This is a genomic window from Leifsonia shinshuensis, from assembly GCF_031456835.1.
Taxonomy (GTDB): Bacteria; Actinomycetota; Actinomycetes; order Actinomycetales; family Microbacteriaceae; genus Leifsonia; species Leifsonia shinshuensis_C.
Genome location: NZ_JAVDVK010000001.1, coordinates 1461190 through 1517418, shown reverse-complemented (window position 1 = coordinate 1517418; position 56229 = coordinate 1461190). Strand labels below are relative to the sequence as shown.

Sequence of the window (56229 nt, the reverse complement as noted above, 5' to 3'; positions counted from 1 at the left end):
CGACAGCTCGGCGAGCCGGTAGAGCATGTTGCGCCGGTAGGCGACGGCCTCCGCCGCGGTCACGGTGCCGTCGAGGGCGGCCCGGTGGATGCGCGACGCCTCGGCCTCGTCGAGCGGATCGCAGCCCGCGTCGAGCACGCCGGTGTCGGTGGCCGTGCCGCCCGCTTCCTTGAAAGCAACGCGGCGGCGCCGCAGCGCCTCCAGCAGTCCCGGGTACGTGGTCGTGTCGGTGTCGGCGGCCGCGGCCAGCCGCTCCAGCCGGGCGGCCCAGCCGTCCTCGTCGGGGTGCATGTACCGGTCGGCGCGGAAGGTGGGGATCACCCGGCCGCGGAAGTCCGGATCCGCCGCCAGCCGGGCGTGCGCCGCCAGGTCGTCCGCCGGGTCGTCCGTGGTCGCCAGCACCTCGATCCGGAACCGCTCGAACAGCGCCCGCGGGCGGAACGCCGGGTCGGCGAGGGTCTCGGCGAGCTGGTCGTACAGGCGGTCGGCATTCTGCGCCGAAGGCTGCTCGGTCAGGCCGAACACCTCGCTGAACTCCGCCTCGAACCACAGCCGCACCGGCGTGCCGAGGAAGACGTCCCAGTGCTCGCACAGGGTCCGCCAGATCGAGCGACCCGTGGCCGGGGAGGGGTGGCCGTTCCGCGCCAGGCCGAGGTCGTCGAGCGGCACCCCCGCCGCGTGCAGCATCCGCGTGACGTAGTGGTCGGGCGTGATGAGCAGCGCGGCCGGGTCGGGGAAGGGCTCGTCGTCGGCGAGCATCCGCGCATCCACGTGACCGTGCGGCGAGAGGATCGGCGCGTCCGCCACCTGGGCGTGCAGCCGCCGCGCGAGGTCGCGGACGCCAGGGTCGGCGGGGAGCAGTCGGTCGGGATGCGGTGCCAGGGCGGTCATGCGGGCGATGCTCCGTTCGTGGTCGGTGCGGCGTGGGGCGCCGGTCCGGTGGAGTCCCGGACCGTGAGGTGGGTCGGCAGGGTGACGGCCTGGCGCACCACGGGGGCGAGTCCGCCGTCGAGGCGCGACAGCAGCATGGCGACGGCCGTCCGTCCTGCCTGCTCGATCGGCGCCGTCAGGGTCGTCAGCGGCGGGTTGCAGAAGTCGGCGCCGAAGATGTCGTCGCAGCCGACGATGCTGAGGTCGTCCGGGATGCGCACGCCGCGTTCGCGGAAGCGCGGCAGCATCCCGATCGCGAGCAGGTCGTTGAACGCGATGCACGCGGTGACGCCGGAGTGCAGCACCGCGTCCGCGGCGGCGGCGCCCGCGTACTGCCGCGGAGCGAACGGACCGAGACGCACCGCATCGACGCCGTAGCGCTCGCCGGCGCGGACGAGGGCGCGCCAGCGTCCTTCGTTCGGCCACGAGGTTGCCGGCCCCGAGACGTAGGCGACGCGGCGGTGACCCAGCGAGACGAGGTGGCCGACGGCCTGCTCGATCGCGCTCGGCGTGTCGATGAAGACGCTCGGCACGCCGCGGGTCTGCCGGTTGACGGCGACCAGCGGGATCTCCTGGGCGAGCGCGCTCAGCCGGCGGTCGGTGAGCCGGGATGCGGCGAGGATGGCGCCGTCGAACGACCGCCGCAGCTTGTGCAGCGTCCCGTCCTCCAGCTCGTCCGACTCCTCGGTGTCGACCAGCAGCTGGGTGTAGCCGGCCGCCTTCAGCTGCTGCTGCGTGCCCCGGATGATGCCGAAGTAGAACGGGTTCGTGACGTCCGAGACGAGCACCGCGATCGCCCGGGTCCGGCCGCTGGTCAGCGCGCGGGCCTGCGAGTTCGGGACGTAGTCGAGTTCGCGTGCCGCGCGCTCGATGCGCTCGCGGGTGCGGGCGTTCACCCGGCCCGGGTTGGAGAGCGCACGGGACACCGTGGAGGTCGCGACGCCGCTGAGCGCGGCGACGTCCGCGAGGGTCGCGGGGCGATCGTTCCCCGCACCGGTGAGAGGGCTCATGCGGCTATCAGAGCACACGATGGCAAATTCTGGCAAACGATTGCAGTCCGATTTGCACCCCTCCTAGAGTCGCCACCAACCTCCCCGGCACGGCCGGGTCGAGGCCCACCAGATCCCTGCTCGAAGGAGAGTACGAATGAGATCACGTCTTGCGCTCGGCGCGGTGGCGGCCCTCGCGGCCGCCGGGCTCGCGCTCACCGGATGCTCCGGCTCCGGCTCCACCTCCACGGCATCCGCGGGAGGGAAGGTCGACGGCGCCGGGAAGACCCTCGACGTCATGATCGCCGCCAACACCCTCTACCCGACCCAGCAGCAGAAGTGGTTCCAGGATGTGTCGGCCCAGTTCCAGAAGGAGACCGGCGCCACGGTGAAGTTCGAGACGTTCGCCTCGGCGAACGACGAGCTCACCAAGATCCAGACCTCGGTGCTGAGCGGCCAGGGCCCGGACATCTACGACCTCGGCACCACGTTCACCCCCACGGCGTACTCCACCGGCGCCTTCGTGAAGCTCACCGCCGCCGACTGGGCCAAGATCGGCGGCCGCGACCGCTTCGTCCCGGCCACCCTCGGCATCTCCGGGCCGAGCCAGTCCGACCAGGTCGGCATCCCGTTCCTCAGCCGCCCGTTCGTGATGGCCTACAACAAGGACCTGCTGAAGGCCGCGGGCATCGACAAGCCCGCCGACACCTGGGATGGACTCGCCGCGCAGGCGAAGAAGCTCACCAGCGGCGACGTGCACGGGATGGCCATCGCCTACGCCGACAGCTTCGACCCCTGGAAGTTCGTCTGGGCGATGTCGATGCAGCAGGGCAACACGCTGCTCGACCTGAAGACCAAGAAGGCGACCATCGACGACGACGCCGTGAAGAAGGCCTACCAGACCTACTTCGGCTGGCTCACCAAGGACAAGGTGGTCGACCCGGCCGCGATCGGCTGGAAGAACGCGCAGGCGGTCGCGGCCTTCGCCTCCGGCAAGGCGGCGTTCCTGCCGATGGTGTCCTCGTCGTCCCAGGTGTCGCTGGACGCGTCGGCCATGGCCGGCAAGTACGCCTACGCGGTGATGCCGACCATCCCGCCGGGGGCGTCGAAGCTGCCGTCCGACGGCAAGGCCGCGGCCACGATCATCTCCGGCGACAACATGGTGGTCGCCAAGTACTCCAAGAACCAGGACCTCGCCTTCGCGCTGATCAAGATGCTCACGAGCGAGGACAACCAGATCGCGTACACGAAGACCTTCGGCGACCTGCCCACCAACGCCGCGGCCGCGAAGAAGATCGAGGACGGCAACGAGCTCCTCGGCCCGATCCTCGACGCCGGCACGAAGGCGTACGGGACGCCGTTCTCCGGAGCCTGGGGCGACACCCAGCTGGCGCTCGTGAACGTGGTGGTGCAGTCCATCCCGGCGCTCTCGTCGGGAGGCGTGTCGTCCTCCGACCTGGAGGCCCGGCTGAAGACCGCGCAGGCCACCGCGCAGGCCTCCCTGAGCAAGGCGAAGTAGCCGGGACCGTCATGTCGAATCCCACACTCGCCGCGCCGCAGGGCACGGCCCCGGCCGACGGCTCGCCCGCGGGACGCGCTCCCGCGGGCGGCCGCCACGGCCGCCCCGGCCGGACGGACCGTCCGGCCGGGGCGCGCAGCCCGCGCCGCCGCGGCCTGGAGCGGCGCAACCGTCCGCTGTGGATGCTGCTGCCCGGCGGCATCCTGATGCTGATCATCATCGTGGTGCCGCTGATCGTCGCCGTGGTGATGTCCACGCTCGACCTCGATCAGTACACGCTGCAGAGCTGGTTGCAGGCGCCGTTCATCGGGCTCGGCAACTACGTCGAGGCCGTCGTGGCGTCGCCGCTGCTGCGCTCGATCGGCATCAGCGTCTCGTTCGCGGTCATCGCGGCGGTCATCACGCTCCCGATCGGCGTCGCCGCGGCGCTCGCCACGCAGAACCGCTTCCGCGGCCGTGCGCTGGTGCGCTCGCTGTTCCTCATCCCGTACGTGCTCCCGGCGTTCGTCGTCGGGACGCTGTGGCGCACGATGCTGCAGCCCGGCGGTGTGGTGGACAGCCTGCTCGGCTCGATCGGCGTCCACCCGGGACTGTGGCTCAACGGGCCGCTCAGCTACTGGTCGCTCATCCTGGTGCAGCTGTGGACCTCGTGGCCGTTCTTCTACCTGCTCGTCGTCGCAGGACTCCAGAGCGTCGACCCGGAGGTGCACGAGGCGGCCGCGATCGACGGGGCGACCTGGTGGATCAAGCTGCGGTACGTCATCCTGCCGTACCTGCGCGGCTCCATCTTCCTGGCGCTGATCATCGCGTTCCTGCACAACATCAACGCGTTCACCCTGCCGTTCGTGCTGTTCGGCATCCCGGCGCCCCAGGACGTGGACGTGCTGCCGGTGCTCACCTACACCACGAGCTTCCAGAGCTTCCGGTTCGGGCTGAGCGCCGCGATGGCGATCTGCTCGCTCGTGCTCATCGCCATCCCGCTGTTCGTCTACCTGCGGGCCGTGAAGCTCGACTCCGGAGAGGAGGCGCAGCGATGACCGTCGTCCGCTCCAGTGCAGACGTCCACCGCCTGCTGCCGCGCTGGCTGATCGTCACGATCATCGCCGTGCTGCTCGTGATCGTGCTCGGGCCCGTGCTCTACATGCTGTTCTCGTCGGTCAACTCGGACGTCTCCGTGGCGGCCGGCGCGTTCCTGCCGACGGAGCTGCACCTCGACAACTACCTCAAGGTGTGGACCACCGTCGACCTCGGCACCGGGCTCGCCAACAGCGTCCTGATCTGCGGCGCCGTCGCGATCGTCTGCGCCTTCCTCGCGGTGGCGACCGCCTACGTGCTGGTGCGCTACGAGTTCCGCGGGCGGCTGTCGTTCCTGCGCGGGCTGCTCGGGCTGCAGTCCATCCCGGGCACGCTCATGCTGCTGCCGGTGTTCGTGCTGTTCTCGTCCACCGCGTCATTGCTCGGCGTGCAGATCATCGGCACCCGGTGGGCCGTGTTCATCACCTACCTGACCTTCGCGCTGCCGTTCTCGACCTGGGTGATGGTGACCTACCTGCGCGGGCTGCCGAAGGCGCTGGAGGAGGCGGCCCGCATCGACGGCGCGTCGTCGTGGCGCATCCTCACCGGCATCGTCGTGCCGCTCAGCTGGCCCGGCATCGTCGTATCGGGCATCTTCGCCTTCCTGCTCGGCTGGAACGACGTGCTGTTCGCGTCGGTGCTGACCAACCCGGAGACCCGGACGGCGGCCGTGGCGCTGCAGGTGTTCGGCGCGACGCAGGAGGGCGGCGCGGTGCCGCTCTACGGCCAGATGATGGCCGCATCCCTGATCTGCGCACTGCCGGTGGTGGTGCTGTACCTCGTCTTCCAGCGGTACCTGGTGGGCGGATTGACATCCGGAGGAGTGAAGTGACCAGTGGAGGAATGAACGCAGCGACGTGGACCCTGTCGGGGTTCGGCGACGAGATCGACCAGGATCCCGTCGTCCAGGTGGCGGTGCTGCAGGCGCTCGGTGCGAGCTGCATCGAGGTGCGCAGCGCCTGGGGCGTCAACATCGTCGACCTCGACGGCGAGCAGCTGAACCGCCTGGCGGCCGTGCTCGAGGAGCGGGGGATGGGCGTCTCCGCCATCGCGTCGCCCGTCGGCAAGGTGGATGTGGCGCTGCCCGTCGAGCACGAGGTCGAGCGGCTCGACCGCGCGATCGCGGCCGCCGACCGGCTCGGCACGCGCTACATCCGGCTGTTTTCGTTCTTCCGCGCCGAGGGCGTGACCGTGGAGAGCATCCGCGACGACGTGATGGTGCGGATGCGCGCGCTCGCCGACCGCGCCGAGGCCGCCGGCGTGGTCCTGCTGCACGAGAACGAGAAGGACATCTACGGCGACACCCCCGAGCGCTGCCTCGACATCGTCGAGACGGTCGGCTCGCCGGCGCTGCGCCTGGCCTGGGACAGCGCCAACTTCGTGCAGGTCGGCGTCGCGCATCCCTTCGACGACGGCTACGCCCTGCTGCGCCCGCACCTGGAGTACCTGCAGGTGAAGGACGCGCTCGCCGACACCGGCGAGGTCGTCCCGGCGGGGGAGGGCGACGGCCAGGTGCTGGAGACGCTCACCGCGCTCCGCGACGACGGCTACGCGGGCTTCGCCTCCCTCGAACCCCACCTCACCGACGTGAGCGCGCTCGGCGGCTTCTCGGGCCCCGCGGCCTTCGGCCGTGCCGGACGCGCGTTCCGCCTCCTCACCGACCGGATCGGAGTGACCCTCGCATGACAGACCCCATCACCTCCGGCGCTTCGCCGCTGAACGTCGCCATCGTCGGCTGCGGCATCATCGGCCTCAACCACGCGCGCGCCATCCTGCGGCATCCCCGGCTGACGATCACCGCGCTGGTGGATGCGGTCCCCGCGGCCGCGCACACGCTCGCGGACACCGTCGAGGCCGAGTCGGGCGCCCGGCCCGCCGAGTCCGCCGCGCTGACCGAGGCCCTCGGCGCCGCGCCGATCGACGTCGTCGTCATCTGCACGCCGAGCGGCCTGCACGTGGACGTGGCGCGCGAGGCGATCGCCGCCGGAAAGCACGTGGTGATCGAGAAGCCGCTCGACACCGACATGGGGCGCGCCCGCGAGATCCTGGAGCTGTCCCGTGCCGCCGAGCGCGACGGCCTGGTCGTCTCGGTGATCAGCCAGCACCGCTTCGACCCCGCCTCGCGCGCGGTCGCGGAGGCCGCCCACAGCGGCCGCTTCGGCCGGGTGACCAGCGGGGTCGCGTCGGTCGCGTGGTGGCGCAGCCAGGAGTACTACGACTCCGGGCAGTGGCGGGGCACCTGGGACCTCGACGGCGGGGGCGCGGTGATGAACCAGGGCGTCCACACCGTCGACCTGCTCGTCTGGTTCCTCGGCCGTCCGGTCGAGATCACGGCGCACACCGCCCTGCTGGCGCACGAGCGCGTCGAGGTGGAGGACATAGCCGTCGCCACCATCCGCTTCGAGTCCGGCGCGCTCGCCGTGCTGCATGCCACGACGGCGGCCTTCCCGGGCCTCGCGGTGCGATTGCAGGTGCACGGCGACCGCGGCTCGGCGGTCGTGCACGACGACCAGCTCGAATCGTTCTTCGCCGACGGCGACACTGCAGACCGCGCTTCCGATGTGGTGCCGGCCGCGGAGGTGCGCGGGGGAGACCGGGGCCCGGACGTCTTCGTGACCGGCCACCTGCGGCAGTACGAGGACATCGTCGACGCCATCGACGACCGCCGCGCGCCCGGCGTCGGAGTGGAGGACGCCTTCGTCTCACTCTGCGTCGTCCGCTCCGTCTACCTGTCCGCGACGCTGGGCCGCCCGGTCCGCTTCGAGGAGGTGGTCGCCGGCGACCTGGACGGCGTCACCGTCACGACGGGGGTGCCGGCATGAGGTTCTCCGTCTTCACCGCATCCACCCCCGAATGGACGCCCGAGGAGGCCGCGCGCATCCTCGCCGCACAGGGCTGGGACGGCATCGAGTGGCGCATCACCGACCAGCAGCAGACGGCCGAGCCGGGCTTCTGGGCGGGCAACCGCGCGACCTGGCCGCTGACCGGGCTGGAGGACCACCTCGACGAGATCGCCCGCATCACGCGCGAATCCGGTCTCGCCTTCTCCGGCATCGGCGGCTACGCCCGCTGCGAGCAGCACGACGACGTCGAGCGGATGCTCGCGGCGACGGCGCGGCTCGGCGCCGGGCAGGTGCGCGTCACCATGCCGCGCACCGACTCCGGCGACTACCGCACGCTGTTCGCCGCGGCGCGGCGCGACGTCGAGTGGGCCGCCTCGCGCGCGGCGCATCACGGCGTGAAGGCGTTGGTGGAGCTGCACCACGAGACGATCACGCCGTCCGCCTCGGCGGCCTTCCGCCTCCTCGACGGGCTCGACCCGGAGCACGTCGGCGTCATCCACGATCTCGGCAATCTCGTCATCGAGGGCCGCGAGGAGACGCTGGCGAGCCTCCAGCTGCTCGGACCGTACCTCGCGCACGTTCACGTGAAGAACGCGGCGTGGGTCGCGGGGGAGCCGGAGGAGGACGGCACCGTCCGCTGGCACCACGAGTGGGCGCCGCTCCGGACCGGCGCGGGGGATGTGGATGCGTACTTCCGCGCCCTGCACGACTTCGGCTACGACGGGTGGGTGACCTGCGAGGACTTCTCGACGGAGGTGCCCCTCGAGGAGCGCACCCGGGACGATCTCGCCTACCTGCGTGCCGTCGAGGCCCGCACGCGCACCGCGGACGCGGCGTGACGCCGCCCCGGCGCTCCGCGCGTCACCCGGTCCGGGTCGCGCACCTGGGCCTCGGCGCGTTCCACCGTGCGCACCAGGCCTGGTACACGCAACTCGCGAACGACGCTGGTGGAGACTGGGGCATCGCCGCCTTCACCGGCCGGAGCCCCGAGGCCGCCCGGGTGCTCTCGGCCCAGGATGCGCTCTACACGCTGGTCGAGCGCAGCGCCGACGGCGACGCCCCGCGCACGATCGAGGCGCTGAGCCGGGTGCACGACGGCGCCGGCCGCGCCGCCTGGCGGGCGACCATCGCCGACCCGCAGGTCGGCGTGCTCACGTTGACCGTGACGGAGGCCGGGTATCGCCCGGGCGCCTCGGCGGCCGCCCGAGTGCTCGACGGTCTCGCCGCAAGGCACGCGGCCGGCGCGGGCGGCATCGCGGTGGTCAGCTGCGACAACCTGCCGCGCAACGGCGACGTGATCCGGGATGCCGTGCTCGCGCTCGCCGCGCCCGACGCTGCGCTGGCTACGTGGATCCGGACGGAGGTCGCCTTCGTCTCGACGATGGTCGACCGCATCACCCCGGCCACGACGGACGTGGACCGCGCCGAAGTGCGCCGCCTCACCGGGTGGGACGACGCCGCGCCGGTCATCACCGAGCCGTTCACCGAGTGGGTGCTGGCTGGGACCTTCCCCGCCGGGCGTCCCGATTGGGAGGCCGGGGGAGCGCGCTTCGTCGCCGACATCGAGCCGTTCGAGCGGCGCAAGCTGTGGCTGCTCAACGCCGGGCACTCCCTGCTCGCCTACCACGGCCTCCTCCGCGGGCGGACGACGGTCGCCGAGGCCGTCGCCGACCCGGCCCTGCGCGACGAGCTGGAGCGGCTGTGGGCGGAGCAGCGGGTCGGCCTCCCGTTCGACGATGCCGCGGTGGAGGAGGCGCTCGCCGCCCTGCGGGACCGCTTCGCCAACGCGCGCATCGAGCACCGGCTCGCCCAGATCGCGACCGACGGCTCGCAGAAGCTCGGTCCGCGCATCCTGGATCCGCTGCGCGCCCGCTTCGCCGAAGGCCGCCCGCCCGGCAGCGCTCAGGCCGGAGTGCTGGGCGCCTGGGCGCTGCATCTCGCGACGACGGAGCCGGGGTCTGTGCGCGATGCCGGGGCCGGCGACCTGCCCGCCCGGCTGCGGGACGCCCGCACCCCCTCCGACCGCGCGGCGCTCGTCGTGGCCGCCCTCGCCCCCGACCTCACCGAACGCACCGACCTGGTCGCGCTGATCGCCGACCGCATCGCATCCCTGCAAGGAGCACACGCATGAGAATCACCGCCGCCGACGTCCTGATCACCAGCCCCGGCCGCAACTTCGTCACCCTCCGCATCACGACCGAGGACGGCGTGACCGGCCTCGGCGACGCCACGCTGAACGGGCGCGAGCTCGCCGTGGCGGCCTACCTCAGCGAGCACGTCGTCCCGCTGCTGATCGGACGGGACGCGCACCAGATCGAGGACACCTGGCAGTACCTGTACCGCGGCGCGTACTGGCGGCGCGGCCCGGTGACGATGGCGTCGATCGCCGCGGTGGACACGGCGCTGTGGGACATCAAGGCCAAGGTCGCCGGCCTGCCGCTCTACCAGCTGCTCGGCGGACGCAGCCGGCGGGGATGCCTCACCTACGGTCACGCGTCGGGGGCGGAGCTGCCCGAGCTGTTCGACTCGGTGCGCGCGCACCTGGAGCAGGGCTACCGCGCCATCCGCATCCAGACCGGCGTGCCCGGGCTCGGCTCGGTGTACGGCGTCGCGTCCTCGGCGAACGCGACGGCCGGTGCCGGCGGCACCACGACGCGCTACGACCACGAGCCGGCCCGCCGCAGTGCGGTGCCGGTCGAGGAGCAGTGGGACACGCGCGCCTACCTGCGCCACATCCCGGGCGTGTTCGAGGCGGTGCGGAACGAGTTCGGGCCCGAGCTGCCGCTGCTGCACGACGCGCACCACCGGCTCACGCCCATCCAGGCCGCCAAGCTCGGCAAGTCGCTGGAGCCGTACGACCTGTTCTGGCTGGAGGATGTCACCCCCGCCGAGAACCAAGCCGTGCTGCGCCGCGTGCGCGAGCACACCACGACGCCGCTGGCGATCGGCGAGGTGTTCAACACGATCTGGGACTACCGGGAGCTGTTCGAGGAGCAGCTGATCGACTACGTGCGCTCGCCAGTCACGCACGCCGGCGGCATCACCGGCCTCCGGCGGATCTTCGACTACGCCGCCGTCTACCAGATCAAGTCGGGCGTGCACGGCCCGACCGACGTGTCGCCCGTGGGACTGGCGGCGGCCATCCACCTCGGGGTCGCCATCCCGAACTTCGGCATCCAGGAGTACATGAAGCACAGCCCCGAGACGGACGAGCTGTTCCGGCCCGGCTACTCGTTCGCCGACGGGCTGCTGATCCCGGGCGAGGAGCCCGGCCTGGGCGTCGACTACGACGAGGTGCTGGCCGAGTCCTTCCCGTATCAGGCGGCATACTTGCCGGTGAACCGTCTGCTGGACGGTTCGATGCACGACTGGTGAGCGGCGGGGTCGCGGGAGTCGTCGGTGTCGTCGCGGTTGCGTGAGTCGGAGAGTCAGGGAGGAACGCGGGTGGAGCCGGTCCAGGTTGTGGTGATGGGCGTGTCCGGGTCGGGCAAGACCACGGTCGGAGAGCTGCTCGCGGAGCGTCTCGGCGTGCCGTTCGTCGACGGCGACGCCCTGCACCCGCCGGCGAACGTCGCCAAGATGGCCTCCGGCACGCCGCTCACGGACGAGGACCGCATCCCCTGGCTGCAGGAGGTCGGCCGCACCCTCGCGTCGACCGGTCCGGACGGCGTCGTGGTCGCCTGCTCCGCCCTGAAGCGCGCCTACCGCGACCTCATCCGGGCGGAGGCGCCCGCGGCGGTGTTCGCCGAGCTCGACGGAACGCGCGAGCTGCTCGCCGCCCGCATGAGCGAGCGGCCCGGGCACTTCATGCCGGTCTCCCTGCTCGACTCGCAGCTGGCCACCCTCGAGCCGCTGCAGTCCGACGAGGCGGGCCTCCGCCTCGACGTCGGCCGCCCGCCGCGGGCGCTGGCCGACGCGGTCGCCGCGGCGCTGCCGCCGCGCGCCTGACGGCGTGCACTCCGGGGCGCCCGCCGTGGCCGGCGGGGCGTGCCCCGGCCGCGCGGCCGCGCCAGCTCACGATCGTAGGTGTGAAACGTTCAAATCTCCGACGCAAGGCTTTCCCGAAGGAGATCGGGCTCGAATCCGCCTGAATGTCCGACATACGCTCGCGAATCTCCGACGGTAGGCATCCCGCACCCCAACCGTCGAGGGGTCGCAACACGCCGTTATGCGCGCCGGATACCGGCGTGTTGCGCCCCCCGTTGCGCGCGGCTAGCCGGCGGGCGGGGGAGCCGCGAGCGCGGCGAGCTGCGTCGCGAAGGCCGGCGCATCCACCGCGGCGAAGAAGGCGGCGTCGGCGGCCTCCACGTCGGCCGTCGCGCGGCGGGCCGCCGCAGCGCCCTCGCGGGTGGGGCGCAGTACGCGGGCGCGGCCGTCGGTGGGATGCGGCAGCCGCTCCACGAGGCCGCCGCGCTCCAGTGCCCGTACCACCTGGGACGTCATCATCGGGTCGGTGTCCGCGAACGCCGCCAGGTCGACCTGCGTCACGAGCCGCTCGGGCTCGCGGTCGGCCAGCCAGGTGAGGGATGCGAGCAGCACGTACTGCACGTGCGTCAGCTCGTGCGGGGCGAGCGCCGCGCGCATCCTCGCCTGCCAGCGGTTCGTAACCCGCCACAGCAGCAGCCCCGGGCTCTGCGCCGCGACCGGGAACCGGCTCCCCAGGCCCGCCTGTGCGCGGCCGCTGCTACCGCCGGCGCCGACTTCGCCCGCCTCAGCCACGGTCCGCCTGCGATTCGGCCGCCTCCGCCTCCGCCCGCGCCTCCGCGACCCGCACCTCCGCCGCCCGCAGCAGCTCCGCCATCGCGACCGGGAAGTCCCCGGCGATCTGCGGCCCCAGCTCCGGGCCGACCGCGTCCGCGTCCTCGCCGTCGATCTCCAGGGTGTGCGTCACGTCCGTGCCGCCGTCGGAGTGGGGGGCCAGCGTGTGCCGGAACGTGAGCGTCAGCCCGCCGAAGGCGGTGCGGTCGGCGTAGACGCGCTCCGGCTCCAGCTCGACGATCTCGGACGTCATCGAGTCCTGGCCCTGCGGCGTCACCGTGACCGTGGTGCCGACGGCGAAGGGTCCGTGCAGCTCGAAGCGGTCGCTGGCCGGGCCGAGCGGGGTGCCGCTGTGCAGGTCGCGCAACGCCGACCAGACGACGGAGGCGGGGGCGCCGGTTCCGGCGCTGTGCTGGGTGGTCCACATGGTGATCTCCGATCCGAAACTAATAAGCGCGCTTATCGTATCGTCATCGGGTAGACTCGGCAACTGAACTTCGGCGAGGGATGCTGCCCACAGCATCCGTGATCGACGCGGTGGAGCAGGCTACGCAGTCTTTCCTCGCGCACTTCGATGCGTTCGAGTCGAACAACAACCACACTGCGGGCCTCTCGGCTCGCCCGACAGCCGGACCCCCGTCCGGCGAGGAGACACCATGGCAGACGAGTCCAACAAGGTCGCAGCCGAGCTGCGCGAGAGCTTCGGCAAGGGCGCGGCGCGCAAGATCCGCGCGGCCGGCAAGATCCCCGCCGTCATCTACGGTCACGGCACCGACCCCGTCCACATCACCGTCCCGGCCCACCAGGTCGGCCTGCTGCTGCGCAAGGCGAACGCGGTCCTCGACCTCGACATCGCCGGCAAGGCCGAGCTCGCCCTGGTCAAGGACGTGCAGAAGGACCCGGTGTCGCAGATCATCGAGCACCTCGACCTCATCCTCATCCGCCGCGGTGAGAAGGTCACCGTCGAGGTGCCCGTGCACATCGAGGGCGAGCCGTACTCCGGCACTATCGCCATGCTCGAGGTGAGCACCATCCGCCTCGAGACCGAGGCCACCCACATCCCGGAGCGCATCGTCATCGACGTCACCGACGCTCCCGAGGGCACCCAGTACCTGGCCAAGGACTTCGCCCTCCCGCAGGGCTCGACCCTGGCGGAGGACGAGGAGCTCCTCATCGTCAACATCGCGGTGCCGGCGTCCGCCCGTGCCGAGGACGAGGAGACCGCCGCGGCCGAGGCCGCCGCGGAGGCCGAGGCCGGCGAGAGCGCCGAGTAAGCACCTCTCATGGAATCACCCCGTCAGGCGCCCGCCCCGGGACCGTCGGACGGGCCGTGGCTCGTGGTCGGGCTCGGTAACCCCGGGCCCGGCTACGCCGCCACCCGTCACAACGTGGGTCAGATGGTGCTCGACGAGCTCGCCTCGCGCGGCCGTCTCACCTTCAAGACGCACAAGACGAACGCGACGGTCGCCGAGGGTCGGCTGACCCCCGGCGGCCCGCGGTTCGTCCTCGCCAAGCCGAACACGTACATGAACGTGTCCGGCGGGCCGGTGTCGCAGCTGCTGCGCTTCTACTCGCTCGACCCGTCGCACCTGATCGTGGTGCACGACGAGCTGGACATCCCGTTCGACACCGTCCGCCTCAAGCACGGAGGCGGCCACGGAGGCCACAACGGCGTCCGCGACGTGATCGCGGCGATCGGAACGGGCGACTTCACGCGCGTGCGCGTCGGCGTCGGCCGTCCCCCGGGTTCGGCGGGCGCCGCCGACCACGTGCTCAAGGCCTTCTCCGCGACCGAGCGCAAGAACCTGCCCATCCTCGTCGCAGACGCGGCGGATGCGGTCGAGCAGGTCGCCGCCGAGGGACTCACCCCGGCGCAGAACCGCTTCCACGCCCGCTGACGCGCATCCCCCGCCATCGAGTACACGAAAAGTGCACGCGATCTCGGCGTGTCCCGTGCACTTTTCGTGTACTCGCCGGAGGGGACGTGCGCGGCGGGGATTCACGACGAACGCTCAGCGGGAGCGGAGGCGGCGCCCTGCCTCGCGCCAGGCGGCGCGCGTACCGTGACCGGCATGAAGTTGTTCTCGCGCGAGTGGGGCACCGGTGACCGCTACGCCGTCCTCGTCCACGGAGTGATGTCGGACTCGCGCAACTGGCGCCGCGTCGGCCCGGTGCTCGCAGATCGCGGCTACCACGTGATCGCCGTCGACCTCCGCGGGCACGGCCACAGCCCCCGCACCGACGAGTACTCGGCCGAGCTGATGGCGCAGGACATCGTCGACACCGTCCCGGACCGTCCCGAGCTCGTCATGGGCCACTCCCTCGGTGGCCTCACCGTGAGCCTCGCGATCGAGCGCCTCGACCCGGAGCGCGTGATCTACGTCGACCCGGCCTTCTCGTGCCCGGCCACGAACCGGTTCCAGCAGCTGCTCGCGCCCGCGTTCCTCCGCACCCTCGCACGCCAGTCCGCCGCCCGCATCGCCAAGCGCAACCCCCGCTGGGATCCGGCCGACGTCGCCATCGAGGTGGAGACCTTCCGGGCCTTCGATCGCGCGGTCCTGCCCGTCGTGGTGACCCCGTCCGCGATGCGCGCTCCCGAGGTGATGACCGTTCCCTCGCTCGTGATGCTCGCCGACAACTCGCAGCTGGTGAAGCCCGAGCTCGCGCAGCGCCTCCGCGGGGAGGGCTACGAGGTCCGGATCGTGCCCGGTTCCGGCCACGTGATCAACCGCGACGACCACGACGGCTTCATGAGGGCGCTGGACGGCTGGATCTGATCCTCCCGAACGTCCGCTGCCCCTGGAACTGTCGGCGGCCCCACGTAGAATCGACCGAGTGATACTCCAGGGTCTGGTCGGCGCGCTTGCGCGCGAGTCCTCGTTCAGCGACGCGCTCGCCCATGCGGCGCGCGACGCCGACTTCTCGCTGACCGACGGCCTGCGCGCTCCGCTCCTCGCCGGGCTGCTGCGCCACCGCGCCGAGCAGGGCGCCTCCCAGGCGGTGCTGCTCATCACGGCGACGGGACGCGAGTCCGAGTCCATCCGCGGCGCGCTGCCCTGCCTGCTGCCGGAGGCCGAGATCGTCGAGTTCCCGGCGTGGGAGACCCTGCCGCATGAGCGCCTGAGCCCGAGCGCGGAGATCGTCGGCAAGCGGCTGCTCGCCCTGCGGAAGCTGACCGACTGGGCGGACGGCGACCAGCGCACGCCGTTCATCCTCGTGGCCTCCGTGCGTGCGGCGCTGCAGCCGCTCGCCGACAACCTCACCGACTACTCGACCGTCGAGCTGGCCACCGGCGGCCGCGGCTTCGACCTCGGCGGTCTGTCCGCCCAGCTGGTCGACCTCGCCTACGCGCGCGTCGACATGGTGACCCGGCGCGGCGAGTTCGCCGTGCGCGGCGGCATCCTCGACGTCTTCCCGCCGACGGCCGACCACCCGTTCCGCGTCGACTTCTTCGGCGACGAGGTGGATCAGATCCGCGCCTTCTCGGTGGCCGACCAGCGGTCCCTTCCGGACCCGATCTCGTCGGTCGCTCTGCCGCCGAGCCGTGAGCTGCTGCTCAGCGAGTCGGTGCGGCAGCGGGCGCGCGAGATGGAGCACGAGTTCCCGAGCCTGTCGGCCATGCTCGCCAAGATCGGCGAGGGCATCCCGGTCGAGGGGATGGAGTCGCTGGCTCCCGCGCTCGTCGACCGGCTGGTGCCTCTGACCCACTACCTGCCCGGGGGTGCCGCTGTCGCGGTGCTGTCGCCCGAGCGGGTCGCCTCGCGCGCGGTGAGCCTCGCCGAGACCAACCGCGAGTTCCTGTCGGCCGCCTGGAGCGCCGCCACCGTGGGGGCCGCCGCGCCGATCGACCTCGCGGCCGGCGACTTCATGACGCTGCAGCAGCTGAGGGACTCGGTGAAGTTCAGCCGCCCGGGAGCGCCCAGTCCCGACCATCCCTGGTGGACGATGAGCGGCTTCCAGGCCAACGACGTGCTGCCCGAAGAGCTGGAGCTGGAGGAGCACCTGCAGGTGCGCATCCAGGCCGAGGCCGTCCCGAGCTTCCAGGGGAACGTCTCCGGCGCGGTCGAGCACGTGCGCGGACGCCTCCGCGACGGCTGGCAGGTCGCGATCGTCGCCGCCGGCAACGGACTGGTGGAGAGGGCCGCCGACGTGCTCGCCGAGGCCGAGCTGCCGGCCCGTCCGGTGGACGAGTTCCCGGCCGATCCCGAGCCCGGCATCGCGTACCTGATCAAGGCGACTGCCGAGCACGGGTTCGAGATGCCGGACATCAAGCTCGCCCTGATCAGCGAGGCCGAGTTCTACGGCCGCACCATCGGCTACGACTCGCGCCAGGTGAAGAAGCTGGCTACGCGGCGCAAGAACGTGGTCGACCCGCTGCAGCTGAAGCCCGGCGACTACGTCGTGCACGAGACGCACGGCATCGGCAAGTTCGTCGAGCTCACCCAGCGCGAGGTGTCGAGCGGCGGACGCAACGCGGTCAAGTCGAAGCGCGAGTACCTGGTGCTGGAGTACGCGCCCTCGAAGCGCGGCTACCCCGGCGACAAGCTCTACGTGCCCACCGACCAGCTCGACCTGCTCACCCGCTACGTGGGCGGGGAGGCGCCGCAGCTGTCCAAGATGGGCGGCAGCGACTGGGCGGCGGCGAAGGGACGAGCGCGTCGCGCGGTCCGCGACATCGCCGTGGAGCTCGTCAAGCTCTACTCGGCGCGCATGGCGAGCAAGGGCCACGCGTTCGGTCCGGACACCCCGTGGCAGCGCGAGCTGGAGGAGGCCTTCCCCTTCGCCGAGACGCACGACCAGCTCCAGACCATCGACGAGGTGAAGGCCGACATGGAGCGGCCCATCCCGATGGACCGTCTGATCTCGGGCGACGTCGGCTTCGGCAAGACCGAGATCGCCATCCGTGCGGCGTTCAAGGCCGTGCAGGACGGCAAGCAGGTCGCCATGCTCGTGCCCACGACGCTGCTGGTGAAGCAGCACGCCGAGACGTTCCAGGAGCGCTTCGCCGGGTTCCCCATCCACCTCCGCCAGCTCAGCCGGTTCCAGACCGACAAGGAGGCGCGCGAGACGCTGCGCGGCCTGGCGGACGGCACGGTGGATGTGGTGATCGGCACCCACCGCATCCTCGCCGACGGCATCACCTTCAAAGACCTCGGCCTTGTGATCATCGACGAGGAGCAGCGGTTCGGCGTCGAGCACAAGGAGGCGCTGAAGAAGCTCAAGACCAACGTCGACATCCTCGCCATGAGCGCCACGCCGATCCCGCGGACGCTGGAGATGGCGGTCACCGGCATCAGGGAGATGTCGACGCTCGCCACCCCGCCCGAGGACCGGCACCCGATCCTCACCTTCGTGGGGCCGTACTCCGACAAGCAGGTCGCCGCGGCGATCCGGCGCGAGCTGCTGCGCGAGGGCCAGGTGTTCTTCGTGCACAATCGCGTCGGCTCGATCACGAGCATGGCGGCGAAGCTGGCCGAGCTCGTGCCCGAGGCCCGCATCGGGGTCGCCCACGGCAAGATGAACGAGCACGCCCTGGAGCAGGTGGTCGTCGACTTCTGGGAGCGGCGGTTCGACGTGCTGGTCTCGACCACGATCATCGAGACCGGCCTCGACATCTCGAACGCGAACACGATCATCATCGACCGCGCCGACAAGTACGGCCTCAGCCAACTGCACCAGCTGCGCGGCCGCGTCGGCCGTGGCCGCGAGCGCGCGTACGCGTACTTCCTCTGGGACGAGGACAAGCCGCTGAGCGAGACCGCGCACGACCGCCTGTCCACGATCGCGGCGAACAACGACCTCGGCAGCGGTATGCAGGTCGCGCTCAAAGACCTCGAGATCCGCGGCGCGGGCAACCTGCTCGGCGGGGAGCAGTCCGGCCACATCGCCGGCGTCGGCTTCGACCTGTACCTGCGGATGATCGGCGAGGCCGTCTCCACCTTCCGCGGCGAGGTCGCCGAGGGCCAGACCGAGCTGCGCCTGGAGCTGCCGGTGGATGCGCACATCCCGGAGGAGTACGTGGACAGCGAGCGCCTGCGGCTGGAGGCCTACCAGAAGCTGTCGACGGCGAGCTCGCCCAACGCGAAGGACGGCCAGATCGACCTCGTGCTCGAGGAGCTGACCGACCGCTACGGCGCTCCGCCGGAGCCGGTCACCAACCTGATCGCCGTGTCGCGGCTGCGCCGGGCGGCGCAGAAGGCGGGCCTCGGAGAGGTCGTTGCGATGGGCTCCAACCTCCGCCTGGCGCCGGCCGTGCTGCCGGACTCCCTGCAGGTGCGCCTCCAGCGCATGTACCCGGGCTCGAAGTACCACGCGGCGCCGAAGGTCGCGACGGTTCCGCTGCCGAGGGTGAACGGCGAGGCTCTGGACGACGCCGACCTCATCGGCTGGGTGGCGGACCTGCTCGGCGCCCTGTTCCCGGAGAAGGAGCCCGCCGCGGAGCAGCGCGCCGGCTGAGCGGACGAGCGTCCGCCCAGCCGGGCCGCGCCGATCGGTCAGGAGAGCAGGCCGCCGATCAGGCCGCCCGCAACGCCCGCGCCGACGACTCCGGCCGCGCCTCCTCCGGCTCCGGCGCCGGCGTTCATGAACGGCCCCATCGCGCCGACGAAGGCCTGGAGGTTGCGGGTCTGCATGAGCACGGTGCCCGGACCGGTGAACTCGGCGACCAGCATCTCGCCCGACGTGAACGACCGGAACAGGCTCTTCGTCGCCTTCTGGATGCGCACATCCATGCTCGAGTCCCAGGCCACGACGTGTCCCGTGTCGATGATGTACCGCTCGCCCGGCTGCAGCACCTTCTCGTGGAGGGAGCCGAAGGCGGTGAGCAGCAGCACGCCCTGTCCGGAGACGCGCATGATGAACAGGCTGTCGCTGCCGAAGAAGCCGCTCAGGCCGCCCCACTTGGTGTCGATCTCCAGCGACGGCTCGCTTGCGAGGTAGCTGGCGGCCGCGATGTTGTAGGTGCCGTTCTCGAGGTGGAGCGGCACCAGGTCGCCCGGCGCGGACGGCGCCAGGGTCAGCTCGCCCGCGCCGGCAGTCGCCGTGAAGCGGGAGACGAACGCCGAGCGCCCTGCGACCGAGCGCTTCACGGCGCCGAGGACGCCGCCTTCGAGTTGCGACGAGAGCTCGACGGACGGCGACATGGACACCATGGCGCCCGCTTGCGTCGCCACGGTCTGTCCGGGCGCGAGGTCGAGGGTCGCCATCGAGAAGGCGGGGCGGTAGTCCACGCGGTAGTCGAAGGTGCCGGCGCGGCCGACGTCGGGGAGGATCGTGAATTCAGACATGGGTGGAGGGTACGGAATCGCGCGTGCCGCCGTCTGATTGCGGTCACAGGCGCACCCGATCGGGCACCTTCGGACGCGGGAACGCGCTCAGTGTCCGGCCGCGCCGACCTCCGCGGCGGCCGTGCCGTGGCCGGTCGGGTGGGGGTGCGGGTGCAGCCGCCGGTTGCGCCGGGCGAGCAGGCTGACCAGGATGGCCGCCAGCACGATCGACACCGCCGATCCGAGGAGCACGGCGAGGGTCCCCTCGGCGCGCACCTCCTCGGCGCCGGCGAAGGCGAGCTCGTTCATGAGCAGAGACACCGTGAACCCGATGCCGCCGAGCGCCGAGATCGTCAGCAGCCCGAACACCGAGATGCGACCGCGCTCGGGCCCCTTCTTCGTGAACGACCCGAGCCATCCACCGAGCGTGATGCCGACCACCTTGCCGACCGGCAGGGCGATGAGGATCGCCCAGAACGCGGGGGAGAGCTGCGAGGGCGACACCTGCGGGATGACGACGAGCGCCGCCGAGAACGCGAACAGCGGCAAGATAACCCCGTTCGACCACGGCTCGAGCGCGTGCGTGACGCGTCCCGCGGGCTGCCGCGCCATCGCGAGCCCCAGTGCGACGCCCGCGATCGTGGCGTGTACGCCCGAGTCGTACACCAGCCACCACGTGAGGGCCGCGAGCAGCACCATGAGGACACCGAGCGGCCAGCGCAGCCGTCCGCGCAGCATCCGGCTGAGGGCCCCGAACAGGACGACGGTGACCGCCGCGAGCGCGAGCTCCCACAGGTTCGGGTCGGTGGTGAAGAACACCGCGATGATCAGGATGGCGATCAGGTCGTCGAGCACGGCGAGGGCGAGCAGGAAGACCCGCAGCCGGTTCGGCAGCCCGCGCCCGAACACGGCCAGCACGCCCAGCGCGAAGGCGATGTCGGTGGCGGTCGGGATCGGCCAGCCCTGCTGCACGCCGGAGCCGACGGTGAGTGCGAGGTACAGACCGGCCGGCACGATGACGCCCGCGACCGCCGCGATGGCCGGATGGATGGCCTTCTGCACGCTGTTCAGCTCGCCCGCGACCAGCTCGTGCTTGAGCTCGACCGCGACGATGAAGAAGAAGATCGCGAGCAGTCCGTCGCTGATCGCGTGGCCCACGCTGATCTTGAGGAAGCCGCCGCCGAGGTACGCGTGCTGGATGTCGACCAGCGTCGGCCCGACCGGCGTGTTGGCGAGGAGGAGACCGAGGGCGGCGGCGCCCAGCAGGAGGCCGGCGGCGGTGCGCTCGGAGCGGATGATGCTCATGGAATCACCAATCTGGGGTCACGGACTCGACGCCGACCAGACTTCCCGGCACACCGCAGACGAGTCTAGCCGGTGGCAGGATGGATGCATCGTAGAGCGAGGAGATCCGGATGGGCGAGACAGTGGTCCCCGAGGCCGCGACGAAGCTCGATGAGCTGGTCGCGGTGATGGCCCGGCTGCGAGCCCCGGGTGGATGCCCGTGGGACGCCGACCAGACCCACGAGTCGCTGGTGCAGTACCTGATCGAGGAGACGTACGAGCTCATCGACGCCATCGAGACCGGCGACCGCGACGAGCTCCTCGAAGAGCTCGGGGACGTGCTCTACCAGGTGCTGTTCCACGCGGACATCGCCGCGCACACGCCGGGCGAGGACTTCGACATCCAGGATGTGGCGGCGCACATGACGGCGAAGATGGTCGGCCGCCACCCGCACGTCTTCGGCGACCGCGCCGCCGCCGACGCGCGAACGGCCGAGACCGCCGACGACGTGGTCGGCTTCTGGGACGAGCTGAAGAAGCAGGAGAAGCCCGGCCGCACGAGCGTGCTCGACGGGATCCCCCAGGGCATGCCCTCGCTCGCCCTCGCCGACAAGCTGCTCGGCCGCGCCGAGAAGGTCGGTCTGCTCGACCTGCAGGAGCAGGGCGGCGTCCAGGTCGGCAGCGAGGACGAGCTCGGCCCGCTGCTCCTCGCGATCGTCGCCTCGGCCAAGGCGCAGGGGCTGGATGCGGAGCGCGCCCTCCGCTCGACCCTCCGCGACCTGCAGGGCGAGATCCGCGACCAGGAGGCCGCGACGCGCGAGAGCGCGTGAGCGTACCTTTAAAGGCGAACATAATCGTCACTAACCCCTATACTGACGGACATGCTCGTCATAAAGGGGGTGGGACATGTCGGGGGAACTGCCGGCGAAGGTTATTCGCGCTGCCGGAGAGATCGGTGACGACCTGGCGGCCTGGCGCAAGATTCTCGGGCTCACCACCCAGCAGGTGGCCGAGCGCGCCGATATCTCCCGTGACTCTCTCCGAAAGCTCGAGCACGGCGATCCGACAGTCGGCTTCCACGTCGTGCTCCGCGTGGCGCGTGCTCTCGGGATCCTGGAGACTCTGACGAACGCCCTCGACCCGCTGAACACCGACCTGGGTCGTGCCCGCGCAGCGCTGATCGATCGGCAGCGTGTGCGGTGAATCGATACGACGCACTGCAGGTGCACCTGGAACTGGGAGGGACCACCGTCGCTGTCGGAAGGGCGCAGTTTCACCGCGGTCGCGGCACCCTGACGGCGACGACCTTCCAGTACGAGGTGGACTATCTAGCACATCCGGATGCCTACGCGATCGATCCTGCGTTCGAGCTGGTCTCCGGCACGCAGCACGTCTCCGGCCTGCCCGGAGCGTTCGCCGACTCCGCCCCCGACCGCTGGGGCCGCAACCTCATGGCGAAGCGCGAGCGTGCACTGGCTCTGCGTGAGGCCCGACGACCGCGGGAGCTCGATGATGTCGACTTCCTGACCGGCGTCAGCGACGTCTCCCGGCAGGGCGCACTGCGCTTTCGTGCCGACGCGACGGCGCCCTTCCTCGACCCCGGCCACACCGTTCCCAGACTCGTCCGCCTCCCTGAACTGCTGCGTGCCGCGGATGCCGCCGCGCGCGACGACGACTTCGCGGCGGTCAAGGAGCTGCTGGACGCGGGAACCGGCTCGCTCGGCGGGGCGCGCCCGAAGGCCGTGGTCCTCGGAGACGATGGGCGTCAACTGATCGCCAAGTTCCCGCACCAGTCGGACGAGTGGGATGCGATGGCCTGGGAAGCGACAGCGCTCGACCTCGCCGAGCAGTCAGGCGTCCGCACCGCGTCTCACCGGCTGATCCGCGTGGAGGGCCGTCACGTCCTCCTGCTCGACCGGTTCGACCGGGCCGGCGGAACAGGGAAAGCTGCGCCGGGCAGGATCGGCTACATCAGCGCGATGACCCTTCTCGAGCATCACGACGGCGATTCGGCGGACTACGTCGACATCGCCGAGCGTCTGGAAGAGGTCAGTGCCCGGCCGAAGGACGACGCCCGGCAGCTCTTCCGCCGCGTCGCGGTCAGCGTCGGTCTGCACAACACCGACGACCATCTGCGGAATCACGGCTTCCTCCGCGATCGCGCGGGGTGGACGCTGTCGCCTGCCTTCGACGTCAATCCGAACCCGGATCCTGATCTCCGGCAGACGACGATCGCGGGCGCGGGCGACGTGTCCGACGAGGCGGACGGGTTACGGGAGCTCGCACGAGCCTGCCGGCTCTCCGATGCACAGGCCGCCGAAGACATCGCGCGCGCGGCGAGTGTTCTTGCCGGGTGGCAGGACGTCGCCACCCGGAACGGTATTCACCGGTCCGAGATCAGCCGCTTCGAGAGCACCTTCGTGGCAGGGCTCGCAGCGCTTGCGGATGCCTCCACGCCGAGGGAGAGAGCACGAGCGCGGTAGGAATCCCCGCCTACCGGTGGTGCCGCCCCAGCGGGACCACCAGCGGCGTCCCGGTGACGGGGTCGTCGGCGACCACCGCCTCCACGCCGAACACGTCGCGGACGAGGTCGGCCGTGACGACCGCGGCCGGGTCGCCCGCGGCGACGATCTCGCCCTGGCGCATCGCGACCAGGTGCCCGGCGTAGCGGGCGGCCAGGTTGAGGTCGTGCAGCACCATCACCACGGTCGTGCCGCGCGCCGCGTTGAGGTCGAGCAGCAGGTCGAGCACCTCCAGCTGGTGGCTGAGGTCGAGGAACGTGGTCGGCTCGTCCAGCAGCAGGATGTCCGTCCGCTGGGCCAGCGCCATCGCGATCCACACCCGCTGCCGCTGGCCGCCGGAGAGCTCGTCGACCGGACGTTCGGCCAGCTCGGCCACGCCGGTCGCCGTCATCGCCTCGGCGACCGCCTCGTCGTCCTCCGCCGTCCAGCGGCGGAACCAGCCCTGATGCGGGTAGCGGCCGCGGGAGACGAGGTCCGCGACGGTGATGCCGTCCGGCGCGCTGGGCGTCTGCGGCAGCAGCCCGAGCCGCTGAGCGACGCGCTTGGTCGGCAGCGCCTGGATGTCGGAGCCGTCCAGGAGGACGGTGCCGCCGGTGGGCGCCAGCAGGCGTGACAGGCCCCGGAGCAGGGTCGACTTGCCGCAGGCGTTCGGGCCGACGATGGCGGTCACCCGACCGGCCGGCACCTCCAGGTCCAGGCCGTCCACGATGACCCGGCCGTCGTAGGCGAGCGTGAGCCCGCGGGCGGCCAGCTCCGGCGTCGGCGACGTCGGTGACGGCGATGTCGGTGACGGCGATCTCGGTGTTTGGGATGTCATGGTCAGCCTCCCCGGCCCACACTGTTGGTCCTGGCGAGCAGCCAGAGAAGATACGGCGCCCCGACGATGCCGGTGACGACACCGACCGGCAGCACCACGCCCGGGATCGCGAACTGGGCCGCGATGTCGGACACGACGAGGATGAGCGCACCGAGCAGCGCCGACGGCACCAGCGCGAGCGACCCGCGCCCGACGAGCCGCCGGGCGATCGGCGCCGCGAGGAACGCGACGAACGAGACCGGGCCGGCCACCGCGACGGCGATCGCCGCCAGCGCGACGGCCACCGCGACGACGGCGAGCCGGGTGGGCTCGGGGCGCACCCCGAGCCCGGCCGCGAGGTCGTCGCCCAGCGAGAGCGCCCCGAGCGGACGCCCGACGGCCAGCGCGCACGGGACGAGCACGACGGTGCCGACGGCGAGCACGAGCAGCGCGGACGGATCGACCGAGTTCAGGCTGCCGGTGATCCACACCAGCGCCTGCTGCACATCGGAGATGTCCCCGCGGGTGAGCACGTACGAGACGATGCCGCCGCAGAACGCGGCGATGCCGATCCCGATCAGCACGAAGCGGTAGCCGCTGACCCCGCGGCGCCAGGCGAGCGCATAGATCACGGCGGCCGCGGCCAGCGTTCCCGCGAGCACGATGCCGGAGAGTGCCAGTCCGGTCAGCCCGAACCAGATCAGCGCGATCGAGCCGGTCGCGCTCGCCCCGGCGGTGATGCCGATGATGTCCGGGCTCGCCAGCGGGTTGCGCGCCACCGACTGGATGAGCGCCCCGGACAGGCCGAGGCAGGCGCCGACCAGCGCACCGGCCACCAGCCGTGGCAGCCGAAGGTCCAGGATGACGAAGGACGTCAGGCGGTCGGCTCGCCCGACCAGGGCCGCCAGCACGTCGAGCGGTGCGACGGAGGCCGCGCCGAGCGTCAGCGACACCGCTGCGACGACCACCACGGCGACCGCGAGCACCACCGAGACCCGCACGATTCGTGACCGGCCCGCGCGACGGTCGGCGCGCACGGCCGCGACGAGCGGGCGGGCGCTCCCCGCGATCACGGAGGAGCGGCCGCCGGTCACAGGGCCACCGTCCGGCGACGGCGGACCAGCGCGATGAAGACGGGTGCGCCGACGAAGGCCAGCACGACGCCCACCTGCAGCTCGCCGGGAGGCGCGACGACGCGACCGATGATGTCGCAGCCGAGCAGCAGTGACGGCGCGAGCAACGCGGAGTAGGCGAGGATCCAGCGGTAGTCGGCGCCGACGACCCGGCGCGCGATGTGCGGCACGATCAGCCCGGCGAAGGCGATCGGCCCGACCGCCGCCGTCGCGGACCCGCAGAGCAGCACGACGGCGACGCCGCTCAGGCCGCGGCTGACGCCGACCCGCTGGCCGAGCCCGCGCGCGACGTCGTCGCCGAGCGCGAGTCCGTTGAGCAGACGCCCCAGGGCGAGGGCGATCACCGCGCCGAGAGCCAGCGTGGGGAGCACCTGCAGCAGGACACCGAACCCCCGTCCCGCGAGCGAGCCGACCTGCCAGAACCGCATCGCGTCCAGGGAGACGCGGCTGGTCAGCTCCACCGCGGTGATCAGGGACCCGAGGGCCGCGGAGACGGCGGCGCCAGCGAGCGCCAGCTTCACCGGCGTCGCCCCCTCGCGCCCGAGCGACGACACGGCGTAGACGAGGGCGGACGCGAGGGCCGCCCCCGCGAAGGCGAACCAGATGTAACCGGAGGGAGCGGTCACGCCGAGGAACGCGATCGCCACGACGACCGCCAGCGACGCCCCGAAGTTGACGCCCAGGATGCCGGGGTCGGCGAGCGGGTTGCGCGACAGTCCCTGCATGACGGTGCCCGCGAGTCCCAGCCCGAGGCCGGCGGCGATGCCGAGCAGCGTGCGGGGCAGCCGGCTGTCGACGACGACCAGCGCGTTCGGGTCCGACCGGGAGTAGTGGGTCAGAGCGTGCAGGACGTCGGCGGGTGCGATCGTGCGTGCGCCGACCATCAGGCTCAGCACCGAGAGGACGACGAGCAGCAGGGCGGCGCCCGCGAACCCCAGCAGCAGACGCCGGCGGCGCCGGGCGATCGGGGCGGCCGTGCGGCCCTCCCCGATGCGCCCGGCGTCCGGGGCGACGGTGCTCGACGGCATCGTGCCTTACTTCACCTTGTCCGCGGCGGCGGCCAGCTGGGGCACGTAGCGGTCGAGCATCCACGGGATGCTGAGCACGCTCGGCGCGCTCGTGGCGGCGACGAACGACTCGCCGACGATCGGGGCGAAGCGTCTCTCCTTGATGGCGGGCATCGCGGCGACGAGCGGGTCGGAGGTGAACGCGTCCACCGAGGACTGCTTGTCGAAGTACATCACCAGGAGGTCGGTGTCGATCTTCGACAGGTTCTCGTTGCTGAGCTGGTAGAAGAAGCTGCCGTCGCCCTTCGACGCGTCGAGGGACGCGATGCTCGGGGAGTTCTTCAGCCCGAGGTCGTTCAGCAGCTGCACCCGCGGGTCCTCCGCGCGGTACACGTTGAGCTTGCCGGGCTCGTTGGCCGCGGCGTAGAAGAACGTCTTGTCCTTCAGCACGGGGTACTTCGCGGCCAGGGCGGAGACCGAGTCCTCGGTCTTGGCGACCAGCGCGTCCGCCTGCTTCGTCATCCCGAGCGCCTTGCCGACGATGGCCGTCTGGTCACGCCAGCTGGTCGCCCACGGCTTCTCCGGGTAGGCGACGACCGGGGCGATCTTGCTCAGGGTGTCGTACTCGGTCTCGGTGAGACCGGAGTACGGCGCCAGGATGACGTCCGGCTTCGCCGTGACGAACTGCTCGAACGGCACCTCGCCGGTGTCGGCGTCGAGGATCTGCGGGGTCTTCCCGCCGAGCTCCTTGATGCGGTCCGCGTCCCAGGGGAGCACGCCGTCCGCGTCGCCGCCGTAGCTGAAGCTCGGCATGGCGACCGGGACGATGCCCAGCGCGAGCACGATGTCCTGCGCACCCCAGCCCCAGGTCGCGATCCGCTTCGGCTTCGCGTCGATGGTCGCGGACCCGAGGGCGCTCTTCACCGTCACCGGGAAGGCGCCGTCGCCGCCGCCGGCCGTGCTCTCAGCGCCGGAGCCGCCGGCGCTGCAGCCGGTGAGCACGAGCGCCGCGGAGGCGACGAGGGCAGAGGCGATGGTGACGAGACGGGACCGTCGGGCGCGGGCAGGGCGTGCTGGGAGCATGGCTCTCCTCGGTTCGGAGGGTGGGGGAGGATGCGGGCGGCCGCCTCGGGGAGGGGCGCCCGTCTTAGGCAAGCCTAACCTAATACGCCGATCGGTCAACATGCCGATCCGGAGCGCCGAGTGGGCAGCGCCGAGGGCGGGGGGCGGGGCCGGCAGCGCGTCCGCGGTGGGGGTGTCCATTCGCCATTCGGGTGAGACGCCGGGTGGCGGCGCGCTCCTGGTCCCGACGGACGCGTTGTCGGCCTCTACTGTCTGGCAGCGAGCAGGCGCCGTGGTCGGACGGATGCGACTCATGCCAGGTCCTCCCCGTGGAGGACACCACCGAGCCGCGCGCGCGGAGCGGCATCAGGGTGGCAACGCCCGCAGTTTACGCGCGTCGGCCGAGCCACCGCGATCCCCCCGGGAGGTGTGCAGGGAGCCGACATGGAAGAATCAGAGCATGGCCTTACCGATCACCCCGCCCCGCGGCATGCGCGACTTCCTCCCCGCCGAGAAGGCCCGCCGCGAGCATGCCCTCGGGGTGATCCGCCGCAGCTTCGCCGCCCACGGCTTCGACGAGATCGAGACGCCCGTCGTGGAGGACGTGGAGCGCCTCCACTCGGGGCTCGGCGGCGACAACGAGAAGCTGTCGTTCAGCATCCTGAAGCGCGGCCTCGACGGCGACGACCTCTCGGCGGCGATGGAGTCGGGCGACCTGCTCAGCCTGTCCGACCTGGGCCTGCGGTTCGACCTCACCGTCCCGCTCGCGCGGTTCTACGCCTCGCACCGTGCGGAGCTGCCGCCGGTGTTCCGCAGCATCCAGATCGCCCCCGTCTGGCGCGCGGAGCGACCGCAGAAAGGCCGCTACCGCCAGTTCGTGCAGTGCGACATCGACATCATCGGCGAGGGCTCGCAGCTGGCCGAGGTCGAGCTCATCACCGCGACGGCGGCCGCCCTGGAGGCGCTGGGCCTCAGCGACTGCACGATCCGGATCAACGACCGCCGCATCCTGAACGGGCTGCTGGAGTACTGCGGCTTCGACGAGGCTCGCTGGCCCCAGGTGCTGATCTCGATCGACAAACTCGACAAGATCGGCGCGGAGGGCGTGGTCGCCGAGCTCGCGGAGGGCGGCGCCGACGCCGCGGCCGTGCTCGGCGGGCTGCTCGCCAAGCTCGAGCCGCACCTGGCCGACGGGGGTGTGGAGCTCACGGTCGAGGCGATCACCGGCATCCTGCCCGAGGGGCTCGACACGGATGCGGTGGCCGACCTGGAGGCGCTCGCCCACGCGCTCGACACCCTGCCGCCGGGCGTCAGCCTGCGGTTCGACCCGACGCTCGTCCGCGGGATGGGCTACTACACCGGGACCATCTTCGAGATCTCGCACCCCGGCTCGGGCAGCTCGGTCGGCGGCGGCGGACGCTACGACGGCATGATCGGCCGCTTCCTCGGCACCGATGTCCCGGCCGCCGGGTTCTCGATCGGCTTCGAGCGGGTCGTCGACCTCATCGAGCTTCCCGAGGACGCCTCGTCGGAGTCCGTCGTGCTCGTCTACGACCCCGCCGTCCCGCTCGATCGCCTGGTCGCGATCAAGTCCGAACTGGTCGCCCGGGGGAGCCGCGTCCGCCTCGACCGGCGCGCGAAGAACCTCAAGGGCGTGCTCGACCGCGCGGCCGCCTCCGGCTTCCGCTCCTTCGCGTTCGTGAACCCGGACACCGCGGACGCCTCGGCGCTCGAGCTCAAGCCGCTGGCGTAGCGCGCCACCCGGCCTCACTAGACTGACCTCGGAATCCCACAAAAACCACGCAAGGAGACAGTTGTGGCTGCAATCGAAGCTGTAGGCGCTCGCGAGATCTTGGACTCGCGCGGGAACCCGACCGTCGAGGTCGAGGTGCTCCTCGAGGACGGCACGGTCAGCCGTGCCGCCGTCCCGTCCGGCGCGTCCACCGGGGCGTTCGAGGCCTACGAGCTGCGAGACGGCGACAAGGGGCGCTACCAGGGCAAGGGCGTGCTCAAGGCCGTGGATGCGGTGCTCGACGAGCTCGGACCTGCGATCGAGGGCTTCGAGGCCTCCGAGCAGCGCCTGGTCGACGAGGCCCTCATCGACCTCGACGGCACCGAGAACAAGAAGCGCGTCGGCGCGAACGCCATCCTCGGCGTCAGCCTCGCGGTCGCGAAGGCGGCGGCCGACTCGGCCGACCTGCCGCTGTTCCGCTACGTCGGCGGCCCGAACGCGCACATCCTCCCGGTCCCGATGATGAACATCATCAACGGCGGCGCGCACGCCGACACCGGCGTCGACATCCAGGAGTTCATGGTGCTGCCGCTGGGCGCCGAGACGTACTCCGAGGGCCTCCGCTGGGGCGTCGAGACCTACCACTCGCTCAAGTCGCTGCTGAAGTCGAAGGGCCTCAACACCGGCCTGGGCGACGAGGGCGGCTTCGCCCCCGAGCTCGAGCACAACCGCGCCGCGCTCGACCTGATCTCCGAGGCGATCGAGCAGGCCGGCTTCACCGTCGGCCGCGACATCGCCCTCGGCCTCGACGTCGCGAGCACCGAGTTCTTCGAGAACGGCGTGTACCGCTTCGAGGGCCAGGACCGCAGCTCCGCCGAGATGAGCGCCTACTACCAGGAGCTCGCCGCCAACTACCCGCTGGTCTCCATCGAGGACCCGCTGGCCGAGGACGACTGGGAGGGCTGGACGCACCTCACCGCCGAGCTCGGCACCAAGCTGCAGCTGGTCGGCGACGACCTGTTCGTCACCAACCCGAAGCGCCTCGCCGACGGCATCGCCCGCCACGCCGGCAACAGCATCCTGGTCAAGGTGAACCAGATCGGCACCCTCACCGAGACGCTCGACGCCGTGTCCCTCGCCCAGCGCAGCGGCATGACCGCCGTGCTGTCGCACCGCTCCGGCGAGACCGAGGACACCACGATCGCCGACCTGGCGGTCGCCACCAACGCCGGCCAGATCAAGACGGGCGCCCCCGCCCGCTCGGAGCGCGTCGCCAAGTACAACCAGCTGCTCCGCATCGAGGAGGAGCTGGGCGACGCCGCCGTCTACGCCGGCCGCAGCGCCTTCCCGCGCTTCACCGCGTAACGCACCCCGCGCGCCGCGAACGGCCCCCGGGTTCCCCCGGGGGCCGTTCCGCGTCTCGGGGATGCCGTCGCGTGCCGAGTTGCGACATGTACTCACCATTCGCGGGGAATTCGGACATCCACTCACGACTCGCCGACCGACGGCACGCGGGCGGTATGGTGCTGAGGTGCCGGAGATCGAGGACGTAGCGGGCGCGGTGCTCGCATGAGGACGGAGTCCGAGGTCGTCCCCCTGGTGCTGTTCCTCGCGCTCGCGGGGCTGTTCGCCGTGCTGGGGGTGTTCCTGCTGATGCGGCCCGGGCGGGCGGCGGCGTTCTTCGCCGATCAGGATGCGCGCACGCGCTTCCGGGCGCGCGATGCCCGCACTCTCGGGGCCGTGTTCGCCGTCGGTGCGGCGGTGCTGCTCGCGCTGGGCGTCGTGCGGCTGGTCGCCCTGCTGGGCGGCGGCTGAGCGCATCCCGACACCCCGACGCGCCGCCGCCGCGGGAGGATCCGTCGCCTACGATGGGAGGGGGCCGACCGGCTCCGTCCGACGCCGCGATCCGAGACCGGGAGGGCCCATGCCGAAGCCGCGCACGCGCCGCGTCCCGGTGCGCATGTCCCGGCCCACCGGCACCGGACGGTGGCTCCGCCAGCTGCACTTCTCGGCGTTCTCGCTCGTCATGATGGGCGTGCTCGTGCTGGCCGTCGTCATCCTCGCGCCCACCGTGCAGGCGTTCCTCGCCCAGCGCCAGCAGATCTCCGACCAGCAGCACGCGGTCGACCAGCTCGCCACCCAGGTGAACACGCTGAAGGACCAGCGCGCCCGCTGGAACGACCCCAGCTACCTGCGCGCTCAGGCTCGCGACCGGCTCTACTACGTGATGCCCGGCGAGGTCAGCTACCTGGTCATCGACGACCGGCCGCCGGCGGCGAAGCAGGACGCGACCCCCGTCAGCTCGCGGCTGCAGAAGACGCGCACCGACTGGGTGAGCTCGCTGTTCGGCTCGTTCATGGGCGCCGGCCTCACCGAGGCGACCCCGCAGCAGCTGGGCGGAGCGCCCACGTCGCCCACCCCGACTCCCACCCCCGCACCGAAGAAGTGACCCGCATGACCCGACCGCCCTTCGATCCCGTGACCGACGACGACATCGCCGTGGTCTCCGAGCAGCTCGGCCGCCCGGCCCGCAACGTCGTCGGCATCGCCGCGCGCTGCGTGTGCGGCCGCCCGACCGTCGTCTCGACGGCCCCGCGGCTCGACGACGGGACGCCGTTCCCGACCTTCTACTACCTGACGCATCCGGCCGCGACCGCCGCGATGTCGGCGCTCGAGGCGACCCAGGTGATGAACGAGTACAACGACCTGCTCGCGGACGACGAGGAGGTCGCCGCGCAGTACCGGGAGGCGCACGAGCAGTACCTCGCCGACCGCGAGTCGATCGCCGTCGTCGACGAGATCTCCGGCATCTCCGCCGGCGGGATGCCGTCCCGCGTCAAGTGCCTGCACGCGCTCGCGGCCCACGCGCTGGCCGCCGGACCCGGCGTCAACCCGATCGGCGACCTCGCGCTCGCCCGCGGCGGATGGTCGCCCGCGGTGTGCGAGTGCCGCATCGACGTCGCGGGGTAGGTTCCGCATGGCGCGCAGGGGTGGGGCGGCGGTCCGCGGGGGGATGCGCGACCGCGGTGCGGAGCGTCTGCGACGCCTCGTCGGTGTGCGACGTGCTGCCGGCGCGCGGCGCACGTCCGGCGCGCGCCTGGCGCGGCTCACCGCATCCGTCGCCGTCGTCGCGGTCGCCCTCGCAGGTGCGGTCGTCCCCGCGACCGCCGCGCACGCCGACCAGGTCCGCGACCTCGAGTACTGGCTGAACGACTACGGCTTCTCGCAGGCCTGGGCCACCACGCGCGGCGCCGGGGTGACCGTCGCCGTCATCGACACGGGCGTCGACGGGTCCGTCCCCGACCTCGCCGGTGCGATCGTCGGCGGCACGGACGTGTCGGGCGTCGGCTCGGCGAACGGCGAGAAGCCGCTGGGGGATGCGGAGAGCGCGAACCACGGCACGTGGGTCGCCTCGCTGCTCGCCGGCCGCGGCACCGGGCCGGACAGCGGTGTGCTCGGCGCCGCGCCCGAGGCCGGCGTGCTGGCGGTGTCCGTCGCGCTCGGCAAGGCGCTGGGACCGGTGGGCAGCGACGAGCAGATCGCTCAGGCCGTCCACTGGGCGGTCGACAACGGCGCGAAGGTCATCAACATGTCGCTGACCCGCAACACCCTGGACTGGCCGCCCAGCTGGGACGAGGCCTTCCAGTACGCCTTCGCCCACGACGTCGTGATCGTGGCCGCCGCGGGCAACCGGGGGAGCGGCACCAGCGAGGTCGGCGCGCCCGCGACCATCCCGGGCGTGCTGACCGTCGCGGGCGTCGACCGCGCGGGGCGGGCGAGCTTCGATGCGTCAGCGCAAGGCATCACGATCGGCGTCTCGGCGCCGAGCGAGCAGCTCGTCGGGGCGAACCCGGGCGGGGGCTACGTGCAGTGGGCGGGCACCAGCGGCGCGGCACCTCTGGTCGCCGGGGCGGTCGCGCTGGTGCGGGCCGCGCATCCCGAGCTGAAGGCGGCGGATGTGATCGAGCGCATCATCCGCACCGCTCGGCCCGCAGGCGGCGCGGTGCCCAGCCCCATCTACGGCTACGGGCTGCTGGATGCGGCGGCGGCGGTCACCGCCACGGTCCCGCACGTCACGGCGAACCCGATGGGCGACCTCGCGGACTGGATCCGCATCCACCGCCGGGCGCAGTCGCCGTCCGCCACCGCGCCGCCGGCAGCGGGCGGGGATGTTCGCGCTGCGCCGGTGCCCGCGAAACTGACCCCCGAGCGCGCGGTACCATGGAGTCAGATGTTCTGGCCGCAATGGAGCGTCCTCACCGCTTTCTGGCTGCCATTCGCCTTGATCGCCGGCTTCCTCGTCCTCGTCGCCCTCGGCGGCACCGGCGCGTGGCTGCATTTCAGGCGGATGCGCAGCAGGGAGTAATGTAGGCCCAAACTTTCGTGTTGAGGAGACGCATCACTGTGCCCAAAATCCTGATCGTCGGCGGCGGATACGCCGGCTTCTACACCGCGTGGAAGCTCGAGAAGCAGCTCCGCCCGGGCGAGGCCGAGGTCACCATGGTCGACCCCCTGCCCTACATGACGTACCAGCCGTTCCTCCCGGAGGTCGCGGCGGGCTCCATCGAGCCGCGTCACGCGGTGGTCGCGCACCGCCGCCACCTCAAGACGACCAACATCATCACCGCGAAGGTCACCTACGTCGACCACGCGCGCAAGGTCGCCACGATCCAGCCGCCGGTGGGCGAATCCTACGAGTTCGAGTACGACATCGTCGTGGTCACGGCCGGCGCCGTGTCGCGCACGTTCCCGATCCCGGGCGTCGCCGACCAGGCCGTCGGCCTCAAGAACATCGAGGAGGCCGTGTACATCCGCGACCGGCTTCTCACCAACTTCGACAAGGCGGCGGGCATGCCGGCCGGCCCGGAGCGCGACCGTCTGCTCACCTTCGTCGTCGTCGGCGGCGGCTTCGCGGGCATCGAGATCTTCGCCGAGCTCCGCTCCTTCGCGAGCGCCCTGCTGAAGCGCTACCCGGAGATCTCCTTCGAGGACACGCACTTCCACCTGATCGAGGCCATGGGCCGGATCATGCCGGAGGTGTCGCTCCCGACCAGCCACTGGGTGATCAAGAACCTGGCGGAGCGCGGTGCGCAGATCCACCTCGACACGCAGCTCTCGAGCGCGGTCGACGGCGTCATCCAGCTGTCCACCGGTGAGAGCTTCGAGTCCGACCTCATCGTCTGGACCGCCGGCGTCATGGCGAACCCGGAGATCGTGCGTCACACCGACCTCCCGATCGAGGAGCGCGGCCGCCTGCGCGTGCGCGCCGACCTCCGCGTCGGGACGGACGACGAGATCATCGAGGACGCCTGGGGCGCGGGCGACGTGTCCGCCGTCCCCGATCTGACCGGCGGCGGCGTGGGCGGCTACTGCGTGCCGAACGCCCAGCACGCGGTGCGTCAGGGCAAGCTGCTCGCGAAGAACATCGTCGCCTCGCTGCGCGGCGAGCTGCCGCGCCAGTACTACCACAAGAGCCTCGGCGCGGTGGCCGGCCTCGGCGTCGGCGTCGGCGTGCTCCAGTCGGGCAAGATCGCCGTCAAGGGCGTTCTCGGCTGGCTGGCCCACCGTGGCTACCACGGCCTCGCGATGCCGTCGTGGGAGCGCAAGTTCCGCGTGATCTGGGGCTGGTGGAACAACCTGTGGCTCGACCGCGACATCGTGTCGCTGCAGGCCGTCCAGAACCCGCGCGCGAACTTCGAGGAGTTCGCCGCCCGCCCGAAGCCGGCCGTCGAGGCCGCTCCGGCCGAGCCGGCGAAGAAGGCCCCCGCCCGCAAGAAGGCGGAGCCGGCGACCAAGCAGCCCGCTGAGGTCACCGCGAAGTAACGCACCGACCGCGTCGAAGGCCCGGCCCCTCAGGGGGCCGGGCCTTCGTGCGTCTGCGGCAGGTTCGTGCCGTCGCGGCACGACCGATCGTCGGAGATCTGCGATCGTCCGTCGGAGATCCGGCCGGAAGCGCCGCGAAAGTCCCGCGGCAGAGCGCTGCGTCGGAGATTTCGAGGGTCTTTTCCGACGGAAGCACGGCCGAAGCCCCCAAGGAGTACCCCCAGTGGGACTCGAACCCACACTCGGGCGAGTTTAAGTCGCCTGCCTCTACCGATTGGGCTATGGGGGCGTGGCCCGCGGCCGCGTCGGGCGACGGATGCGGAGGTGCTCTACCGGTCGCGGTACGGGGACCTGATCATCTGCACGATCGCCGCAGCAGCGATGCCGCCTCCGACCACGACGACGAGCCAGATGAATCCGATGAGCAGACCTTCCATGGGCTCAACGCTACACCGTCGCCCGATTCCCCCGCGTCTGCGAAGACCTTCAGGACGTCCGAAGAACCCGCTCACCTTCGGGGACCACAATGATGGCCGACACCCTTTCTGGTGAGGTGTCCCCGACCCGGCCGGCGCCCAGGATCCCCCCGACGTGGGCGTCGGCCGGGTCTCCATGTCCGGGGCCGGAGCCGGGGCCTGAGCGGGCGCGACGCGCGGCTAGGCTCGGTGGGTGACCACCCGCTGTCCTTGCCTGAGCGGCGAGACTTACGACGCGTGCTGCGGCCCGCTGCACCGCGGCGAGCCCGCTCCCACCGCGGAGCGGCTGATGCGGTCGCGGTTCAGCGCGTTCGCCCTCGGCGACGCCGGCTACCTGCTGCGCAGCTGGCATCCCTCGACGCGTCCCGCCGAGCTCACGCTCGACGCGGACGTCCGCTGGTACCGGCTCGACATCGAGCGCACGGAGCGCGGCGGACCGTTCGACACCGACGGTGTGGTCGAGTTCGTCGCGCACTACAAGGGCGCCGAGCGGGGGAGCCTCCACGAGGTCTCGCGCTTCGTCCGCGAGGGCCGCGACTGGTTCTACGTGGACGCGGTCACGGCCGACCGCCGGGCCTAGGGCACGCTGCGGTCGAGCGCGGGCGCGACGTACCGCTCCCACAGCCACACCGCGACGCTGGTCGCCGCGAAGCCGACGGCCACCGCGACGATGACCAGGATGCCCACCCCGCGCTCGACGAGGGATGCCACGGGCAGCAGCAGCGCGAACAGCACGGTGTAGACCACCAGGCTGAGCCCCGCCCACAGCCAGCGCGACCACTGCGCGATCGCACGTCCGGCCAGGCCGCCGATCGGCAGCAGCATCACTGCCGCCGAGCCGATGCCGGTCAGGGCGAGGGCGTTGACGAGTTCGACGACGAACGCGCTCGCCGGGTCGGACGGGACTCCCAGCAGACCGACTGCGAGCCACGCGAGCACGCCTAGCGCGGCGACGGCGGACACCTGGACGGCGGCGATGCGTCCGCGCCGCACCCGTCCGGCGTGCGGTCCGAGGGCGAGCCCGAGGACCAGGGCGAACAGCAGCGCGGGGGAGAGGCCCAGGACGCGCGATCCGATCGCCGCGACCGCGACCACCAGGAGCAGGCCCGGCCGCAGCACCAGGTGCGGCACATGGAGATGTAAGTGCGGCGCGAGACCGCGACCCGCGAGCACCCACACGGCGTTCACGGCCGCGACGGCGAGGGCGACGGCGACCAGGACGCTCGGGTACGTGCCCGCGTCGGGGACCGGCGTGGAGAGGGTCACCAGCAGCACCGTCGCAAGCCCCGTGGCCGCGATCGACCAGAAGCGCTGCGACCGCGAGACAGCAGGGGTGTCGCTCTCGGCGGCTCGCGCCGCGCCGGCCTCACCGAACAGGGCGGATGCCTCCGACACGTCCGAGCGCGGCCGGTTGCGGCCGAACAGCGCGCCGCGGTGCGCGCCGTGGCGTTCGCGCTGGGCGCGGCCGCGGGCCAGGGCCGCGGCCAGCAGCCTCGCGGGCAGCACGAGGAGCAGCAGGGCGGCGACGGCGAGACCGGCCGACCGCATCCACCCGGGCAGTGCCGCCGCGGACACCACGGGTGCGCTCGCGGTGGTGAACGGCGCGTCGAACCGTTCCTGGGTGCCGGGACTGGCCGGGCCGGTGGGCGGCGCGGCACCCGGAGCGGCGGGCGCCGGAGCCGACGGCGTGGGGGTCGGCGCCGGGGTACGTGTGGGAGACGGCGTCGGCGCGGCCGCAGCGCCGGCCGCGGCCGCGACGGTCAGGGTGACCGGGTTGCTGCCCGGGCTGACGTTCCCCGCGGCGTCACGTTGCAGGGCCGACACCGTGTACGCGCCGCCGTCGAGGACGCCCGCGCACGACCACGCGCCGCTCACCACCTGCGCGCTGCAGACGACGGTGGTGCCGCCGGGTGTCTGCGCGTAGAGCGTGACGCGTGCTCCGGACTCGCCGGACCCGCCGAAGGAGACCGGCGTGCCGGCAGCGGCGGAGGAGCCGGGCGCGGGAGTGGTGATGCTCGGGGCGCCGGGCGGGGTGCGGTCCACGGCGAGCGGGACGGCGGCGCTGCGGCCGGAGCGCTGGGTGGAGAAGCCGGCGACCTGTGTGGCCGACACGGTGTGCCGCCCGTCGGGCAGGGAACCGCTCAGCACGCATCCCCACGCGCCGTTGGAGTCCGCCGGGAAGGTGCAGCTCGCACCCGTCTCGGCGGTCACGGTTACCCGCGCGCCGGGGAAGGCGGTGCCGCGGACGGCGCCGGACGTGGAGACGACCCCGCTGCCGCTGATCGTCGGCGGGTGCAGCACATCCACCCGGTCACCGGTGGACTCGCCGGTCGACCGCGCCTCGGCCCGCACGGCCACCCCGCCGCCGTCCGGCAGCGAGGCGAGCCCACACGACCAGCGTCCGTCGTCTCCGACGGTCGCCTGGCAGCTCTCCGAGGCGCCCGGCGTCGAGCCGGCGGACACCGCGACCACGTCGCCGGGCGTGGCGGTGCCCGAGACGGGGAGCGGGAAGGAGGTGACGAGCCCGGTCGGGAGGGAGTCCATCCTCAGCGGCTGCGGTGTGGGCGGCGGGGAGGGGGTGCTCGACGGCGGTTGGGTATCCGCGGGAGCTGCGGCGGGCGGCTGCGGTGCCGCCGAGGCGGGTGCTTCGTGTGCTGCGGCGTACGGTGACGCGAGGTGCTGCGGTGCGAGGGGTGTGTGAGGGGCGGGAGTCGCGGTCGCGGGAGGCGCGTCCCCGATCAGTCCGGCGGCGCTGAACAGCAGAGCCGCCAGCGCGGCGACGGTCGCGAACGACACCAGTCCGCTCGACCCCCGTGGCCGGACTGGTGGTGACACGTCGCTCGTAAATCCCCGCATTCCACCCCATTCCAGGGGGTACGGCCCGGGCGTGTCAAACTCATCGACACAATTTGCGGCATACTGACATCTGGGACGACTGTCCCACTTTCTCCCGCGCGATGGGGCGCGGCAGAGCCTCAGGAGTCCGGATGACGCGTATCCCGGTGGCGGACCGGCGCACGGCGCTGGTCCAGGCTGCGCTCCGGCTGATCGCGCGCGACGGCGTCGCCGCGGCCACCACCCGGCGGATCGTCGCCGAGGCGGACATGCCCCTGGCCTCCTTCCACTACGTGTTCGCATCGCGGGACGAGCTGATGGCCGAGCTCATCGAGGCGGCCGTCGAGAGCGAGCAGCGCGACTTCGCGCCGGTGCTGGCGGGCTGCGACGGCGGGCACGGTGTCGGGATGCGCGAAGCGGTCCGCGCCGGGCTTCAGCACTACTTCGACGGCGTCCGCGCCGACCCCGACCGCGAGAAGGCGATGCTCGAGCTGACCCAGTGGGCGCTCCGCGAGCCCGGGTTCGAGCCGCTCGCGCAGCGCCAGTACGCGCGCTACCACGCCGTCGCCGCACAGGCGGCCGCCGACGCCGCACGGTTGACGGGCAGCGTCTGGCTGCGGCCGATCGACGAGGTGGCCCGCATCCTCGTGTCGTTCACCGACGGTCTGACGCTCGCCTGGCTGGTGACGCGGGACGACCGGGCGGCCGCCGCCACCATGGACGTCGCCGCCGACGCGCTCGCCGCCCTGACGGCGCCCGCCGCATCCCGCAGCCACACGCCCGCCGCATCCAGCACCGCCGCATCCCGCACCTCCGTCTCCCGCACCTCCGACCCGAAAGCAGGCCGCCGATGACGAACACCTCCACGCCGGCGGTCTTCGCCGAGCCCGTCCGCAAGGTGCCGGGCCGGTGGATCGCCGCCTTCGCCGTCGCCTGGCTGGGGGTGTGGATGGCGCAGCTCGCGCCCATCCAGAAGCTCCTGCCCGACCAGGTGCAGACCGAGCTGCACACCACGTCGTGGGTCGACAACGTCGTGGCGTTCGGCGTGATCTCGGGCATCTCGGGCGTCTGCGCGATCGTCGCCTACCCGCTGACGGGTGCGCTCTCCGACCGGACCACGAGCCGGTTCGGCCGCCGCCGCCCGTGGATCGCGGCGGGCGCCCTGGTCTTCGCGGTGTCCCTCGTCCTGCTCGGGCTGCAGACGAGCATCGTCGGGATGGGCGTGTTCTGGTCGCTGGCGCTCACGGGGTTCTGCATCCTCACCGCGGCGCTCACGGCGACCATCAGCGACCAGGTGCCGGTCGACCAGCGCGGCTACGTGAGCGGCTGGATCAGCGCCCCGCAGGCGATCGGGATCATCCTCGGCGTCGCCCTGGTCACCTACGTCTTCGTCGGCGCCTTCGTCGGGTACACCGCGATGGCGGTGCTGCTGCTCATCCTCGCGCTGCCGTTCCTGCTGCTCCCGGATGCCGTGCTCCCGCCGGAGCTGCGCGAACGGATGTCGGTGCGCGGAGTCATCGAGGGGCTGTGGATCAGCCCGCGCGCTCACCCCGACTTCGGCTGGACGCTGCTCAGCCGTGTGCTCGTCAACTTCGGCAACGCGTTCGGGACGTCGCTGCTGCTGTACTTCCTGGAGTTCGGCCTGCGCGACCCGAACGCGGACGACGACCTGCTCGTCCTCATCCTCATCTACATGGTGTTCGTCATCGTCGCGTCGCTCGTGCTCGGGCGGCTCTCCGACCGGCTGGGGCGCCGCAAGGCGTTCGTGTTCGCGTCCTCGGCGGTGCAGGGGGTCGCGGCGCTGCTGCTCGCCTTCGTGCCGGATCTGTCGGTCGCGTTCATCGCGGCCGCGCTGCTGGGCGTCGGGTACGGCTGCTTCCTCAGCGTCGACCAGGCGCTCGCGACGCAAGTGCTGCCCGACCCGGAGACCCGCGGCAAAGACCTGGGGATCATGAACATCGCCCTCGCCGTTCCGCAGGCCGTCGCCCCGCTCTTCGGCGCGATGATCGTCGCCGCCCTCGGCGGCTTCGCCGGCCTGTTCGTCCTGTCCGCCCTGTTCGCGTTCGCGGGTGCGTTCGCGGTCGCCCGAGTGAAAGCGGTGCGCTGATGACCGACCTGAACCTCGCCACCCCGCCGGTCGCCGCCGAGCGCACCTGGACGACGCCCGACGTGTTCTGGCCGTCGCTCTCCGCCGCGACCGCGCAGCTGGACCCGCCGCTCGCCGTGCTGCACCTGCCCGCCCTCCGCCACAACGCGCACGACATGCTGCGGCGCGCGACCGTGCCGTCGGGGCGCGCGGCGAAGAGCATCCGGGTCGCGTCCAAGTCGGTGCGCGTCCGGTCGGTGCTGGATGCGGTGCTCGCGCTGCCCGGGTACGCGGGCGTGCTCGCGTACACGCTGCCCGAGGCGCTGTGGCTCGCCGAGGGTGACGCCGAGCATCCGCCCGTCGAGGATGTCGTGGTCGGATACCCGACCGCCGACCGGGGCGCGATCCGGCGGCTCGCGGCGTCGCCCGAGCTCGCGTCCCGGGTGACGCTGATGGTCGACTCGATCGCGCACCTCGACCTCATCGACGCCATCGTGCCTCCAGGCTCGCGCGAGACCATCCGGTTGTGCCTCGAACTCGACTCCTCCTGGCTCGCGCCGGTGCTCGGCCACGTCGGGGTCTACCGGTCGCCGGTGCACTCGGCCGCGGCCGCTCGCGAGCTGGCGGCGGCGATCGTCCGCCGCCCCGGCTTCGCCCTCGTCGGGATGATGGGCTACGAGGCGCAGATCGCCGGCCAGGGCGACAATCCCCCCGGGAAGCCGGCGTGGGGCGCGACACTGCGCTGGATGCAGAAGAACTCCCGCGAGGAGCTGCTCGGGCGACGTGGCGAGGCGGTCGCCGCGGTGCGTGCGATCGCCGACCTGGAGTTCGTGAACGGCGGCGGAACCGGGTCGCTGGAGTTCACCGCCTCCGACGACGCGGTGACCGAGATCGCCGCGGGCAGCGGGCTCTTCGGCGGGCACCTGTTCGACACGTACCGGTCGTTCCGTCCGGCGCCGGCCGCATCCTTCGCCCTCTCGGTCGTGCGCCGCCCGGATGCGGGCACGGCGACGCTGCTCGGCGGCGGCTGGATCGCCTCCGGCCCGCCCGGGCCCGACCGGATGCCGTCGGTGGAGTGGCCGACCGGCCTGTCGATGGTGACGCGCGAGATGGCCGGCGAGGTGCAGACACCGCTGACCGGGGCCGCCGCGAGCGTCATGCGCATCGGCGACCGCGTCTGGCTGCGGCACACGAAGTCGGGCGAGCTCAGCGAGCACGTCGACGCCTTCCACCTGGTGGACACGGTGGACGGCCGGGCGCGCGTGGTCGGCGAGGCGGCCACGTATCGCGGCGACGGCAAGGTCTTCCTGTGACGGCGGTCGGCGGACTCTGGCGCAACTGGGGGCGGACCGAGGCGGTGCGCCCGCAGCGCGTCGAGCGTCCCGCGTCCGCCGAGGCGGTGCAGCGCGCGGTGCAGGCGGCCATCCGCACCGGGATGCGCGTCAAACCCGTCGGCGCGGGCCACAGCTTCACGGGCATCGCTGTCGCACCCGGCGTGCAGCTCGACCTCGAGGATCTGAACGGCATCCTGGATGTGGACCTCGAACGCGGACGGGTCACGCTCGCGGCGGGCACGCACCTGCATCAGCTGCCGCGGTTGCTCCGGCCCCACGGGCTGGCGCTGGAGAACATGGGCGACATCGACCGCCAGACCATCGCGGGCGCCACCTCCACCGGCACGCACGGGACGGGCGGATCGTTCGGCGGCCTCGCGACGCAGATCGTCGGCCTCACCCTGGTGACCGGACTGGGGGAGCTGCTGCGCATCGACGAGACGCAGAACGCGGAGCTGCTCCCGGCCGCCCGGCTCGGGCTGGGGGCGCTCGGCGTGATCGTCGACGTCACGCTGCAGTGCGTCCCGGCGTACCTGCTCCAGGCCGTCGAGCGGCCGGAACCGCTGCAGGCGACGATGGAGTCGTACCTCGAGCGGTCCGCCGCGGAGGACCATTTCGAGTTCTACTGGTTCCCGCACACGGAGACGGCGCTCACCAAGACGAACACCCGGCTGCCGCTCACGGCCGAGCGCAAGCCGCTGTCACGTGCCGGGCGCTGGGTCGACGACGAACTGCTCGCCAACGGCGTCTACCGCGGCGTCTGCGCGCTCGGCGCCGTCGCACCCGGCGTCATCCCGCCGTTCAGCCGCCTGGCGCAACGGCTCACTGGCAACCGCGACTTCACGGACCACGCGCCGCGCGTCTTCGTCACCAACCGCACCGTCCGGTTCCGCGAGATGGAGTACGCCCTGCCCCGGGAGGCGGTGCCCGCGGCGCTCGCCGAAGTGAAGGCGCTGATCGAGCGGCGCGGCTGGCGCATCTCCTTCCCGATCGAGGTGCGCAGCGCGGCGGCCGACGACAACTGGCTCTCCACCGCCTACGGGCGCGAGAGCGGCTACATCGCGGTGCACCGGTACTACCGGGAGGACCAGCGCGCGTACTTCTCGGCGGTCGAGGAGATCATGGTCGCGCACGAGGGCCGGCCGCACTGGGGCAAGCTGCACAGCCGGGATGCGGACGCGCTGCGTGCGGTCTACCCGCGGTTCGACGACTTCCTCGCGGTGCGCGACCGGCTCGACCCGGACCGCCGCTTCGAGAACGTCTACCTGCGCCGCGTGCTCGGGCCCTGACCCGCGCGCCGCGCCGGCCTTCGCGCCGATGTCTGCTGCGTCTCGGAACGTCTGCGCCCGCGCGCGCGGGCGCAGACGTTCCGAACCGCGGCAGTCAGCGGGCTAGAAGCTGCCGCCCATCGACTCCAGGCGCTCGACGCGCTCGGGGATCGGCGGGTGCGTCGAGAACAGGCGCGCTACGAGGCCCGGCTTCAGCGGGTCGTTGATCCACAGGTGCGCCATGGAGGAGTTCTGCTTGCGCATCGGGCGGCCGTACGCCTCCAGCTTGAGCAGCGCGCTCGCCAGGGCGTCCGGGTGCCGCGTCGTCAGCGCACCCGTCGCGTCGGCCAGGTACTCACGCTGCCGCGAGACGGCCAGCTGCACCAGCGTCGCGACCAGCGGCGCCACGATCGCGGCGATCAGCCCGAACACCAGCACGACCGGGTTGCCGCCGCCGTTGTTGTTGTTCCGGTTGCCGCCGAAGAACGCCATCCGCAGGAAGATGTCGGCGATGAAGCCGATCGCGACGGTGAGGCCGAACACGATCATCCCGAGCCGGATGTCGTAGTTGCGCACGTGCCCGAGCTCGTGCGCCATGACGCCCTCGAGCTCCGCATCCGTCATGATGTCGAGCAGCCCCGTCGTGGCGGCGACCGACGCGTGCTGCGGGTCGCGCCCGGTCGCGAACGCGTTCGGCGCCGGGTCGTTGACGATGTAGACCGCCGGCATGGGCGTCCCCGTCGTGATCGACAGGTTCTCGACGATGTTCCAGAGGCGCGGGTTGTCCGCCTTCTGGATGGGGATGGCCCCCGACATGCTCAGCGCCTGACTGCTCGCCAGGTAGTACTGGAACAGCGCGTAGAGGATCGCCCCGATGAGCACGACCACGAGGATCGTGTAGCTCTGGTAGATGACCGAGGCCAGCCATCCGAGCGCACCGATGAGTACCAGGAACAGCAGGATGATGAAGACGGTGTTGCGCTTGTTCCTGGCGATCGCCCTGTACATCGACGCCCTAGAACTGGACGCGCGGAGGCTCGGCGATCGCGGCGAGGTTGTCGACCTCGAAGAACTCGCGCTCGGTGAAGCCAAGGCGTCGGGCGAACAGGTTGTTCGGGAAGACCTTGATCTTGGTGTTGAACTCGCGGACGCCGCCGTTGTAGAACCGGCGCGACGCCTGGATCTTGTCCTCGGTGTCGACCAGGTCGGCCTGCAGACGCAGGAAGTTCTGGCTCGCCTGCAGCTGCGGGTACGCCTCGGCCACGGCGAAGATGCTCTTCAGCGCGGTCTGCATGTGGTTCTCGGCGACCGACGCCTCACCGGGCGTCTGCGCGGACAGCGTCTCGGCGCGCGCCTGCGTCACCGACTCGAACACCCCGCGTTCGTGCGCGGCGTATCCCTTGACCGTCTCGATCAGGTTCGGGATGAGGTCGGCACGGCGCTTCAGCTGCACCGTGATGTCGCTCCACGCCTCGTCCACACGGACTTTCAGCGTCACGAGGGAGTTGTAGGTGGCCCACAGATAGATCCCGATGATCGCCACGATCACGACGACGATGATGACCGGAATGAGCCATTCCATGTTCGCTGAACTCCTTGTGTACAGGCGCCGGGTCGAGTGATTGCGCAGGTCACATCCTAGCTTCGGCGGAGGCGGCGCCGACCGCGTTCCCATCACACTCGAAGCAACCACCTCAGAGGCGGACAGTGGACGTCCGGGTGCACAATGGCTCCGTGAGCGAGCTGGCCGAACGTCGCCGACCCGGGCGGCCGCGCAAGGAGCGCGGCGCGGCGTCCGCGCGCTCGGCGATCCTGCGCGCGGCGGCCGACGAGTTCGCCGAGCGCGGCTACGAGGCAGCCTCGCTCCGTGCGGTCGCGCGCCGCGCTGGCGTCGACTCCGCGCTCGTCCACCACTACTTCGACGGCAAGGCGGACCTGTTCGCCGCGACGCTCGAGGTGCCGCTGCGGCCCGACCGCGTGCTCGACGTGGTGCTGGCGGGCCCCCGCGACCGGGTGGGGGAGTCGCTGGTGCGCTACATCCTGGAGCGCCTCGACGACGAGAAGTCCGCCCGGCGGATGGTCGTGGTGCTGCGCACCGTGCTGGGCAGCGGGCCGGGCACGCGGATGGTGCGGGAGTTCCTGCAGCGGGAGGTGCTGTCGAAGCTCGCCTCCCTGAGCGACGCGCCCGACGCATCCCTGCGCGGGGAGCTCGCCGCCGCCCAGCTGGTCGGGATCATGATGACCCGTTACGCGCTGCAGGTCGAGCCGATCGCGAGCACGCCCGCGGAGGATCTCGCGCGCCGGGTCGGGCCGGTGCTCCAGTGGCACCTGTTCGGCGACCCCGACGCGCCTGTCTCCTGACGCGACCGCGCCGCGAGTGGTGTCTTGACGCGGCGTCCGCCGGAGCGAATAATTCAGCACATGATGAATTCGCCGGATGCGGTGGAGCCCGCCGTCGCCATCGAGGGCCTCCGGGTGCGTCGTGGCCGCGCCGACATCCTGCACGGCCTCGACCTCCGCATCCCGCGCGGGCAGGTCGTCGGCCTGCTCGGGCCGAGTGGATGCGGGAAGACGACCCTCATGCGCTCGATCGTCGGCGTGCAGCGCGTCAAGGGCGGCACGGTGACCGTGCTCGGTCAGCCCGCCGGTTCGGCGCCCCTGCGACACCGTGTCGGCTACGTCACGCAGGCGGCGAGCGTCTACGACGACCTCACCATCCGGCAGAACCTCGCCTACTTCCGGCGCGTCCTCGGCGCCGGGCGGGCGGATGTGGAGCGCGCGATCGCCGCGACCGACCTGGAGGAGCACGCCGGCCGGCTGGTGTCGGCGCTCTCCGGCGGCCAGCGCAGCCGCGTCTCGCTCGCCGCCGCCCTGCTCGGCTCGCCCGACCTGCTGGTGCTCGACGAGCCCACGGTCGGGCTCGATCCGCTGCTCCGGGTGGAGCTGTGGGGCCTGTTCCACCGCCTCGCCGACTCGGGCACCAGCCTCCTCATCTCCAGCCACGTGATGGACGAGGCGACCCGTTGCGACCGGCTGATCCTCATGCGCGACGGCGCCGTGCTCGCCGACGCGACGCCCGACGAGCTGCTCGCCGAGACCGGGGCGGCGGATGCGGAGGGTGCGTTCCTCGCGCTGCTCCGGCGCCGGCACGCGCGCCACGCGCTGCCCGGGACGGACGAGGACGCGGCGGACCTCGGGGAGGACGTGCGATGAACCCCACCAGAACGCTGGCGACCACGGGCCGGGTGCTCACCCAGATCCGCCACGATCCCCGCACCGTGGTGCTGCTGCTGATCGTGCCCAGCCTCCTGATCGGGCTGGTGGCGTGGATCTTCACGGACACGCCGGTGTTCCAGACGATCGGGCCGGCCATCCTGGCGCTGTTCCCGTTCATCGTGATGTTCCTGGTCACCTCCATCACCACGCTGCGGGAGCGCCGCACCGGGACGCTGGAGCGCCTGCTGTCGATGCCTCTCGGGCGCGGCGACTTCATCCTCGGCTACACGATCGCGTTCGGGCTGCTGGCGATCGTGCAGGCGCTGCTGGCGTCGGGCTACGCGCTGTGGGTGTGCGGGCTGGACGTGAAAGGCGACCCCTGGCTCCTGGTCGCGGTCGCCGTGACGGATGCGGTGCTCGGCAGCACCCTCGGGCTGTTCGCGAGCGCGTTCGCGCGCACCGAGTTCCAGGTGGTGCAGTTCATGCCGCTGCTGGTGTTCCCGCAGATCCTGCTGGGCGGGATCTTCCTGCCGCGCGACGAGCTGCCGGCGGGTCTGAAGGAGATCAGCGACTGGCTGCCGCTGTCGCACGCGGTGGATGCGCTCAACGCGGTGGCGGCGGACAGCCACGACGCCGCCTACGTCGGCGGCCAGCTGCTCATCATCGGGTCGTTCGCGGTGGCGGCGGTCGTGCTCGGGGCGCTCACGCTGCAGCGGCGCACCGCCTGAGGCGGGCGCGGCGCGGCCGGCCGACGGCGCGGAACGGCCGGCGCAGCGCAGTACGCGCTACGCGCTCGCGCGCCCGTCGGGCACGTGGTCGCCGTCGGGCACCTGCAGCTCGGCGGTGCCCGTGTAGCGGTAGCGGACGCGGGTGCCCGTCGGGGGCTCGTCCAGCAGGCGCCACTCGGTGCCGACGTTGTCGTCGCCCACGATCGAGACGTCGCGGATGACCTCCTTCGGCTTCCCGTCGACGAGCGACTGGATCACCTCGGCATAGACCTCCGAGTCGGGGTTGAGTAGCACCGCGATGTAGTGGTCGGAGCTGCGGACCTCGCGCGCCGGCACCCACAGGCGCTCGTCGAACTGGACGAGCGTGCCCCCGTCCGACGCTCCGTGCGGTCTCACGCCCGTGACGATGCCGTCGAGCCAGGTGTCGCCGTCGTGATAGGCGTACAGCTCGCGCATCGGCGACTCGTAGTCGGCCTCGTCGGCCCCGTCCTGATCCAGGTAGTCCAGCGGTGACGTCATGCCCCGAACCCTACCCCCGGGCGCAGCGCCGCCGCGAGGATCGGGGCGAGGTCGCCCCGGGCGCCCTCCGCGACCTCCACCCGGTCGAGCCCCTGCCACGCGGCCGTCTCAGCCAGCAGCGGAAGGAGGCGGTCGAGCGGCACGGCGGGCATCTCCGGTTCCGTCCAGGCCGACTGCACCCTCAGCACGCCCGCCTGCCGGTCGCTCTTCAGGTCGATGCGCCCGACCAGGGCGTCGTCGATCAGGATGGGCAGCGAGTAGTAGCCGTAGACCCGCTGCGGTGCCGGCGTGTAGATCTCGATGCGGTAGTGGAACCCGAACACGCGCAGCGCCCGGTCGCGGTACCAGACCACCGGGTCGAACGGCGACAGCAGCGCCGCCGCCTCCACCCGCCGGGGCTTGCGAGCGTCGCGGTGCATCCAGGCGCGGAGCGGCCGCCCGGCGCTCTCCCACCCGGCCACCTCGACCGGGACGAGCTCGCCCGCATCCTCCAGCTCCTGCAGCGCCACGCCGACGCGCGGGCCCTTGATGCGGTAGTAGTCGGCGAAGTCGCGCGCCGTCCCGATCCCGTGCGCCACCGCCGCGCGCCCCAGGAGCTCGCGGATGGCGTCCTCGTCGCTCACCGTCGGTTCCAGCACGCTCGCGGGCAGCACGTCGGCGGCGAGCCCGTACCGGCGCTGGAAGCGCGTTCGCCCCGCGATCGCGACCTCGCCGAACAGGAACATCCGCTCCAGGGCGCGCTTGACCTCCGACCATCCCCACCACGGTCCGGTGCGGTAGTTGGCGTCGTGCTCGATGTCGCCGGCCACCAGCGGTCCGTTCGCGGCGAGCTCCCCGCGCAGCCACTCCACCGTGCTCTGGTTGACCTCGTACCAGCTGCCTGGGCCGCCGTACCGCTCGCGGTACTCGCGCATCCGCCAGGCGAACAGCGGCCAGTCCTCCGTGCGCATGAACGCCGCCTCGTGCGGCCAGTACTCGGTGTACGGGCCGCGGGCGTCGAACGTCAGCCGGTCGAGCAGGCCGCGGTCGTAGGCGCCGAGGCGGGCGAACGCGGGGAGGTAGTGGCTGCGCTCGAAGACGTTGACCGAGTCGATCTGCAGCAGGCGCAGGCGGTCCATCAGGCCGTTGAGCTGGCGGGCGCCCACCGCGTCGGGATGCGGCCTGCCGAACCCCTGTGCGGCGAGCGCGATGCGACGTGCGAGTGCGGGGGAGATCTGTTCGACCACGGAACGACCATAGCGACAACCCCGGACACCGGACGTTCACCGCGGTGTCACCGGCGCGAAGGCGCCCGGACGCCTGGCCTTCCTACGGTGACCACGTCCGGGCGCACCGCCCGGTCGACACCTTGCACTGGAGGAAACCCGTGATCAACAAGCGCGCACGTGTCGCCGGCCTCGCGGCCGCGGCCGCCGTCGTCGCACTCTCGCTCTCCGCCTGCTCCGGCGGCGCGAACGCCAGCACCGCCGACACCGCGAAGATCGGCACCGCCACCGACGTCGCGTCGGCCGGCGGGATGGATGCGCTGGTCGCCGCCGCGAAGAAGGAGGGCAGCCTCAACATCATCGCGACCCCGGGCGACTGGGCGAACTACCAGGAGATCTTCGACGGCTTCACCAAGAAGTACGGCATCACGATCAACCCGAGCCAGGACAGCGCCTCCAGCCAGGAGGAGATCGACGCCGCGAAGAAGCTCAAGGGCCAGGACACCGCTCCCGACACCTTCGACATCGGCTCCTCGGTCGCTCTGGCGAACACCCAGTACTTCGCCGCCTACAAGCCGACCGGCTGGGACGACATCCCCGAGGGCCAGAAGGAGAAGGACGGCCTCTGGAAGGTCGGTTACTACGGCGTCATGGCGGTCGGCTACGACGCCAACAAGATCAAGACCGCCCCGAAGTCGTTCGACGACCTCCTGAAGCCCGAGTTCAAGGGTGCGGTCGCGCTCAACGGCAACCCGACCCAGGCGGCCGCCGCGGCCGGCGCGGTCGCGTACGCCACCCTGCAGAACGGCGGGACGCTCGACGACCTGACCCCGGGCATCGACTGGTTCTCGAAGCTCAAGAAGGCGGGCAACTGGAACGCCGCCGACGGCAAGCCCAACACCATCGCCTCCGGTGAGACCCCGGTGCTGCTCGACTGGTCGTTCAACCAGAAAGGCTACGCCACCTCCGACACCATCAAGGGCGGCGGCGTGAACTGGAAGTACGTCGTGCTCCCGGGCACCGCCTACGTCGGCTACTACAACCAGGCCATCAACAAGGATGCCCCGCACCCCGCGGCCGCGCGCCTCTGGGAGGAGTACCTCTACAGCGATGCCGCCCAGAACGCGTGGCTGAAGGGCGGCGCCTACCCGGCGCGCGTCGACGCCATGGAGAAGGCCGGCACGCTCGACAAGGACGAGTTCCCGGGCAAGCTCGACAAAGTGGCCGTGATGAGCGACAAGCAGGCGACCGACGCCGGCACGCTGCTCAACGCCAAGTGGGCGAACGCGGTCGGCTGATGACCGAGACCGTGACGGGCGCCGCGGCGCCTGCGGTCGATCGTGCTGCCGCCGGCGTCTCCGCGACGGAGACCCGGCGGCAGCCGTCGTCGGCCCGGCCCGCAGGCGTCAGGGCCGGGCGGCGGCGCCGGAAGAGCGCTGCCGCCGTGCTGGGGCTGACGCCGTTCGCCTTCTACGTGATCGTCTTCCTGGCCGTTCCGACGGTCGTCGCCGTGGGCAGCGGCTTCCTGGATGCGGACGGCCGCTTCACCTGGGCCAACCTGACGGGGCTCATGGAGCCGGCCATCGCCGGCTCGTTCTTCGGCGCCTTCTGGCTCTCCGCGGTCACCGCGATCGTGGGGGCCATCGCCGGCGCGGCGCTGTGCTTCGCCCTGCTGCGCTCGCGCCCCGGCGGCGTGACCCGCTCGCTGGTCGATTCGGCGAGCAGCGTCCTCGCGCAGTTCGGCGGCGTCATGCTGGCGTTCGCCTTCATCGCGACGATCGGCGCGCAGGGCCTCGTCACCGTGCTGCTCCGCACGGTCGCGCACATCAACATCTATGAGAACGGGGTGTGGCTGTACACGGTGCCCGGCCTCATCCTGCCGTACCTCTATTTCCAGATCCCGCTCATGGTCATCACCTTCATGCCGGCGCTGGAGGGACTCCGTCCGCAGTGGCTGGAGGCGACGGCGACGCTGGGCGGCAGCCGCTGGACGTATTGGACGCGTGTGGGCGGCCCCATCCTGCTCCCGTCGTTCCTGGGCAGCCTGCTGCTCCTCTTCGCCAACGCCTTCTCGTCGTACGCGACCGCCGCAGCACTGGTCGGCCAGGCGAACAACATCGTCTCGCTGCAGATCCGGCAGGCGCTGATCAGCGAGACCGTGCTCGGCCGCGCCAACCTCGCGGGCGCCATGGCGCTCGGGATGCTGCTGGTGATGGTCGTCGTCATGCTCGGCTACTCGGCGCTGGTCCGCCGCACCGCGAGGTGGCAGCGATGACGCGCGCGGTGGACACCCGCACCCCGGAGGTCCGGCCGGCCCGCCGCAGGCGCTCGCAGGAGCTGCGTCTCGGGCCCGGTCCCGCCGTCCGCACGGTCATCTGGGTGGTCCTCGGGCTGTTCTTCCTCATCCCGTTGTTCTCGATGGTCGAGTTCACCCTGCGCACGGCGAAGCCCGGCGTGTACAACATCGACCGCTGGGTGGCCGTTTTCTCGGGAGAGACGACGCGGTACGACCGCGTTTACCAGGGGCTCGGCAACTCGCTCGTGCTCGCGGTCGTGACCGTCGCGATCATGCTGCTGGTGCTGCTGCCGACGATCGTGCTGGTGGAGTTGCGGTTCCCGAAGCTGCGCCGGCTGCTCGAGGGGATCTGCCTGCTGCCGATCATGATCCCGGCGATCGTGATGGTGGTGGGCCTCGCGCCGACCTACGCCGTCGTGACGGACGTCTTCGGCTCCGGTGCGTGGACGCTCGCCTTCGCGTACGGGATCACTGTGCTGCCGTACGCCTACCGCGCCATCCAGAGCAACGTCGCCGCCGTCGACATGATCACGCTCAGCGAGGCGGCCCGTTCGCTCGGCGCCCCCTGGTGGACCGTGTTCTGGCGCGTGCTCGTCCCGGACCTGCGGCGCGGCATCCTTGCCGCCGCCGCGCTCTCGGTCGCCGTCGTGCTGGGCGAGTTCACCATCGCCTCGCTCCTCTCCCGCGTCAACCTGCAGACCTCGCTGCTGCTGGTGTCGCAGTCCGACCCCTTCGTCGCGGTCATCTTCGCGCTCCTCGCGCTGGTGTTCGCGTTCGTCCTCCTCGTCGTCGTCGACCGCCTCGTGAGCGTGCGGCGACGGCGCACCGCGAAAGGCTGACATGACCGCCCTCGAGACCCCCGTCCTCTCCGCGCGCACCGGATCCACCGTCGAACTGCGCGACCTCGTCCGCGACTTCGGCGGCGGCGCCGGGCTGGCCGGCTTCGACCTGCAGGCTGCGCCGGGCGAGCTGATCGCCCTGCTCGGCCCGAGCGGCTGCGGCAAGACGACCGCGCTGCGCTCGCTCGCCGGACTGGAGCGCGTGGACAGCGGCAGCATCCTGATCGACGGACGCGACGTCACCGACGAGCCGACCAACCGGCGCGACCTCGGGATGGTGTTCCAGTCGTACTCCCTGTTCCCGCACCTCACCTCCGGCCAGAACGTCGAGTTCGGTCTCCGGATGCGCAAGGTCGCCCCGGCGGAGCGCCGGCGGCGCGCGGCCGAGGCGCTCGAGCTGGTGGGCCTCGACCACCACGCCGACCGCTACGCGCACCAGCTGTCCGGCGGCCAGCAGCAGCGCGTCGCGCTCGCCCGCGCACTCGTCACCGAGCCGCGCGTGCTGCTGCTCGACGAGCCGCTCTCCGCCCTCGACGCCAAGGTGCGCGTGCAGCTGCGGGACGAGATCCGCCGCATCCAGACGGAGCTCGGCATCACCACGTTCTTCGTCACGCACGACCAGGAGGAGGCGCTCGCCGTCGCCGACCGCGTCGCCGTCATGCGCGCGGGCCGGATCGAGCAGATCGGCAGCCCCGAGGAGCTCTACCACCGTCCCGCGACGGCGTTCGTGGCCGAGTTCGTCGGCCTGACCAATCGCGTCGAGGGCATGGTGGCCGCCGGGCGGCTGTCGGCTCTCGGCCAGGAGGTCCCGCTCGCGTCGCCGGTGGACGACGGGCCGGTCACCGCGTATGTGCGTCCGGAGGACGTCCTGCTCGTCGCGGACGGCATCCCGGGCGTCGTGCTCACCACCAGCTTCCTGGGGGCGCTCCGGCGCACGCGGGTGCGGCTCGAGGACGGCAGCGAGCTGTCGCTGCAGCACGGTGCGCGGGAGCGGCCCGAGCCGGGGGATCGCGTGAGCGTCGGCCTGAGCGGATCCCCGGTCACCGTCGCGCCGCGCTGACTGTCGCGCCGCGCCGGCCCCGGAGTAGGGTGCGCGCATGTCCAGCGAGTCTCCAACTCCGGGGGAGCGCGCGGGGGAGGACGACGCAGCGGAAGCCGCTGAGACGATCGACCTCACGACGTTCGAGAGAACCCTGTCCCTCACGGACCTCGCGCACCAGGTGTCGGTGCACGAGATCATCACCTTCCCGTGGTTCCGCCCCATCGACTCCATCAGCCCCACCCACACCGTGGGGAAGGGCAGGACGAACCTCACCCTGATCGCCTCCGACATCATGCAGACGGACACCACGGGCACTCCGTACGCGTCCTTCACCTACCGGCCGACCCCGTCGGGCGGTCCGGGCGTCTCCGTCCACTTCACGCCGTCGGCCTACGGGGTGACCTCGGTCGGCAGCTATGTGCTGACCTTCGCCATCACGGCGAACGGCCCGGTCTCCCTCACCGTCGGCGGATACGCGGGCGCGGGTTCGGTCTCGGGTGCCGGCGCGCGCACCGTGAACGGGAACGTGGCCGTCGTGGTCGGGCTCCACAACGTGGCGCCCGGCCAGGTGACCTACGCGTCCATCCAGCAGACCGGCGGTTCCACCTGGCAGTGGTACCGCACCGACATCGAGTACCCGCCGCTGATCATCACGCTCTGAGGCCCACACCCGTACGACGGGATCACCCGCCTGGGAAGGGGCCGACCGCCGGGCCGCGGTTCCATTGCACCGGGAGTGCCGCGGCCTACACTGACGGGCATGTCCGACATCGACCGCCCCGTCCCGTCGCCCACGACCGCACCCGGCGCCGGCCCGGATGCGAACCGCGCGCCCGCACGCGCGTGGTTCCAGCGCCGCCGCCGTGACCTCGGCGAGCCCATCGAGCCCGCCGACGAGACCGTTCCGCGGGGGATGCGCATCGCGGGCGCCTGGTCGTGGCGGTTGCTGCTGATCGGCGCGGTCCTCGCCGTCGTCATCTTCCTGATCATCCAGCTGAAGCTCATCGTCATCCCCGTGCTCATCGCGGTGCTGCTCGCCGGTCTGCTCGTGCCGTTCAAGGACTTCCTGGTGCGCCACCGCTGGCCGAAGTGGCTCGCGATCGTCGTCGTGCTGATCACGCTCATCGTGGTCGTCGGCGGCCTGCTGTACCTCGCGATCTGGCAGGTGACGCGGCAGAGCGGGGAGCTGCAGAAGCAGTCGGTCGCCTCGTTCAACGACCTGCAGGCGTGGCTCACCTCCGGTCCCCTCGGACTCAGCCCCGATCAGATCAGCAACGCGTTCGCCTCGATCGGGAAGTCGATCCAGCAGGACAGCCAGGTCTTCCTCTCGGGTGCGCTGTCGGTCGGCTCCACGCTCGGGCATGTCTTCGCCGGCGCCCTGCTGGTCCTGTTCAGCACGATCTTCATCCTGATCGACGGCAAGAGCATCTGGGGATGGATCGTCCGGGTCTTCCCGAAGCGCTCGCGCGCGGCGATCGACGGAGCGGGCAAGGCCGGCTGGGTCACGCTTAAGAACTTCGCGAAGGTGCAGGTGCTAGTCGCCTCGATCGACGCGCTCGGCATCGGCCTCGGAGCATTCTTCCTGGGGCTGCCCCTCGTCATCCCGATCTCGGTCCTGGTGTTCCTCGGGTCGTTCATCCCTGTCGTCGGCGCGGTCGTCACGGGAGCGCTGGCGATCTTCATCGCCCTGGTCTTCAAGGGCTGGGTGTTCGCGCTGATCATGCTCGGCGTCGTGCTGCTCGTGCAGCAGATCGAGGGGCACATCCTCCAGCCGCTCATCATGGGCAGTGCGGTGAAGGTGCACCCGCTCGCGGTGGTGCTGGCCGTCGCGGCGGGGTCGCTGCTCGCCGGCATCCCGGGCGCGCTGTTCGCCGTGCCGTTCGTGGCCGTGCTGAACGTGATGGTGCACTACATCGCCAGCGGCGTCTGGCGGAACACCCCGACGTCGGACTACACCCCGCCGGAGCGGGCGATCTGGGAGACCGTCCCGCGGCCGGTCCGCCGCCCGCCCGCGCGGTAGTAGGTCGCACCCGCATACAGTCGACGGCATACGTCCGCCGCTAGGCTGGGCGCGTGGCAACCGCGACCGATCACACGCGCACCCCGTTCGCCGGGCCCAGCCTGGACGAGTTCGAGGCAGCGCGCGCCACCGTCGCCGCCGTCGCCCAGCCGACGCCGATGGAGACCTCGCGGTACCTCACCGACATCCTCGGCGCGCCGGTGGTGCTCAAGTGCGAGAACCTCCAGCGCACCGGGTCGTACAAGATCCGCGGCGCCTACAACCGGATGTCGAAGCTCACGGCCGAGGAGCGCGCGCGGGGCGTGGTCGCCGCGTCGGCGGGCAACCACGCGCAGGGCGTGGCCTTCGCGGCGCGCGAGCTCGGCATCCACGCCACGATCTTCATGCCGGTCGGCGTCGCCATCCCCAAGTTCCAGGCCACGCGCGCCTACGGGGCGGATGTGGTGCTGAGCGGCAGCATCGTCGACGAGACCCTGCGCGCCGCGGCCGACTTCGCCGCGGAGACCGGCGCGGTGCTCATCCCGCCCTTCGACCACCCGGACGTGGTGGCGGGGCAGGGCACACTCGGCCTCGAGATCCTCGACGAGGTGCCGGATGTGCGCACGCTCGTCGTCCCGATCGGCGGCGGCGGGCTGATCTCGGGCGTCGCCAGCGCGGTCAAGCAGCGCGCGGCGCGTGAAGGCCGCGAGGTCCGCGTGATCGGCGTGCAGGCGGCCAACGCCGCCGCCTACCCGCCGTCCCTGGCCGCGGGGGAGCCGACCGACATCTCCCTGGTCGCCACGATCGCGGACGGCATCGCCGTGAGCCGGCCCGGCGCGCTCAACTTCCAGATCATCCGGGAGGCCGTCGACCAGGTGGTCACGGTCTCCGAGGACGACATCGCCCGCGCCATGGTCATGCTGCTGGAGCGCGCCAAGCTCGTGGTCGAGCCCGCGGGCGCGGCCGGCGTCGCAGCCATCCTCGCCGGGGCGATCCCGGCCGACGGAACGACCGTGGCCATCCTGTCCGGCGGCAACATCGATCCGCTGCTGATGCAGCGCGTGATCAGCCAGGGTCTCGCGGCGTCCGACCGGTACCTCAAGCTCACGATCCAGTTGCCCGACCGCCCCGGCCAGCTCGCTCGCATCGCCGAGATCCTCGCCGGCGTGAACGCCAACGTGGTCGAGGTGCTGCACACGCGTCACGGACGCGGGATGCAGCTGAGCCAGGTCGAACTCGACGTGAGCGTGGAGACGCGCGGCACCGACCACCGGCGGCACGTCATCGAGGCGCTGCGCGCGGCGGGCTACGACCCGGTCGTCGACGACGAGTAGCCCTCGCCTCAGCCCTTCGCCCGCGCGAGGCCGGTCGGCAGCGCTCGCGGCCCCGTCACTTGCTTCATGACCAGGGTGGAGGACAGCTTCCGCACCCCGGGCAGCGCGCCCAGCGGCCCGTCGAACAGCTCCTGGTAGGCCGTCAGGTCGGTCGTGAGCACTCGCAGCATGTAGTCCGGGTCGCCGAACAGGCGCTCGGCCTGCACCACCGACGGGATGGCCAGCACTCCGGCCTCGAAGGCGCCGACCGTCTCCGGGTCGGTCCGGTCGATGCGCACGAAGACGATCGCCTCGAAGTCGAGGCCCACCGCCGAC

The 56229-nt window shown here is 71.8% G+C and carries 54 protein-coding genes and 1 tRNA gene (2 of these 55 cut by a window edge); 38 read left to right on the top strand and 17 right to left on the bottom strand.

Annotated elements, in window-relative coordinates; translation table 11 throughout:
- A protein-coding gene (gene uxaC, locus J2W45_RS07410; RefSeq protein ID WP_310130323.1) for a glucuronate isomerase crosses the window boundary here: on the bottom strand, positions 1-891 show its 5' portion. It extends 525 nt beyond the left edge of the window; only the first 891 of its 1416 coding nucleotides appear in the window; its start codon is at positions 889-891; its stop codon lies off the left edge, out of view.
- Positions 888-1940, bottom strand: coding sequence for a LacI family DNA-binding transcriptional regulator (locus tag J2W45_RS07405; RefSeq protein WP_310130321.1), 1053 nt, complete (start codon positions 1938-1940; stop codon positions 888-890). Before J2W45_RS07405 ends, uxaC begins: the two co-directional genes overlap by 4 nt.
- Before the next feature lie 136 nt (positions 1941-2076).
- Here J2W45_RS07405 and J2W45_RS07400 point away from each other — a divergent pair, with 136 nt between their 5' ends.
- The 9 genes from J2W45_RS07400 (at position 2077) to J2W45_RS07360 (ending at position 11303) form a co-directional block, all read left to right on the top strand.
- Positions 2077-3438 (top strand): ABC transporter substrate-binding protein, encoded by a 1362-nt coding sequence (locus J2W45_RS07400; RefSeq protein ID WP_310130319.1) that lies wholly within the window; start codon positions 2077-2079, stop codon positions 3436-3438.
- A gap of 11 nt (positions 3439-3449) precedes the next feature.
- On the top strand, positions 3450-4475 hold the full coding sequence (locus J2W45_RS07395; RefSeq protein ID WP_310130317.1) for a carbohydrate ABC transporter permease: 1026 nt from the start codon (positions 3450-3452) through the stop codon (positions 4473-4475).
- On the top strand, positions 4472-5344 hold the full coding sequence (locus J2W45_RS07390) for a carbohydrate ABC transporter permease (RefSeq protein ID WP_310130315.1): 873 nt from the start codon (positions 4472-4474) through the stop codon (positions 5342-5344). The genes J2W45_RS07395 and J2W45_RS07390 overlap by 4 nt, the downstream gene beginning before the upstream one ends.
- An 11-nt stretch (positions 5345-5355) precedes the next feature.
- Positions 5356-6198 (top strand): sugar phosphate isomerase/epimerase family protein, encoded by an 843-nt coding sequence (locus tag J2W45_RS07385; protein WP_310130312.1) that lies wholly within the window; start codon positions 5356-5358, stop codon positions 6196-6198.
- Positions 6195-7334 carry a Gfo/Idh/MocA family protein gene (locus J2W45_RS07380; protein WP_310130308.1) on the top strand — a complete coding sequence of 380 codons (1140 nt, stop codon included), beginning with the start codon at positions 6195-6197 and terminating at the stop codon, positions 7332-7334. Before J2W45_RS07385 ends, J2W45_RS07380 begins: the two co-directional genes overlap by 4 nt.
- Entirely contained in the window at positions 7331-8194 is an 864-nt protein-coding gene (locus J2W45_RS07375) for a sugar phosphate isomerase/epimerase family protein (protein WP_310130306.1), read from the top strand. Before J2W45_RS07380 ends, J2W45_RS07375 begins: the two co-directional genes overlap by 4 nt.
- Positions 8191-9486: a mannitol dehydrogenase family protein gene (locus tag J2W45_RS07370; RefSeq protein ID WP_310130303.1), complete on the top strand. Its 1296-nt coding sequence runs from the start codon at positions 8191-8193 to the stop codon at positions 9484-9486. The genes J2W45_RS07375 and J2W45_RS07370 overlap by 4 nt, the downstream gene beginning before the upstream one ends.
- Entirely contained in the window at positions 9483-10730 is a 1248-nt protein-coding gene (manD, locus tag J2W45_RS07365; protein WP_310130299.1) for a D-mannonate dehydratase ManD, read from the top strand. Before J2W45_RS07370 ends, manD begins: the two co-directional genes overlap by 4 nt.
- 69 nt (positions 10731-10799) lie before the next feature.
- Complete coding sequence (locus tag J2W45_RS07360; protein ID WP_310130296.1) at positions 10800-11303, top strand: gluconokinase; 504 nt, start codon at positions 10800-10802, stop codon at positions 11301-11303.
- Positions 11304-11567: 264 nt separating this feature from the next.
- On the opposite strand, the gene J2W45_RS07355 is transcribed toward J2W45_RS07360, so the two are convergent.
- Complete coding sequence (locus J2W45_RS07355) at positions 11568-12074, bottom strand: MarR family winged helix-turn-helix transcriptional regulator (RefSeq protein WP_310130292.1); 507 nt, start codon at positions 12072-12074, stop codon at positions 11568-11570.
- Positions 12067-12540 (bottom strand): SRPBCC family protein, encoded by a 474-nt coding sequence (locus tag J2W45_RS07350; RefSeq protein ID WP_310130289.1) that lies wholly within the window; start codon positions 12538-12540, stop codon positions 12067-12069. The genes J2W45_RS07355 and J2W45_RS07350 overlap by 8 nt, the downstream gene beginning before the upstream one ends.
- A 229-nt stretch (positions 12541-12769) precedes the next feature.
- On the opposite strand from J2W45_RS07350, the gene J2W45_RS07345 reads away from it, so the two are divergent.
- The 4 genes from J2W45_RS07345 to mfd all read left to right on the top strand — a co-directional run bounded on the left by J2W45_RS07345 (position 12770) and on the right by mfd (position 18569).
- Complete coding sequence (locus J2W45_RS07345; RefSeq protein ID WP_310130287.1) at positions 12770-13387, top strand: 50S ribosomal protein L25/general stress protein Ctc; 618 nt, start codon at positions 12770-12772, stop codon at positions 13385-13387.
- A gap of 9 nt (positions 13388-13396) precedes the next feature.
- Complete coding sequence (gene pth / locus J2W45_RS07340) at positions 13397-14011, top strand: aminoacyl-tRNA hydrolase (RefSeq protein WP_310130285.1); 615 nt, start codon at positions 13397-13399, stop codon at positions 14009-14011.
- Positions 14012-14185: 174 nt separating this feature from the next.
- Complete coding sequence (locus J2W45_RS07335; RefSeq protein ID WP_310130282.1) at positions 14186-14890, top strand: alpha/beta fold hydrolase; 705 nt, start codon at positions 14186-14188, stop codon at positions 14888-14890.
- Between the two features lie 58 nt (positions 14891-14948).
- Complete coding sequence (gene mfd, locus J2W45_RS07330) at positions 14949-18569, top strand: transcription-repair coupling factor (protein WP_310130279.1); 3621 nt, start codon at positions 14949-14951, stop codon at positions 18567-18569.
- 38 nt (positions 18570-18607) lie between these two features.
- Here mfd and J2W45_RS07325 read toward each other — a convergent pair whose 3' ends face one another.
- Complete coding sequence (locus J2W45_RS07325; protein ID WP_310130277.1) at positions 18608-19399, bottom strand: TIGR00266 family protein; 792 nt, start codon at positions 19397-19399, stop codon at positions 18608-18610.
- Between the two features lie 87 nt (positions 19400-19486).
- Positions 19487-20683: a Na+/H+ antiporter NhaA gene (locus J2W45_RS07320; protein WP_310130274.1), complete on the bottom strand. Its 1197-nt coding sequence runs from the start codon at positions 20681-20683 to the stop codon at positions 19487-19489.
- 110 nt (positions 20684-20793) lie between these two features.
- Between J2W45_RS07320 and J2W45_RS07315 the strand changes: the two genes are divergently transcribed.
- The 3 genes from J2W45_RS07315 to J2W45_RS07305 all read left to right on the top strand — a co-directional run bounded on the left by J2W45_RS07315 (position 20794) and on the right by J2W45_RS07305 (position 23145).
- Entirely contained in the window at positions 20794-21492 is a 699-nt protein-coding gene (locus J2W45_RS07315) for a nucleoside triphosphate pyrophosphohydrolase (protein WP_310130273.1), read from the top strand.
- 76 nt (positions 21493-21568) lie between these two features.
- Entirely contained in the window at positions 21569-21865 is a 297-nt protein-coding gene (locus J2W45_RS07310; RefSeq protein WP_310130270.1) for a helix-turn-helix domain-containing protein, read from the top strand.
- A gap of 248 nt (positions 21866-22113) precedes the next feature.
- Entirely contained in the window at positions 22114-23145 is a 1032-nt protein-coding gene (locus J2W45_RS07305; protein WP_396427077.1) for a type II toxin-antitoxin system HipA family toxin, read from the top strand.
- Between the two features lie 10 nt (positions 23146-23155).
- Here the strand turns inward: J2W45_RS07305 and J2W45_RS07300 are convergent, their stop codons facing one another.
- Genes J2W45_RS07300 through J2W45_RS07285 form a run of 4 tightly spaced genes read right to left on the bottom strand, consistent with a single transcriptional unit; the run spans position 23156 to position 27203 of the window.
- Positions 23156-24001, bottom strand: coding sequence for an ABC transporter ATP-binding protein (locus J2W45_RS07300; RefSeq protein WP_310130267.1), 846 nt, complete (start codon positions 23999-24001; stop codon positions 23156-23158).
- Between the two features lie 2 nt (positions 24002-24003).
- Positions 24004-25074 carry a FecCD family ABC transporter permease gene (locus tag J2W45_RS07295; RefSeq protein ID WP_310130264.1) on the bottom strand — a complete coding sequence of 357 codons (1071 nt, stop codon included), beginning with the start codon at positions 25072-25074 and terminating at the stop codon, positions 24004-24006.
- Positions 25071-26141: a FecCD family ABC transporter permease gene (locus J2W45_RS07290; RefSeq protein WP_310130263.1), complete on the bottom strand. Its 1071-nt coding sequence runs from the start codon at positions 26139-26141 to the stop codon at positions 25071-25073. The genes J2W45_RS07295 and J2W45_RS07290 overlap by 4 nt, the downstream gene beginning before the upstream one ends.
- A 6-nt stretch (positions 26142-26147) precedes the next feature.
- A complete protein-coding gene (locus J2W45_RS07285; RefSeq protein WP_310130262.1) occupies positions 26148-27203 on the bottom strand; it encodes an iron-siderophore ABC transporter substrate-binding protein in 1056 nt (351 codons plus the stop codon).
- 439 nt (positions 27204-27642) lie between these two features.
- Between J2W45_RS07285 and hisS the strand changes: the two genes are divergently transcribed.
- The 7 genes from hisS to J2W45_RS07250 all read left to right on the top strand — a co-directional run bounded on the left by hisS (position 27643) and on the right by J2W45_RS07250 (position 34737).
- Entirely contained in the window at positions 27643-28935 is a 1293-nt protein-coding gene (gene hisS, locus J2W45_RS07280) for a histidine--tRNA ligase (RefSeq protein ID WP_310130261.1), read from the top strand.
- A gap of 63 nt (positions 28936-28998) precedes the next feature.
- A complete protein-coding gene (eno, locus tag J2W45_RS07275) occupies positions 28999-30279 on the top strand; it encodes a phosphopyruvate hydratase (protein ID WP_310130259.1) in 1281 nt (426 codons plus the stop codon).
- Positions 30280-30483: 204 nt separating this feature from the next.
- A complete protein-coding gene (locus J2W45_RS07270) occupies positions 30484-30729 on the top strand; it encodes a hypothetical protein (RefSeq protein WP_310130257.1) in 246 nt (81 codons plus the stop codon).
- Between the two features lie 109 nt (positions 30730-30838).
- Positions 30839-31363, top strand: a complete 525-nt coding sequence (locus J2W45_RS07265; RefSeq protein WP_310130256.1) for an FtsB family cell division protein — start codon at positions 30839-30841, stop codon at positions 31361-31363.
- Between the two features lie 5 nt (positions 31364-31368).
- A complete protein-coding gene (locus tag J2W45_RS07260) occupies positions 31369-31884 on the top strand; it encodes a DUF501 domain-containing protein (protein WP_310130255.1) in 516 nt (171 codons plus the stop codon).
- 7 nt (positions 31885-31891) lie between these two features.
- Complete coding sequence (locus J2W45_RS07255; protein WP_396427076.1) at positions 31892-33280, top strand: S8 family serine peptidase; 1389 nt, start codon at positions 31892-31894, stop codon at positions 33278-33280.
- Between the two features lie 38 nt (positions 33281-33318).
- On the top strand, positions 33319-34737 hold the full coding sequence (locus J2W45_RS07250) for an NAD(P)/FAD-dependent oxidoreductase (protein WP_310130254.1): 1419 nt from the start codon (positions 33319-33321) through the stop codon (positions 34735-34737).
- A 215-nt stretch (positions 34738-34952) separates the two neighbouring features.
- Here the strand turns inward: J2W45_RS07250 and J2W45_RS07245 are convergent.
- Positions 34953-35026 (bottom strand) — tRNA-Leu (locus J2W45_RS07245).
- Between the two features lie 380 nt (positions 35027-35406).
- On the opposite strand from J2W45_RS07245, the gene J2W45_RS07240 reads away from it, so the two are divergent.
- Positions 35407-35793 carry a YchJ family protein gene (locus J2W45_RS07240; protein ID WP_310130252.1) on the top strand — a complete coding sequence of 129 codons (387 nt, stop codon included), beginning with the start codon at positions 35407-35409 and terminating at the stop codon, positions 35791-35793.
- Here the strand turns inward: J2W45_RS07240 and J2W45_RS07235 are convergent.
- Positions 35790-38009, bottom strand: coding sequence for a hypothetical protein (locus J2W45_RS07235; protein WP_310130251.1), 2220 nt, complete (start codon positions 38007-38009; stop codon positions 35790-35792). The genes J2W45_RS07240 and J2W45_RS07235 overlap by 4 nt on opposite strands.
- A gap of 191 nt (positions 38010-38200) precedes the next feature.
- Here J2W45_RS07235 and J2W45_RS07230 point away from each other — a divergent pair, with 191 nt between their 5' ends.
- Genes J2W45_RS07230 through J2W45_RS07215 form a run of 4 tightly spaced genes read left to right on the top strand, consistent with a single transcriptional unit; the run spans position 38201 to position 42757 of the window.
- Complete coding sequence (locus J2W45_RS07230) at positions 38201-38902, top strand: TetR/AcrR family transcriptional regulator (RefSeq protein WP_310130248.1); 702 nt, start codon at positions 38201-38203, stop codon at positions 38900-38902.
- A complete protein-coding gene (locus J2W45_RS07225) occupies positions 38899-40155 on the top strand; it encodes an MFS transporter (protein WP_310130247.1) in 1257 nt (418 codons plus the stop codon). Before J2W45_RS07230 ends, J2W45_RS07225 begins: the two co-directional genes overlap by 4 nt.
- Positions 40155-41447, top strand: coding sequence for a type III PLP-dependent enzyme domain-containing protein (locus J2W45_RS07220; RefSeq protein WP_310130245.1), 1293 nt, complete (start codon positions 40155-40157; stop codon positions 41445-41447). Before J2W45_RS07225 ends, J2W45_RS07220 begins: the two co-directional genes overlap by 1 nt.
- Positions 41444-42757, top strand: coding sequence for a D-arabinono-1,4-lactone oxidase (locus J2W45_RS07215; protein WP_310130243.1), 1314 nt, complete (start codon positions 41444-41446; stop codon positions 42755-42757). The genes J2W45_RS07220 and J2W45_RS07215 overlap by 4 nt, the downstream gene beginning before the upstream one ends.
- A 102-nt stretch (positions 42758-42859) precedes the next feature.
- On the opposite strand, the gene J2W45_RS07210 is transcribed toward J2W45_RS07215, so the two are convergent.
- Both J2W45_RS07210 and J2W45_RS07205 read right to left on the bottom strand, forming a co-directional pair.
- Positions 42860-43744 carry a M48 family metalloprotease gene (locus J2W45_RS07210; protein ID WP_310130242.1) on the bottom strand — a complete coding sequence of 295 codons (885 nt, stop codon included), beginning with the start codon at positions 43742-43744 and terminating at the stop codon, positions 42860-42862.
- A gap of 7 nt (positions 43745-43751) precedes the next feature.
- On the bottom strand, positions 43752-44318 hold the full coding sequence (locus J2W45_RS07205; protein WP_018191575.1) for a LemA family protein: 567 nt from the start codon (positions 44316-44318) through the stop codon (positions 43752-43754).
- 152 nt (positions 44319-44470) lie between these two features.
- Between J2W45_RS07205 and J2W45_RS07200 the strand changes: the two genes are divergently transcribed.
- The 3 genes from J2W45_RS07200 to J2W45_RS07190 all read left to right on the top strand — a co-directional run bounded on the left by J2W45_RS07200 (position 44471) and on the right by J2W45_RS07190 (position 46680).
- Positions 44471-45097, top strand: a complete 627-nt coding sequence (locus tag J2W45_RS07200; RefSeq protein ID WP_310130241.1) for a TetR/AcrR family transcriptional regulator — start codon at positions 44471-44473, stop codon at positions 45095-45097.
- A 63-nt stretch (positions 45098-45160) separates the two neighbouring features.
- On the top strand, positions 45161-45949 hold the full coding sequence (locus J2W45_RS07195) for an ABC transporter ATP-binding protein (RefSeq protein WP_396427111.1): 789 nt from the start codon (positions 45161-45163) through the stop codon (positions 45947-45949).
- Positions 45946-46680: an ABC transporter permease gene (locus tag J2W45_RS07190; protein ID WP_310130239.1), complete on the top strand. Its 735-nt coding sequence runs from the start codon at positions 45946-45948 to the stop codon at positions 46678-46680. Before J2W45_RS07195 ends, J2W45_RS07190 begins: the two co-directional genes overlap by 4 nt.
- A gap of 57 nt (positions 46681-46737) precedes the next feature.
- Here the strand turns inward: J2W45_RS07190 and J2W45_RS07185 are convergent, their stop codons facing one another.
- Complete coding sequence (locus J2W45_RS07185; protein WP_310130238.1) at positions 46738-47199, bottom strand: hypothetical protein; 462 nt, start codon at positions 47197-47199, stop codon at positions 46738-46740.
- On the bottom strand, positions 47196-48425 hold the full coding sequence (locus J2W45_RS07180; RefSeq protein WP_310130237.1) for a winged helix-turn-helix domain-containing protein: 1230 nt from the start codon (positions 48423-48425) through the stop codon (positions 47196-47198). The genes J2W45_RS07185 and J2W45_RS07180 overlap by 4 nt, the downstream gene beginning before the upstream one ends.
- A gap of 140 nt (positions 48426-48565) precedes the next feature.
- Here J2W45_RS07180 and J2W45_RS07175 point away from each other — a divergent pair, with 140 nt between their 5' ends.
- The 7 genes from J2W45_RS07175 to ilvA all read left to right on the top strand — a co-directional run bounded on the left by J2W45_RS07175 (position 48566) and on the right by ilvA (position 55914).
- Positions 48566-49702 (top strand): ABC transporter substrate-binding protein, encoded by a 1137-nt coding sequence (locus tag J2W45_RS07175; protein WP_310130235.1) that lies wholly within the window; start codon positions 48566-48568, stop codon positions 49700-49702.
- Positions 49681-50679, top strand: coding sequence for an ABC transporter permease (locus J2W45_RS07170; protein WP_310130234.1), 999 nt, complete (start codon positions 49681-49683; stop codon positions 50677-50679). The genes J2W45_RS07175 and J2W45_RS07170 overlap by 22 nt, the downstream gene beginning before the upstream one ends.
- Entirely contained in the window at positions 50667-51539 is an 873-nt protein-coding gene (locus J2W45_RS07165) for an ABC transporter permease subunit (RefSeq protein ID WP_310130232.1), read from the top strand. The genes J2W45_RS07170 and J2W45_RS07165 overlap by 13 nt, the downstream gene beginning before the upstream one ends.
- 1 nt (position 51540) lies before the next feature.
- Complete coding sequence (locus tag J2W45_RS07160; RefSeq protein ID WP_310130230.1) at positions 51541-52599, top strand: ABC transporter ATP-binding protein; 1059 nt, start codon at positions 51541-51543, stop codon at positions 52597-52599.
- Between the two features lie 37 nt (positions 52600-52636).
- Positions 52637-53242 (top strand): hypothetical protein, encoded by a 606-nt coding sequence (locus J2W45_RS07155; protein WP_310130227.1) that lies wholly within the window; start codon positions 52637-52639, stop codon positions 53240-53242.
- Between the two features lie 99 nt (positions 53243-53341).
- Positions 53342-54601 carry an AI-2E family transporter gene (locus tag J2W45_RS07150; RefSeq protein ID WP_310130226.1) on the top strand — a complete coding sequence of 420 codons (1260 nt, stop codon included), beginning with the start codon at positions 53342-53344 and terminating at the stop codon, positions 54599-54601.
- A gap of 53 nt (positions 54602-54654) precedes the next feature.
- The gene (gene ilvA / locus J2W45_RS07145) at positions 54655-55914 is read left to right on the top strand and encodes a threonine ammonia-lyase (protein ID WP_310130225.1); all 1260 of its coding nucleotides are present in this window, start codon (positions 54655-54657) and stop codon (positions 55912-55914) included.
- Between the two features lie 8 nt (positions 55915-55922).
- On the opposite strand, the gene J2W45_RS07140 is transcribed toward ilvA, so the two are convergent.
- A protein-coding gene (locus J2W45_RS07140; protein WP_310130224.1) for an Lrp/AsnC family transcriptional regulator crosses the window boundary here: on the bottom strand, positions 55923-56229 show its 3' portion. It continues 167 nt past the right edge of the window; 307 of the gene's 474 nt are visible here — the last part of the coding sequence; its start codon lies beyond the right edge, outside the window — the gene reads right to left on this strand; it ends in the stop codon at positions 55923-55925.

What these genes read in the sequence shown, in the direction of transcription:
- manD (WP_310130299.1), top strand. Translation starts at nt 9,483, where the DNA reads ATGAGAATCACCGCCGCCGACGTCCTGATCACCAGCCCCGGCCGCAAC.
- J2W45_RS07150 (WP_310130226.1), top strand. Translation starts at nt 53,342, where the DNA reads ATGTCCGACATCGACCGCCCCGTCCCGTCGCCCACGACCGCACCCGGC.
- J2W45_RS07225 (WP_310130247.1), top strand. Translation starts at nt 38,899, where the DNA reads ATGACGAACACCTCCACGCCGGCGGTCTTCGCCGAGCCCGTCCGCAAG.
- J2W45_RS07395 (WP_310130317.1), top strand. Translation starts at nt 3,450, where the DNA reads ATGTCGAATCCCACACTCGCCGCGCCGCAGGGCACGGCCCCGGCCGAC.
- J2W45_RS07220 (WP_310130245.1), top strand. Translation starts at nt 40,155, where the DNA reads ATGACCGACCTGAACCTCGCCACCCCGCCGGTCGCCGCCGAGCGCACC.
- J2W45_RS07285 (WP_310130262.1), bottom strand. Translation starts at nt 27,203, where the DNA reads ATGCTCCCAGCACGCCCTGCCCGCGCCCGACGGTCCCGTCTCGTCACC.
- J2W45_RS07195 (WP_396427111.1), top strand. Translation starts at nt 45,161, where the DNA reads ATGAATTCGCCGGATGCGGTGGAGCCCGCCGTCGCCATCGAGGGCCTC.
- J2W45_RS07315 (WP_310130273.1), top strand. Translation starts at nt 20,794, where the DNA reads ATGGGCGAGACAGTGGTCCCCGAGGCCGCGACGAAGCTCGATGAGCTG.
- J2W45_RS07325 (WP_310130277.1), bottom strand. Translation starts at nt 19,399, where the DNA reads ATGTCTGAATTCACGATCCTCCCCGACGTCGGCCGCGCCGGCACCTTC.
- J2W45_RS07390 (WP_310130315.1), top strand. Translation starts at nt 4,472, where the DNA reads ATGACCGTCGTCCGCTCCAGTGCAGACGTCCACCGCCTGCTGCCGCGC.
- J2W45_RS07345 (WP_310130287.1), top strand. Translation starts at nt 12,770, where the DNA reads ATGGCAGACGAGTCCAACAAGGTCGCAGCCGAGCTGCGCGAGAGCTTC.
- pth (WP_310130285.1), top strand. Translation starts at nt 13,397, where the DNA reads ATGGAATCACCCCGTCAGGCGCCCGCCCCGGGACCGTCGGACGGGCCG.
- J2W45_RS07265 (WP_310130256.1), top strand. Translation starts at nt 30,839, where the DNA reads ATGCCGAAGCCGCGCACGCGCCGCGTCCCGGTGCGCATGTCCCGGCCC.
- J2W45_RS07375 (WP_310130306.1), top strand. Translation starts at nt 7,331, where the DNA reads ATGAGGTTCTCCGTCTTCACCGCATCCACCCCCGAATGGACGCCCGAG.
- J2W45_RS07255 (WP_396427076.1), top strand. Translation starts at nt 31,892, where the DNA reads ATGGCGCGCAGGGGTGGGGCGGCGGTCCGCGGGGGGATGCGCGACCGC.
- J2W45_RS07260 (WP_310130255.1), top strand. Translation starts at nt 31,369, where the DNA reads ATGACCCGACCGCCCTTCGATCCCGTGACCGACGACGACATCGCCGTG.
- J2W45_RS07320 (WP_310130274.1), bottom strand. Translation starts at nt 20,683, where the DNA reads ATGAGCATCATCCGCTCCGAGCGCACCGCCGCCGGCCTCCTGCTGGGC.
- J2W45_RS07405 (WP_310130321.1), bottom strand. Translation starts at nt 1,940, where the DNA reads ATGAGCCCTCTCACCGGTGCGGGGAACGATCGCCCCGCGACCCTCGCG.
- J2W45_RS07160 (WP_310130230.1), top strand. Translation starts at nt 51,541, where the DNA reads ATGACCGCCCTCGAGACCCCCGTCCTCTCCGCGCGCACCGGATCCACC.
- J2W45_RS07230 (WP_310130248.1), top strand. Translation starts at nt 38,201, where the DNA reads ATGACGCGTATCCCGGTGGCGGACCGGCGCACGGCGCTGGTCCAGGCT.
- J2W45_RS07350 (WP_310130289.1), bottom strand. Translation starts at nt 12,540, where the DNA reads ATGTGGACCACCCAGCACAGCGCCGGAACCGGCGCCCCCGCCTCCGTC.
- J2W45_RS07380 (WP_310130308.1), top strand. Translation starts at nt 6,195, where the DNA reads ATGACAGACCCCATCACCTCCGGCGCTTCGCCGCTGAACGTCGCCATC.
- J2W45_RS07210 (WP_310130242.1), bottom strand. Translation starts at nt 43,744, where the DNA reads ATGTACAGGGCGATCGCCAGGAACAAGCGCAACACCGTCTTCATCATC.
- J2W45_RS07300 (WP_310130267.1), bottom strand. Translation starts at nt 24,001, where the DNA reads ATGACATCCCAAACACCGAGATCGCCGTCACCGACATCGCCGTCACCG.
- J2W45_RS07155 (WP_310130227.1), top strand. Translation starts at nt 52,637, where the DNA reads ATGTCCAGCGAGTCTCCAACTCCGGGGGAGCGCGCGGGGGAGGACGAC.
- hisS (WP_310130261.1), top strand. Translation starts at nt 27,643, where the DNA reads ATGGCCTTACCGATCACCCCGCCCCGCGGCATGCGCGACTTCCTCCCC.
- J2W45_RS07185 (WP_310130238.1), bottom strand. Translation starts at nt 47,199, where the DNA reads ATGACGTCACCGCTGGACTACCTGGATCAGGACGGGGCCGACGAGGCC.
- J2W45_RS07205 (WP_018191575.1), bottom strand. Translation starts at nt 44,318, where the DNA reads ATGGAATGGCTCATTCCGGTCATCATCGTCGTCGTGATCGTGGCGATC.
- J2W45_RS07305 (WP_396427077.1), top strand. Translation starts at nt 22,114, where the DNA reads ATGGCGAAGCGCGAGCGTGCACTGGCTCTGCGTGAGGCCCGACGACCG.
- J2W45_RS07400 (WP_310130319.1), top strand. Translation starts at nt 2,077, where the DNA reads ATGAGATCACGTCTTGCGCTCGGCGCGGTGGCGGCCCTCGCGGCCGCC.
- J2W45_RS07190 (WP_310130239.1), top strand. Translation starts at nt 45,946, where the DNA reads ATGAACCCCACCAGAACGCTGGCGACCACGGGCCGGGTGCTCACCCAG.
- J2W45_RS07385 (WP_310130312.1), top strand. Translation starts at nt 5,356, where the DNA reads ATGAACGCAGCGACGTGGACCCTGTCGGGGTTCGGCGACGAGATCGAC.
- J2W45_RS07335 (WP_310130282.1), top strand. Translation starts at nt 14,186, where the DNA reads ATGAAGTTGTTCTCGCGCGAGTGGGGCACCGGTGACCGCTACGCCGTC.
- J2W45_RS07290 (WP_310130263.1), bottom strand. Translation starts at nt 26,141, where the DNA reads ATGCCGTCGAGCACCGTCGCCCCGGACGCCGGGCGCATCGGGGAGGGC.
- J2W45_RS07310 (WP_310130270.1), top strand. Translation starts at nt 21,569, where the DNA reads ATGTCGGGGGAACTGCCGGCGAAGGTTATTCGCGCTGCCGGAGAGATC.
- J2W45_RS07270 (WP_310130257.1), top strand. Translation starts at nt 30,484, where the DNA reads ATGAGGACGGAGTCCGAGGTCGTCCCCCTGGTGCTGTTCCTCGCGCTC.